This is a genomic window from Raoultibacter massiliensis (assembly GCF_900199545.1).
Taxonomy (GTDB): domain Bacteria; phylum Actinomycetota; class Coriobacteriia; order Coriobacteriales; family Eggerthellaceae; genus Raoultibacter; species Raoultibacter massiliensis.
The window spans coordinates 288,358-346,028 of sequence record NZ_LT962670.1; the positions used below are offsets into that span (position 1 = coordinate 288,358).

At 56.2% G+C, this 57,671-nt stretch carries 46 protein-coding genes, 1 tRNA gene and 1 CRISPR repeat array (2 of these 48 only partly in view); of the genes, 35 read left to right on the forward strand and 12 right to left on the reverse strand.

The window, feature by feature from the left end; all coding sequences use genetic code 11:
* From menC to C1719_RS01260, 4 genes are all read left to right on the forward strand, one after another.
* A protein-coding gene (gene menC / locus C1719_RS01245) for an o-succinylbenzoate synthase (protein ID WP_102373439.1) crosses the window boundary here: on the forward strand, positions 1–1,024 show its end. Its footprint begins 1,883 nt before the window's first position; the window shows 1,024 of its 2,907 coding nt (coding positions 1,884–2,907); its start codon lies beyond the left edge, outside the window; it ends in the stop codon at positions 1,022–1,024.
* A gap of 103 nt (positions 1,025–1,127) precedes the next feature.
* Positions 1,128–2,606 (forward strand): basic amino acid/polyamine antiporter, encoded by a 1,479-nt coding sequence (locus C1719_RS01250; protein WP_102373440.1) that lies wholly within the window; start codon positions 1,128–1,130, stop codon positions 2,604–2,606.
* 94 nt (positions 2,607–2,700) lie between these two features.
* Positions 2,701–4,122 (forward strand): helix-turn-helix transcriptional regulator, encoded by a 1,422-nt coding sequence (locus C1719_RS01255; RefSeq protein WP_102373441.1) that lies wholly within the window; start codon positions 2,701–2,703, stop codon positions 4,120–4,122.
* A 175-nt stretch (positions 4,123–4,297) separates the two neighbouring features.
* Complete coding sequence (locus C1719_RS01260; RefSeq protein WP_102373442.1) at positions 4,298–6,157, forward strand: FAD-binding protein; 1,860 nt, start codon at positions 4,298–4,300, stop codon at positions 6,155–6,157.
* 81 nt (positions 6,158–6,238) lie between these two features.
* Here the strand turns inward: C1719_RS01260 and C1719_RS01265 are convergent, their stop codons facing one another.
* A complete protein-coding gene (locus tag C1719_RS01265) occupies positions 6,239–8,383 on the reverse strand; it encodes a leucine-rich repeat domain-containing protein (protein WP_102373443.1) in 2,145 nt (714 codons plus the stop codon).
* 340 nt (positions 8,384–8,723) lie between these two features.
* On the opposite strand from C1719_RS01265, the gene C1719_RS01270 reads away from it, so the two are divergent.
* The gene (locus C1719_RS01270) at positions 8,724–9,500 is read left to right on the forward strand and encodes an arginine deiminase family protein (protein WP_102373944.1); all 777 of its coding nucleotides are present in this window, start codon (positions 8,724–8,726) and stop codon (positions 9,498–9,500) included.
* 120 nt (positions 9,501–9,620) lie between these two features.
* Here the strand turns inward: C1719_RS01270 and C1719_RS01275 are convergent, their stop codons facing one another.
* Positions 9,621–11,108 (reverse strand): LuxR C-terminal-related transcriptional regulator, encoded by a 1,488-nt coding sequence (locus C1719_RS01275; RefSeq protein ID WP_102373444.1) that lies wholly within the window; start codon positions 11,106–11,108, stop codon positions 9,621–9,623.
* Positions 11,109–11,479: 371 nt separating this feature from the next.
* On the opposite strand from C1719_RS01275, the gene C1719_RS01280 reads away from it, so the two are divergent.
* The 3 genes from C1719_RS01280 (at position 11,480) to C1719_RS01290 (ending at position 15,244) form a co-directional block, all read left to right on the forward strand.
* Complete coding sequence (locus C1719_RS01280; protein ID WP_146007816.1) at positions 11,480–11,929, forward strand: hypothetical protein; 450 nt, start codon at positions 11,480–11,482, stop codon at positions 11,927–11,929.
* A 105-nt stretch (positions 11,930–12,034) separates the two neighbouring features.
* Positions 12,035–13,624 (forward strand): FAD-dependent oxidoreductase, encoded by a 1,590-nt coding sequence (locus tag C1719_RS01285; RefSeq protein WP_102373446.1) that lies wholly within the window; start codon positions 12,035–12,037, stop codon positions 13,622–13,624.
* A gap of 291 nt (positions 13,625–13,915) precedes the next feature.
* Positions 13,916–15,244, forward strand: a complete 1,329-nt coding sequence (locus C1719_RS01290; protein ID WP_102373447.1) for a hemolysin family protein — start codon at positions 13,916–13,918, stop codon at positions 15,242–15,244.
* Between the two features lie 70 nt (positions 15,245–15,314).
* On the opposite strand, the gene C1719_RS01295 is transcribed toward C1719_RS01290, so the two are convergent.
* Both C1719_RS01295 and C1719_RS01300 read right to left on the reverse strand, forming a co-directional pair.
* Positions 15,315–16,109, reverse strand: a complete 795-nt coding sequence (locus C1719_RS01295; protein WP_102373448.1) for an amidohydrolase family protein — start codon at positions 16,107–16,109, stop codon at positions 15,315–15,317.
* Between the two features lie 54 nt (positions 16,110–16,163).
* A complete protein-coding gene (locus C1719_RS01300; protein WP_102373945.1) occupies positions 16,164–16,958 on the reverse strand; it encodes an amidohydrolase family protein in 795 nt (264 codons plus the stop codon).
* A gap of 275 nt (positions 16,959–17,233) precedes the next feature.
* Here C1719_RS01300 and C1719_RS01305 point away from each other — a divergent pair.
* From C1719_RS01305 to tnpA, 3 genes are all read left to right on the forward strand, one after another.
* Positions 17,234–17,310: transfer RNA gene (locus C1719_RS01305), tRNA-Met, on the forward strand.
* Between the two features lie 458 nt (positions 17,311–17,768).
* Complete coding sequence (locus C1719_RS01310; protein WP_146007817.1) at positions 17,769–21,452, forward strand: hypothetical protein; 3,684 nt, start codon at positions 17,769–17,771, stop codon at positions 21,450–21,452.
* Between the two features lie 174 nt (positions 21,453–21,626).
* Entirely contained in the window at positions 21,627–22,148 is a 522-nt protein-coding gene (gene tnpA, locus C1719_RS01315) for an IS200/IS605 family transposase (RefSeq protein WP_180963402.1), read from the forward strand.
* 193 nt (positions 22,149–22,341) lie between these two features.
* Here tnpA and C1719_RS01320 read toward each other — a convergent pair whose 3' ends face one another.
* Both C1719_RS01320 and C1719_RS01325 read right to left on the reverse strand, forming a co-directional pair.
* On the reverse strand, positions 22,342–22,527 hold the full coding sequence (locus C1719_RS01320; RefSeq protein ID WP_102373450.1) for a DUF4177 domain-containing protein: 186 nt from the start codon (positions 22,525–22,527) through the stop codon (positions 22,342–22,344).
* Positions 22,528–22,746: 219 nt separating this feature from the next.
* On the reverse strand, positions 22,747–24,153 hold the full coding sequence (locus tag C1719_RS01325) for an MATE family efflux transporter (RefSeq protein ID WP_102373451.1): 1,407 nt from the start codon (positions 24,151–24,153) through the stop codon (positions 22,747–22,749).
* Between the two features lie 327 nt (positions 24,154–24,480).
* Here C1719_RS01325 and C1719_RS01330 point away from each other — a divergent pair, with 327 nt between their 5' ends.
* From C1719_RS01330 to C1719_RS01360, 7 genes are all read left to right on the forward strand, one after another.
* Positions 24,481–25,629: a DUF3810 domain-containing protein gene (locus C1719_RS01330; RefSeq protein WP_102373452.1), complete on the forward strand. Its 1,149-nt coding sequence runs from the start codon at positions 24,481–24,483 to the stop codon at positions 25,627–25,629.
* A gap of 107 nt (positions 25,630–25,736) precedes the next feature.
* Entirely contained in the window at positions 25,737–27,068 is a 1,332-nt protein-coding gene (locus C1719_RS01335) for a Y-family DNA polymerase (RefSeq protein WP_102373453.1), read from the forward strand.
* 133 nt (positions 27,069–27,201) lie between these two features.
* Positions 27,202–27,438 carry a YolD-like family protein gene (locus tag C1719_RS15940; RefSeq protein WP_245874238.1) on the forward strand — a complete coding sequence of 79 codons (237 nt, stop codon included), beginning with the start codon at positions 27,202–27,204 and terminating at the stop codon, positions 27,436–27,438.
* A 150-nt stretch (positions 27,439–27,588) separates the two neighbouring features.
* Positions 27,589–28,824, forward strand: coding sequence for an MFS transporter (locus C1719_RS01345; RefSeq protein WP_102373455.1), 1,236 nt, complete (start codon positions 27,589–27,591; stop codon positions 28,822–28,824).
* Between the two features lie 139 nt (positions 28,825–28,963).
* Positions 28,964–31,459, forward strand: coding sequence for a molybdopterin-dependent oxidoreductase (locus C1719_RS01350; RefSeq protein ID WP_102373456.1), 2,496 nt, complete (start codon positions 28,964–28,966; stop codon positions 31,457–31,459).
* A 9-nt stretch (positions 31,460–31,468) separates the two neighbouring features.
* The gene (locus tag C1719_RS01355; protein WP_102373457.1) at positions 31,469–32,035 is read left to right on the forward strand and encodes a 4Fe-4S dicluster domain-containing protein; all 567 of its coding nucleotides are present in this window, start codon (positions 31,469–31,471) and stop codon (positions 32,033–32,035) included.
* 64 nt (positions 32,036–32,099) lie between these two features.
* The gene (locus C1719_RS01360) at positions 32,100–32,765 is read left to right on the forward strand and encodes a Crp/Fnr family transcriptional regulator (RefSeq protein WP_180963408.1); all 666 of its coding nucleotides are present in this window, start codon (positions 32,100–32,102) and stop codon (positions 32,763–32,765) included.
* Positions 32,766–32,839: 74 nt separating this feature from the next.
* On the opposite strand, the gene bfr is transcribed toward C1719_RS01360, so the two are convergent.
* Complete coding sequence (bfr, locus tag C1719_RS01365; RefSeq protein ID WP_102373459.1) at positions 32,840–33,304, reverse strand: bacterioferritin; 465 nt, start codon at positions 33,302–33,304, stop codon at positions 32,840–32,842.
* A gap of 369 nt (positions 33,305–33,673) precedes the next feature.
* On the opposite strand from bfr, the gene C1719_RS01370 reads away from it, so the two are divergent.
* Positions 33,674–35,074, forward strand: a complete 1,401-nt coding sequence (locus tag C1719_RS01370) for an MFS transporter (protein ID WP_102373946.1) — start codon at positions 33,674–33,676, stop codon at positions 35,072–35,074.
* 122 nt (positions 35,075–35,196) lie between these two features.
* Here the strand turns inward: C1719_RS01370 and C1719_RS01375 are convergent, their stop codons facing one another.
* On the reverse strand, positions 35,197–36,309 hold the full coding sequence (locus C1719_RS01375; protein WP_102373460.1) for a beta-ketoacyl-ACP synthase III: 1,113 nt from the start codon (positions 36,307–36,309) through the stop codon (positions 35,197–35,199).
* A 255-nt stretch (positions 36,310–36,564) separates the two neighbouring features.
* Positions 36,565–37,053, reverse strand: a complete 489-nt coding sequence (locus C1719_RS01380; protein WP_102373461.1) for an NYN domain-containing protein — start codon at positions 37,051–37,053, stop codon at positions 36,565–36,567.
* Between the two features lie 144 nt (positions 37,054–37,197).
* Here C1719_RS01380 and C1719_RS01385 point away from each other — a divergent pair, with 144 nt between their 5' ends.
* The 8 genes from C1719_RS01385 (at position 37,198) to cas2 (ending at position 45,417) form a co-directional block, all read left to right on the forward strand.
* Positions 37,198–37,593 (forward strand): metallopeptidase family protein, encoded by a 396-nt coding sequence (locus C1719_RS01385; protein ID WP_102373462.1) that lies wholly within the window; start codon positions 37,198–37,200, stop codon positions 37,591–37,593.
* A gap of 80 nt (positions 37,594–37,673) precedes the next feature.
* Positions 37,674–39,899, forward strand: a complete 2,226-nt coding sequence (locus tag C1719_RS01390) for a CRISPR-associated helicase/endonuclease Cas3 (protein ID WP_102373463.1) — start codon at positions 37,674–37,676, stop codon at positions 39,897–39,899.
* Between the two features lie 214 nt (positions 39,900–40,113).
* Positions 40,114–40,779 carry a type I-C CRISPR-associated protein Cas5c gene (cas5c, locus tag C1719_RS01395; protein ID WP_102373464.1) on the forward strand — a complete coding sequence of 222 codons (666 nt, stop codon included), beginning with the start codon at positions 40,114–40,116 and terminating at the stop codon, positions 40,777–40,779.
* Positions 40,776–42,527, forward strand: coding sequence for a type I-C CRISPR-associated protein Cas8c/Csd1 (gene cas8c / locus C1719_RS01400; RefSeq protein WP_102373465.1), 1,752 nt, complete (start codon positions 40,776–40,778; stop codon positions 42,525–42,527). The genes cas5c and cas8c overlap by 4 nt, the downstream gene beginning before the upstream one ends.
* Before the next feature lie 3 nt (positions 42,528–42,530).
* The gene (cas7c, locus tag C1719_RS01405) at positions 42,531–43,424 is read left to right on the forward strand and encodes a type I-C CRISPR-associated protein Cas7/Csd2 (RefSeq protein ID WP_102373466.1); all 894 of its coding nucleotides are present in this window, start codon (positions 42,531–42,533) and stop codon (positions 43,422–43,424) included.
* Positions 43,425–43,427: 3 nt separating this feature from the next.
* Entirely contained in the window at positions 43,428–44,090 is a 663-nt protein-coding gene (gene cas4 / locus C1719_RS01410) for a CRISPR-associated protein Cas4 (protein WP_102373467.1), read from the forward strand.
* The gene (gene cas1c, locus C1719_RS01415; RefSeq protein WP_102373468.1) at positions 44,087–45,118 is read left to right on the forward strand and encodes a type I-C CRISPR-associated endonuclease Cas1c; all 1,032 of its coding nucleotides are present in this window, start codon (positions 44,087–44,089) and stop codon (positions 45,116–45,118) included. The genes cas4 and cas1c overlap by 4 nt, the downstream gene beginning before the upstream one ends.
* Before the next feature lie 8 nt (positions 45,119–45,126).
* The gene (gene cas2 / locus C1719_RS01420) at positions 45,127–45,417 is read left to right on the forward strand and encodes a CRISPR-associated endonuclease Cas2 (RefSeq protein ID WP_180963409.1); all 291 of its coding nucleotides are present in this window, start codon (positions 45,127–45,129) and stop codon (positions 45,415–45,417) included.
* A gap of 155 nt (positions 45,418–45,572) precedes the next feature.
* Positions 45,573–46,075: direct repeats of the CRISPR family, unit length 34 nt; unit sequence GTCACTCCCCGCATGGGGAGTGCGGGTTGAAATT.
* 185 nt (positions 46,076–46,260) lie between these two features.
* Here the strand turns inward: cas2 and C1719_RS01425 are convergent.
* Positions 46,261–46,704, reverse strand: coding sequence for a MarR family winged helix-turn-helix transcriptional regulator (locus C1719_RS01425; protein WP_102373470.1), 444 nt, complete (start codon positions 46,702–46,704; stop codon positions 46,261–46,263).
* Between the two features lie 212 nt (positions 46,705–46,916).
* On the opposite strand from C1719_RS01425, the gene C1719_RS01430 reads away from it, so the two are divergent.
* The 6 genes from C1719_RS01430 (at position 46,917) to C1719_RS01455 (ending at position 53,314) form a co-directional block, all read left to right on the forward strand.
* Positions 46,917–47,345 (forward strand): universal stress protein, encoded by a 429-nt coding sequence (locus C1719_RS01430; protein WP_102373471.1) that lies wholly within the window; start codon positions 46,917–46,919, stop codon positions 47,343–47,345.
* 295 nt (positions 47,346–47,640) lie between these two features.
* Positions 47,641–47,988 (forward strand): DMT family transporter, encoded by a 348-nt coding sequence (locus C1719_RS01435; protein WP_281255960.1) that lies wholly within the window; start codon positions 47,641–47,643, stop codon positions 47,986–47,988.
* A gap of 333 nt (positions 47,989–48,321) precedes the next feature.
* Entirely contained in the window at positions 48,322–49,989 is a 1,668-nt protein-coding gene (locus C1719_RS01440; protein ID WP_180963410.1) for a bifunctional metallophosphatase/5'-nucleotidase, read from the forward strand.
* A 106-nt stretch (positions 49,990–50,095) separates the two neighbouring features.
* Positions 50,096–51,643 carry an MDR family MFS transporter gene (locus C1719_RS01445; RefSeq protein ID WP_102373473.1) on the forward strand — a complete coding sequence of 516 codons (1,548 nt, stop codon included), beginning with the start codon at positions 50,096–50,098 and terminating at the stop codon, positions 51,641–51,643.
* Positions 51,644–51,856: 213 nt separating this feature from the next.
* Positions 51,857–52,453, forward strand: a complete 597-nt coding sequence (locus C1719_RS01450) for a xanthine phosphoribosyltransferase (RefSeq protein WP_245874239.1) — start codon at positions 51,857–51,859, stop codon at positions 52,451–52,453.
* 9 nt (positions 52,454–52,462) lie between these two features.
* Complete coding sequence (locus C1719_RS01455) at positions 52,463–53,314, forward strand: TIGR04282 family arsenosugar biosynthesis glycosyltransferase (protein ID WP_102373474.1); 852 nt, start codon at positions 52,463–52,465, stop codon at positions 53,312–53,314.
* Between the two features lie 43 nt (positions 53,315–53,357).
* Here the strand turns inward: C1719_RS01455 and C1719_RS01460 are convergent, their stop codons facing one another.
* On the reverse strand, positions 53,358–53,996 hold the full coding sequence (locus tag C1719_RS01460; protein WP_102373475.1) for a cysteine hydrolase family protein: 639 nt from the start codon (positions 53,994–53,996) through the stop codon (positions 53,358–53,360).
* A 103-nt stretch (positions 53,997–54,099) separates the two neighbouring features.
* The gene (locus C1719_RS01465) at positions 54,100–54,768 is read right to left on the reverse strand and encodes a Crp/Fnr family transcriptional regulator (RefSeq protein WP_102373476.1); all 669 of its coding nucleotides are present in this window, start codon (positions 54,766–54,768) and stop codon (positions 54,100–54,102) included.
* Between the two features lie 123 nt (positions 54,769–54,891).
* On the opposite strand from C1719_RS01465, the gene hcp reads away from it, so the two are divergent.
* Both hcp and C1719_RS01475 read left to right on the forward strand, forming a co-directional pair.
* Positions 54,892–56,472 (forward strand): hydroxylamine reductase, encoded by a 1,581-nt coding sequence (hcp, locus tag C1719_RS01470; protein ID WP_102373477.1) that lies wholly within the window; start codon positions 54,892–54,894, stop codon positions 56,470–56,472.
* Positions 56,473–56,944: 472 nt separating this feature from the next.
* On the forward strand, positions 56,945–57,671 hold the start of the coding sequence (locus C1719_RS01475; protein WP_102373478.1) for a c-type heme family protein. 944 nt of this gene lie beyond the right edge of the window; 727 of the gene's 1,671 nt are visible here — the first part of the coding sequence; the start codon lies at positions 56,945–56,947; the stop codon falls past the right edge of the window.

A 57,671-nucleotide genomic window follows, 5' to 3' on the forward strand; every position in this document is an offset into this window, starting at 1 on the left:
TTCCGACGATCTGCGCGTTCTCGAGGATCATCTCATCCCCCTCGTTCTCTCGCAGGTGTATTTGCATCCGAGCGAAGTGTCGGAGTCGTTTGCCGAATGCGCTGCTGCGAAGGCGTATCCTCTTGCCCGAGGGGCGATCGAGCCTGCGTTGTGGGATCTGTACGGCAAGGTTGTCGGCAAGCCGCTCTGGCAGCTCATCGGCGGTGCGCGCGCAAAGCGCGATGCCGATGCGGCGGTTTCGGCTCCGGCGCTCCAAACGCTTGCGACGGCCGAGGTTCGCGCGGGCGTCGTGCTTGGAGTGATGTCGGTTGACGAGACGCTCGCCGAGGTTGGGCGCTACGTCGAAGCGGGATACGATCGCGTGAAGCTCAAGATCAAGCCAGGTGACGACTATCCGCGCGTGCGTGCCGTGCGCGTCGCATATCCTCATCTCACCATCATGCTCGATGCGAACCAAAGCTATGCCGAGTGGGATTTGCCTGCGCTCAAATCGCTCGATAACTTGGGAATACGCTGTATCGAAGAGCCGCTTGACCCCCATCGGGTGCCGAGGGTCGGTCCGACCGATCTGTTCGCTCGGTTGGCCCGTTTGCAGCGAGAGCTTTCGATGAAAGTGTGCCTTGACGAGTCGGTGGTCACCGAAGACGATCTCGCCCGAGCGCTCGAGCACCCTGAGCTTGCATGCTATGCCGTAAAGATCGGCAAGTTTGGCGGCGTGCAGCCCGCGCTTGATTTTTACCGGGAGGCAATGGCTCGCGGCATCGAGCTTTGGATGGCCGGCATGTACGAGACCGGCGTTTCGAAGCGGCTGCATGCTTCGTTCGAGACGCTGCTCGGCATCAACATCCCTGGCGACATCAGTGAAACGGCGCGCTATTTCGAGCGCGATATCACCGACCCCCCGTTTGCGGTTGAGCGGGGATCGGTCGTTCTGAACCAGAAGGGACATGAGATGGGTCTTGGCTGCGACCTCGACAGAGAAGCTCTTTCGCGCGTTCTCGTGGAACGCTGGGATTACCAATAGCGGCATCCTTTCCGATTCATTACAACGTGTCGCAACCCCATTGGCTTTTATGCGGTTTCGAGTATTATGGATGAGCCAACCATACAAGACGGGGTGATACAACATGAGCGAACCATCAGCGTCTCAGGCCGTGCAAGCCGAAGGTTCATCGAGCGGAGGCCTCGGGATCTTTCGTTTGGTTACCACGGTTATCACGTTGATCGTCGGCGGCGGCGTTTTCACGCTGGCGGGGGATCAGGCTGCGGGCGGTGCAAGCGGCGCGGCCGTTTTGACGGCGTGGGGCATTTCGGCGGTGGGCGTGCTGTGCCTTGTTATGACGTTTTTCGCCCTTTCCCGCGTGAAACCCAAACTCAAAGGCGGCATCTACAGCTATGCGAATGCCGGATTCGGCGATTTTCTCGGGTTCAACAGCGCATGGGGCTATTGGATCAGCGCGCTTTTGTGTACGGTGAGCTTCTCGGCGCTTTTGTTCGGGGCTCTTTCCTACTTCTTCCCGATATTCGGCGGCGGGACGAATCTGCCATCGATTATCGGCGCTAGCATTCTCATCTGGTTTTACGTATTCCTCGTATCGCGCGGCGTCAAGGAAGCCACGGGCGTCAACGCCGTTATCACCATTTCGAAATTCGTGCCGATCTTCGTGGCCATTACGGCCATCATCTTTCTGCAGAAGTTCGATCCGGCGATATTCATGGAGAACTTCACGACGGGTGCCGTGCCGGGCATGCCGTTCTTCGATCAGGTGAGCAGCACCATGATGGTGACCATCTGGGTGTTCGTCGGCATCGAGGGAGCCGTTGCCATTTCCGGTCGCGCGAAGAAAGAGCGCGATGTGGGCAAGGCTACCCTCATAGCGTTCGTGTGCGTGCTTTCGATCTATCTCATGGTGAGCGTGCTTTCAATGGGCGTCATGCCGATGTCCGAGTTGGCCCAGCTCGAGAACCCTGCGCTTGCGGGCGTCATGGAGCATGCGGTAGGGCAGTGGGGAGCCATTCTCATCAACGGCGGCGTGGTGCTCTCCCTCGTGGGCGCGATGCTCGGCTATACGGTGCTTTCGAGCGAATCGCCGTTCGAGGCGGCCGAGCAGGGCGTGTTCATCAAGGCGTTTGCGAAGACGAACAAAAAGGGCGCTCCGATCGTCACGTTGGTGGTTACGAACATCATCGTCGAAGTCTTCTACGTCATCATGCTGTTTTCCGACAGCACGTACCAGTTCTTCTATACGCTTTCGGCAGGCATGATCCTTTTGCCGTATCTGCTCTCGGCTGCGTACTTCGCCAAGATCACATTCACTGAACCGGGTGCGTTTGCAGGCAAGCTCGGCGGCAGCATGGTTCTCTGGCGCATCTTCGGTATCTTCGGCGTTCTTTACAGCTTCTTCCTTGCCTGGGCGTCGGGCGCGGTTGGGCTGACGCTCATGTCGCTTCTGTACGCGCCGGGCATCCTTATGTACATCAAGGGGAAGAAGGAGCGCGGGGAGCCATATCTCAAAAGCGCGGTTGACCGGGTGGTGGTTGCGATTATCCTTGTCGCCGCCCTTGTCTCGATCATCTTACTGGTAACGGGAACGGTGGTTTTGTAGCTCGCAGGAAGATGCAAAGGCGCTACAATAGTCAGGGTATTCATGGGAAACCGCACAGTCGGCTTCCTGTTTTATAGCTGACGATGGGCTGTCTATGCATTCATCAAACAAGGTAGCGAGCAAATCTGACGGCAGAGAAGCGCGGCTTCGGCCGAGCGTGCTCACCATAGGTCTGGCTGCTTTGTTTTCGACGCTTTTGATCTTTTCGGGGGCTATGACTTCGTTTCTCGCCCATGAGGGCGTGAGCGATTTCATAAGTTTGTATGCGCGATCGGCGCTGGTTTCGGTGCTGGTGGTTGCAATTCTGGTCGTCGGCGCGTCGCTTGCGGGCAAGAACCTTCCGATCAAAGTGCTTTCAGGGGTCGGTGGAGTTATCCACCTCGTTGCTTGTGCGTTTTTCTGCTATCTCGTTCTTATGGGAGACCAGGGCGCGGCCTTCACGTGTTTCGGCGGAGCTGCAAGCGGAATCGGCTGCGGGCTCTTGTGCCTGACGTGGGGCAAACTGTTCAGTCGCTTCTCGTTGAGCGGGGCATTGCTCAACGTTGCGGTTGCGAGCTGCTCGGCTGCGATCATTTACGCGTGCATCATGATCGCCCCGACCTTGGCGAGCGTCGGCGTTTTCATGGTGTGCGCAGCTGTGGCCGCAGTAACTCCCTCGCTGTTCGGCGGTGGGAGTGACGGGGCTGCCGAAGCGAGGGCGCGCGGACAGAGGGGATCGTCGTTGCCTGCCTTTTTCGGAGTGGTTGCCGAACCCGCTTTCGGGCTGCTCGTGTTCGCGTTCATCATGGGTTTGACCTGCTACACCTATATGGAATGGTACTCTGATTATCTGTTGGCTTCGTTTTTCGCCTCCTCCATTTTGGTTGTCCTGGCTTTCCTGCGTTTGAAGAAGCCCATCGTTCGTCCGCTGTACCGCAACGTCATTCCGCTGTTGGCGATCATCATGCTTGCCGTTTCGAGTATGAGCAAGGCGGTTGCGGGCGGTTCTGCTGCAGAGATGTTCTGCATGTTTCTGCTGTACTCGTTCGCTGCGACGTTGACCATCGCGACGCTGTGCGCGATTGCCCATGCATCGGAGTTTTCGTCGGACTTCATCTACTCGATCGCGTTGGTTCTGTTCGCGGCGGCATCCCTTATCGGGTTGAGCCTTTCCGAGATCCTCTCTGGTGAGACGATCGGCATTGCGGTGACGGTGGTTACCACGGTATACGCAGCGGTTATGCTGGTCGCTCGCAGCATGCATTCTGGCGATGATTCCGCCGCTGCGGAAAACGGGCTCGACGAGGGCGGCTCCGGGACGATGCGGGATCGATGCGATTCGCTTTCGAGCGAACACGCGCTTACCGAACGGGAAAGCGAGATCCTTGTGCTTCTCGCGCAGGGGCATGCGAGTGCTGAGCTTTCCGAGATGCTGTTTATCTCTCCGAATACTGTTCGCACGCATATCCATAACATGTACCGCAAGCTTGGGGTCGCCTCTCGCGAGGAGCTCTTTCAGCTTATCCGCTCTCGGTAGCACGGGGGATTCTAACCATACTGTTTATCAGGTATAACGAAGTAGTGAATCACCTCGTTGATATGATAGCGGGATAAATAAACGCCTCTACGTATTGTCTAAACATCCCTCGCGTTCGCACAATGCAACCGCTTCGAAGCGAAGCCGCATGCATGATGAAACAAGGAGGGAAAACATGGATGTATCACGACGCAGTTTTTTAAAGGGTGTTGCAGGAGCGGGTCTTGTGGGTGCGACGGCTGGTTTGCTTGGGTGCTCCCCGCAGGAAACGAAGAGCGCGACGGCTCCTGAGCCGACCGCAAGCGCCGAGGCGGCAACGGTGCCGAAGGGCTATGTTTGCAGCGAGGATTGGCTCGGCGCGGCTCCCGTCATCGACGAAGCGGACATTGCGGAAACGAGGAGCTTCGACGTTGTCGTCATCGGCGGCGGGCATGCAGGGACGCAGGCTGCCTTGGCTGCCGCCCAGCTTGGAGCGAGCGTCGCCGTCATCGAGAAGCATAAGGATGGCGAGATCGTCTATCGCGGCGACGATATATGCTCGTACAACTCCAAGCTTTTGGAAAGCTGGGGATTCGGCCCGTACAACCTCGAAGACATCGTGAACGAATACATACGTCGCGCGGCGGGCAGGTGCAACAGCGAAGTCATCCGCTCGTTCGTATACAATTCGGGCGAGATGATGGACAACCTTGTTTCCATCGTTCCCGAAACGTCTACCGTATTCGATTACGAGGGCAAGCAGTGCACGGTGCAGATCGCCTACGAGAAGCCGGATGGAGCTGATTATCCTATCCTGAACGGCGGGCTTTACCAGTGGGCTTCGACCGTTCAAACGCTGAATTCGATGAACGAGGCGCCTGTCGGAAAAAACGGGCTCACCGGCATTACGCGCTTGGCCGAACTTGAGGTTTACTCGCGTGAAGCGGCGGAGGATCTCGGTGCGGTGTGGTACTGCGACGAAAGCGCGCTGGTGTGCACGCAGGCTGCCGACGGGTCGGTGACCGGCGTCATCACGCAGGACGGGGATCGCAAGAACATCAAGTACGAGGCGGCCAAGGGCGTCATTCTTGCGACAGGCGATTTCGGCGCCAACACCGACATGGTCTACCAGCTGTGCGACGAGTGCGGCGAATACGCCGAGCGCCACGGCGTGGATCGCGAAATGCTGACCGGCATGACCGATTGCGATGGCTCTGGACACAAGATCGGTTGCTGGGCGGGCGGCGCCATCGAGGGTCATCCGCGCCCGGTTGCGGGCAGCGCCCCGGTCATCGGATTCGGGCCGTGGGGTTCGACTCCCTGCCTGTGGATGAACTGCCAAGGCCGGCGCTTCATGAACGAGGAATGCAGCGCGCTGCTTCTCGCGCAATCTATCCGCCAGCCGATCTCGCAGGAAGGCATGATGGGGAACTTCGCTGTGATGGATAAGAAGTACATGCAGTACGTGCAGAAGTGCGGGCTTGATCATGGGTCGCCGAACTGGGGCTTCGACCAGGGTATGGAAGCGTTCGACGAAGCGATGCAAGCGACTCCCGAGAACGGCAGCATCAAAGTGACCACGATCGTCATCGCGAGCTACAGCGAAGAACAGAACAAGATGCTCACCTACGACGTGTTCGTGGGCGATACGATGGAAGAGGCCATGAAGAACTCCGGCCTTTCGGGCGACGCGCTCGCAACGGCGCTCGAGACGGTCGAACAGTACAACGAGCTGTGCGCTTCGGGAACCGATACGCAGTTCGGCAAGAGCTCCGATATGCTCATCCCCATTGACGAGGCTCCGTTCTACGTTGCCGTTCAAGCCACGTCGGCTCTGTACGGCCCTGGATTGAACACGCTTGCGGGCTTGTGCGTCAACGGCAACTACCAGGTGCTCACTATGGACAAGACGGCGGTCATCCCCGGCTTGTATGCGGTCGGCAACACGATGGGCGAGCGCTACGGCAACTCGTACAGCTGCCCGTCGGCAGGCAACAACATGGGCAACGCCCTTACGAGCGGGCGCGTAGCCGGAAAGCATGCGGCTTCGGCGTAAGCGCTGCCTAGGATAATTCGGGCAAACGGAAAGCGGGCGGATCGTTTGATCCGCCCGCTGGCGTTGGGATGCTTCTGGGTTTTATTGCTCGCGGCGACGTGCGCTGAGGGCGATGGCTCCGACGGCGACGAGGGCGGCGGCTGCGAGGGCGCAGGCGCCGGGCAGGAGGGAGTCGCTGGTGTTGGCGAGCTTGCCGCCTTTGCTGTCGGGGTTCGCAGGATCGGGCACAGGCGTCGGATCGGGGTCAGGATCAGGATCGGGACCTGGAGCTTCGGGCGTGGTCATGTGCGTGAACACGTAGTGCGTCATGTTGCGCAGCTCGTCTTCGTCGGTGTTCGCGATGGTGCCGGCGTCGAAGTGCTTCGCGAGATCGCCCGTGTAGCGGAAGTCGAGCGCGACGATATGGTGCAGGTTCTGGGGCTGGTGCGTAACCGAATGCGTGCCAGAACCAGACACGTACGCGAGCGCCGTGTCGGCACCGCCGGGCGTCTGCGAAAGCAGGCGGGCGCCCTGGAATTCGACGTCTTCGAACTTCGGGGTGGCGCTCACGGTGTGGGCGGCGGTCGTTTCCCCGATGTTCCAGATGTACATGAACGGATACTGGGCGTGCGCTCCGCTCATCGTTCCGAGCGTCGAGAGGATCGTGAGGAAGTCGGTCGATGTGGTGAAGCTCGTTCCCGCAACGGCGTTGAGGGCGTTGATGAGCCACTGCTTGGTCGAATCGGCGGTGATGGTCTGCCCGTTAACGGGCGCGAAGAGCCCGAGCGCTTTAACCAGGTTGGCGTCGACGCTCGCGGAGAAGTCGATCACGTACGGCGCGGGCAGCGTCTGGGCGAGCAGTGCGTTGATCGCTTCGCCGAGCGAAGCGGCGGCGGGCTGTCCGAACGTGTTCACAAGATCGTCGTTGAGCGCGTCGAGCAGGTCGGCGCGGGTAGCCTGCAGCATCTCATCGGTGACGGGAGTCGCAGGATCGCTGTAGGCGAGCACGGTGGTGATCAGGTAGTCGATCAGCTGGTCGGGGTTCATGGCGAGCACGCGATCGAGCGAGAGCTCTTGCAGCGACTGCACGATGAGCGGCTTGTACCCCGCCCATTCCTGCTCGGTCATGAGGGGGTAGCCCGAGTTGTCCAGATCGGTGGTTGCCATCCATCCCGCAACGGCGAGAAGATCGTCCATGTTCGTGATGTATTGTACGGGCACGTCGGTGCGGCCGAATGCATCGTAGAGGTTGATGTTCGGCCCGATAGTGGCCGCCATGCTGCCGAACAGATCGTAGGCCGTCGAGGCGAAGAGCTTGTCGGTATCGTAGTTCCAGAGCATGGTTGCGATGGAGAGGGCGATCTCGCGCTCGTCGGCGTTGAGCTCGTCGTAGTCGGATATGTCGCCGATATGCACGGGAGAGAACTCGCCGCCGGAAACAGCCAGGTCGGTCTCCATGGCAACGGGCTTGTCCTTGGAGTCTTTGCTGGTTGACGAAAGGGACAGCGATAGCGAGTGGCTGTCGATCCCGTTTTCTATGAGCGTAGTCCAGTCGCTGGGGGAGATGACCGTTCCGCTCGAATCGAACCAGAGGCGCGCTTCTTCCTTTGTGGTTTGAATCCAGGTGTCGGATACGTCTACGCTGATGTAGTCGTATCCGGGCGTCGTCATGTAATCAGCGAAGGGGACGGCGAAAAGATCGGTGGGAAGCGAGGTCAGGCTGTTGCCGTACAGGTATACGAAGCGAACCTTCGGGTTGTTTGCGAACAGGTTCGCGGGTATCTCGGTCAGCCGATTCCCCTCGATGTCCACCGCCTCGAGGTTCGGCAGGTCGGCAAAGGCGTTTCCGTCGATGGTCGCAATGTTGTTGCCGTAGAAACCGATTCTTTCGAGGGAGGGGTTGTTCTGGAATGTATCGGCTTCGATGGAAGTCATCGGGGTGTAGGCGATCGTCAGGCTGGTGATGTTCGGGAAAAGGCGGAGGTCGTCGAGCGATCCGATTGACTGGTAGAAGAAATAAAGGCTCGTCATGGCTTCGAGATCGGCTTCGGTCCAGGGAGCTCCGCCGTTCGTTTCGCCGTACTCGTCGTAGAACGCCTGCGCGAAGCCAGGGTCGTCGAACAGGTCGTCGTAGTCTGCAGCGAACGCGCTCGGTGCGAACGAGCAGGCAAGCGCGATCGAGATCAGAATTGAAAGGAGCGCTTGCTTTGCCGAGTGGGCGCGCTCTGGTCGTGCGGATGCGTTCATGGAGTCCCCTAACCGTGTGGTGACACATCGAATCCAGTATAGCGATTTGATTGTAATATATTACCAAAATTCGGTAAGTGGATACCATAAAAGGGACGTTCAATGTTGGCGCAGGGTCTCTTGAGAGTTCGTGCGGAGACTTGAGCGGGAAGTCGTTGCATGGAGCAGCGGTTGCGCGCGGCTTGTTGACGGACTCCTTCCGTGCGCAGGGCATGCGCGTTGTCGGCAACAGGTTGAAAACCCCTTTGCGCCGATGCTTCCAATTTCTCGAAGTTGAGCGATAATCGATAGCTGCAACAGTCTGCCCAATCCGTCGCCGCAGGCGATGGGCGAAGGAGGAATCGCAATGTTTACGAACGTGATCGTCAGGCGTCCGAGCAAATCGCTGGTGGACGGTATTACTTCAGCACCTGAGCTGGGTAAGCCTGATTACGAGTTGGCGCTCAAACAGCACGACGACTACATTGCCGCGCTCAAGGAATGCGGTGTCGAAGTGACGGTGCTGCCCGCTCTCGAGGAATTTCCCGATTCGTGCTTCGTCGAGGATACGGCCGTCATCACGCGTAAGGGCGCCATCATTGACAATCCGGGCGCAGGCACGCGCAATGGCGAGGCTAAGGCGATGGAGCCGACTATCCGCGAGTTCTTCGACGACGACCATATCGCCTACATCACTGCTCCTGGTACGCTTGAGGGCGGCGACGTCATGATGGTGGGAGATCACTTCTTCGTCGGTCGCTCCGCCCGCACGAACGAAGAGGGCATCCGTCAATTTATCGAGATCCTCGAAGGCTGGGGCCTTTCGGGTTCCGAAGTTCCGCTCGAGTTCGTGCTGCATCTCAAGACGGGCGTTAACTACATCGAGGACAACAACATGCTCGTTTCGGGCGAGTTCATCGAGAAGCCTGATTTTGCGGAATACAACAAGATAGTCATTCCCGAAGACGAGGCGTATGCCGCCAACTGCATCTGGGTTAACGGAACCGTCATTGTTCCCGAGGGATATCCCACCGTGCTCGAGAAGATTCAGGAAGCGGGTTATAAAACCATCACGGTCGATACCTCGGAGTACCGTAAACTTGATGGTGGTTTGAGCTGCTTGAGCCTGAGGTTCTAGCGCTCGTACCCTGCACGGGGTACAATAGGCGCGTACGCAACTTGGCGAATACAGTATGGCGAGCGCCCCCTAGGGGGCGCTCGTGCGTTTGCGGGCGGATGGCGAAGCGCAGCTGTATAGCTAGGTGCAGGGCTCGCTTTCTTCGGGAGCCGTCTCTTCGAGAAGATCAAGCAGCTCTTGGCGAGAATGAACTTTGAGCTTCTGATAGATATGGCTTGTATGGGTGTTGACGGTGTTCATAGAAAGGTGCAGTTCTTTTTGAATGCGTGGCGTTGATCGTCCTTTCGCGATAAGCCGTAACACGTCCGATTCTCGACGTGATAGCTTTCCGACTCGGATGAGCCGGCTGCATCGATCATCAAGTGGAGATTTGGTTTCTCCTTCGTTCTCAACTTTGACGAAAATGGGGATGTTGCCGCGGTCGGTGAAAACAAATGAATAAGTTGCTACGACTAGTATTCCCAGGACAACGGAAATGACGCCGAGTAAGTCGGGAACCATCGATGAAAAATGTCGGTATGCGTGAAACATGCCGAAGCCGAGCAGGAGGTCGAGTGAGAAAGCGATGCGTGTAAGAGAGAACACAAGAGTTGGCGAAGTGCGATAGCGTTGACAGAAATTAAAAGCGATGATCATAATCATGATCTTGAAAAGAAATGCGCCGAAGTTGGTGACGCCGTACATGAAATCGGGGCTATGCTGAGCGTAGGGCATGAAAAGGACGGCTGTCATGGTAAGCAAAAACGAGATGCGGTAAACAAGTGACATTCTATGACTGTGATCGGCGATGATGACGACTAGGGCGATCGAGCAGCATATCTTGACGATGAGCAGCACAAGGTTCAGTCCGCCCGAATAGAAAAGCAGGTCGGAACCCTGTAGGTAGTAGTTACGCATGAACTCGTCGATGAAGCTGATGACAAAGATGCTGCAGCAGAGAAGAAGCAACCCTTTGCGCTGATCCGTTTTCTTCGGGGGAAGCTGGGGCTCGCTGACGAAGGCATCGTTACGAGGGCTTCGAATCAGCAACGCGGCTGATGCGAGGGGCATGCCTGACGCAATGCATACGATAAACCAGGGGCTGAGCTCGGGAATGTATGCAACGGCGGTAAGCACATACATAAACAGGCTGTTCACAAGAACGCTAAGCACGAATCCGATAAGGTCATCCGCTTTACAGAACGCTTGGTACCACGCAACGAAAAACCAGCCCGAAGCAAGCCCGGTGAAGACGCCGGCAATAATCTGCAACGAGATGGCTGTTGCGGTATCTCCCGCCGAGAAGGGGATGGTGAAGGTGCCGATGCCTGCGCATGCGGCGAGAGCTACGACAATCATCTTGTTCTCAAGAAGGTTTTCAAGCCGTTTTGTGATGAAAAGCGCGGGAAGGAGGGAAACGGCGCATACTCCTAGCGATATTTCATATACGCTGACCGACGAATTGTCGGGAAACAGCTGCGGCGCAAAAAAACAGAGCGTTAACCAGAGTTGGCATAGAGCGAATCCGATCGTCATGGGTATGTTCGCGCGGTTCAGCTCGACGGCAAATCGCGAACGGATCGACTGATCGTCTTGTTTTTTCTTCGTCGCTTCCTTTTTGGTCCTCATCAGCCCCTCGCAAACCTCACTAGAAACTAGTGAATTTCTCCCCAAAATATCAAAACCGCACGTCAAAACCACCAGATTGAGTTGCGTTCTTCCCCTAAAAAACTATTTCACATCTTTCCTTCGATGGCAAGTCAACGCCGAATTCGTACGATTGCGCCAATGAATCGCCCGAAATGTACGGGTGGTCGGAAGAAGCGAGAGGAGGAGAGATGAGGGGAACAACGCTTGTGAGTAAGGGGGTTATTGCTTTGCTCGTTGCGGCATTCGCCGGCGCGGCTTTAGGCTGTTCGCCGCAGGGACCATCGCAAGAGAGTGCTGGCGATCGAGGGCAGAACCAAGAAAGCGCCGCCCAAGTTGTATGGTCGCCTGATATGGATTGTACGACGTGCCATACCGAGGAAGCGGCAACGATGGAAGACGGGTCGATGGGAGCATGCGTACACGTGCAGGAGGCGCAGACGGAATGTTCCACGTGCCATGTGGATTCTGCAACGCTTTCGGAGGTGCACCAAGACGCGACGGCTACCGACGTGATGCCGAAGAAACTCAAGGAATCATCTGTTGAGCCAGCCACTTGTCAAGCTGCAGGGTGCCACGATGTGAGCGCTGATGACATGTTAGCTTTGACGGCCGATGTGACCGAGCTTACCGATTCGCAGGGCACGCAGGTCAATCCACACGAGGTCATGGGGCTGACCGCTGGACATGCCGATATTCTGTGTTCGGATTGCCACAGCATGCATAAGGCCAAAGCGAACGCAGCAGACACCTGTGTGAGTTGTCATCATGCTGGCGTATACGAGTGCAATACGTGCCATTAGCTTTGCATGTCGGTTATACATTTTGGAAACCGATGCAGCTGGAAATTAAGAGGTTATGCCGTGCCATAACGGGTGCGTGCGATACATCGAGGGAGAGGAATCATCATGGAGCAAACACGGAGGGATTTCATCAAGGGAGCAGGTCTTGTTGCTGCGGGCGCGGCAGCGTTCACGGGAGTTTCGGCGCTCGCGGGATGCGCTTCTCAGCCAGCTGGCAAACCTGCACAGGAGGCTAAACACGAGTGCGATGTTGTGATTGCCGGAGCGGGAATCGGCGGGCTTGCCGCTGCGGTGAGCGCCGTTGAAGCGGGCGCGAATGTTATCCTTGTTGAGGCTTCGCAGAAGGTCGGCGGAACGAGTCGTTTCGCTGCGGGCGCATTCGGTCCGCGATTCGGGGCTGAGTGGGAGACGGCGTACGCAAAAGCTCCCATGTCAGATCCCGATCTAGGCAAACTCGTCTGCGATAATTGGGGGTCGTATGTCGAATGGATCGATGGGCTTGGTCTTGTAACCGAGGAGCTGGCTCCGGGAAGCCCGTATGTGTGGATGGGCGGTAAACGTCCCGCCGAAGAAGGATCGAAGAGCTATACGGACGAGTACTTACAGCAGTTCGGTGATATATTTACTGCCAAAGGCGGAACAACGCTTTTGGGAACCCGCGCGGTGAAGCTGCTGACCGATGAAAGCGGTGCCGTGACTGGTCTTGTTGCCGAAGACGCTGACGGGTCATTCGCTATTTCCGCGAAAGCCGTGATTCTCGCAACAGGCGGCTGGCAGTGCGACAAGGAGATGTGCACCAAGTACATTGGTCGCCATGCTGATTTGAGCCAAGCGCAGTGCGTTCCCTATCTTGACGGATCGGGCATCAAGATGGGCGTCGAGGCGGGGGCTCAGCTTTCAAGGAGTTTCGGTTCGTTTTACGGTCATCCGCAGCCATGGCCGATGAGCTATCTGAACGGCATCGATACGCCTGAGGGATACGAGGCTGTTGAAAACGTTGACGACGTACACGTGCTGTACTACGGTACTACCGAGCACTCGATCCAGAGCATGGGCATCTACGTCAATACCGAGGGCAAGCGCTTCGTCAACGAGGGCTTGGGATCTTCGCTCGTGAACCAGGAGATCATGCAGCAGCCTATGGCGCGCGCATACCTGATTCTCGACGAAGGCGTTCGCGAGATCATTCGCCAAACGCCATTCTGCAACGCTGCGATTATCGGTGGTGACCGAATCGATCATATGATCGAAAAAGGCATGACGGTTGTCCAGGCTGATAGCATCGAGGATCTCGGGGCTAAGATCGTGGCTGAAACGGCTGATGGCGTGAGCTTCAATGCGGTCAACATGGCGGCAACGGTCGCTGCTTACAATGAGGCTGTTTCCTCGGGTCAAGCAGCAACAATTGAAGTGCCTCATGTCGGCACGGTTCCCGCAACGCCCCTGTCGACGCCCCCATTCTATGCGATTCCGGTCGTTGGCGGCATTATGGCAACGTTCGGTGGTTTGAAGATCAACACCGATACGCAGGTTATCGGAACCGATGCGCAGCCCATCGCCGGCCTCTATGCCGTACCGGGCGCAGCAGGCGGCATCATGAATGGTGATTATTGGTGCGTTATGAGCGGCTATTCAGTGCTCGGTCGCCTTTCAGGCGAGGTTTCCACTGCATATGCGAAGAGCGCTGGGAAATAGCGATCGGTTGAAAGGGGTCAATCCGCACTTCGATCTTGTTCAATGGCGCCGCATCAAGGGATGCGGCGCCATTGCTTGTATCGCAACGAATTCGACCGTTTCTTTCTTTTGTGGCAACAGATCGCCGCCAAATCGCTGTATCTCTTCTGGATATTGCACGATGAGCCTGCAAGGTGCCCGATAACCTGATACAAAAGATAAGGACAATCAAAAACGCTGCTATTGCATTGGGTCGGCATAAGGAACCGACCGCGGCAGTCTTGAAAACCGAACCTAAGGAGACCAGCTTTAATGCCCGTTGCGCTAAGCCTTTTTCTTGTCCTGTTCTTTCTGTTGATGAACGCGTTCTTCGTCGTTGCAGAATTCGCTCTCGTTCGCGTGAGAAAATCCCAAGTCGAAATGGCCGTCGACGAGGGAAGGCGAGGAGCGAAGAATACCAAGCTCGTTGCCGACAACGTCAACGCGTACCTTTCTGCTTGCCAGCTCGGCATCACCCTTGCCTCTTTGGCGCTTGGCTGGTTGGGCGAGCCCGCTGTATCGGAGCTCATCCATCCGCTGCTTGCAGCCATCGGATTGCCCGATGCTGCCATCTCGGCCATCGCCGTTGCCATCGGCTTCATTATCATCACCGCCCTCCATATTGTGGTAGGCGAGCTCATTCCCAAATCGCTCGCGATTTTCAGCACCATGAAGTACGCGCTTTTGACGGCGACGCCCCTCGTGTGGTTTTACCGCATCACGTACCCGGTCATGTGGCTGTTCAACACCATCACGAACGGCGTCATGAAACTCGCAGGTCACGATGTTGCCAACGAGCACGAGGTGTATACCGGTGAGGAGATCAAGCTGCTCATCGATGAGAGCACCGAAAGCGGCCTGATCGACGCCGATCAGAATACCTATGTTGATAATATTTTCGACCTTGGCGACAAAGACGCCGAGGCGATCATGACCCCGCGCACCGAGCTTATCTGCATCGACCTTGAGGACACGCTCGAGGAAAACGTCAAGACGATGCAGCAGTACAAGTACACGCGCTATCCCGTGATCCGCGGCAACAAGGACGATATCGTCGGGTTCGTGCACATCAAAGACCTGTACAGCTTACCTGCGGGTACGACGATGGACGATCTTAAGATCCGCACGATCCATGCGGTTCCCGAAAGCATTCCGATCGCGAAGCTTCTGCAGACCCTGCAGGAAAAGCGCACGAAGATCGCCGTCGTGGTTGACGAGCACGGCGGTACGTCGGGCATTGTGACCATGAGCGACATCATGGGCCAGATCGTCGGCAAGCTCGATGACGAATACATGCACGACGATACCGACGAGGTGAAGAAGCTCGCCGACGGTCACTATCTGGTGGACGGCTCGCTTCCTATCGACGAGCTTTCGGAGCTCATGGGCTTCGAGCCTGAAGAGGCGGGAGATTGCGAAACTGCAGGCGGCTTGCTGTTCGACCTGTTCGGGCAGATTCCCGAGGAAGGCGACAAGGTGTCTGCCGAAGAGGGTGAGACGAAAGTCGATTTCACCGTCAAGAAGATGGATGTTCGCCGCATCGACAAGATCGACATGATGATCGAGCATGTTGAAAAGGAAGAGGGGAAAGAAGGGGAGTAGCCGCTGGGTTGCCCCGACTTTCAGAGCAATGGTTTCGGCGGCGTCCTTTGGGCGCCGTTTTGACGTATGGTCAGCCGATCTTCTCGCCGATGAAGCGTTCGGCGTTGTGCCAGAGCATATCCTCGAGCTCGTCATCGGAAAAGCGGCATCCGATGAATTTTTCGTATTCGCCTACAGGGTCCCAGAGCGGATAGTCCGATCCGAACAGAATGCGATCGGTGCCGTAAAGCCTGCAAAGCTCTCTGGTGCGCTTCTGCCCGACATAGAGGATCGAACTCGATACGTCGAGAAAGCAGCGCTCCTCGCGGAGAAGCTCGAGGGCGAGATCGAGTACCAGGCACCCGCCCAAATGCGCTGCATTCACGATGAGGCAGGGAAAGGTGCGCAGGATCTTTTTGAGTCGGGCCGGATGAGAGCAGGTTCGCTCCCGATCGCCCATGTGCATGATGATCGGGAGCCGACGGCTTTCGGCAATTTCGTAGACGGTCATGAGCCGCGGATCGTCGATATTGACTTCTTGCATGTCGGGGTGGAGCTTGATGCCTTTGAGGCCAAGCTCTACGGCTCGCTTTATCTCCTTTTCCGGATCGGCGTAGTCTTGGTGCATGGCCATGAACCCGGTGAATTCGGGATGCCGCGCGCATTCCGACGCGATGAATGAGTTGATGCTTTCGACCGAATGGGCGCTCGTGGCAACTGAGTGAACGACGAAGTTGGTGATGGGGGAGTTTGCCGTTGCGGCGACCAGGCCCTCAGAGGTGCCTTCGCCTTCTGTGGACATGTTGTAGAAGCCGGCAATGGAGCTTACCGCTCGCGTTGCGATCTTCTCGGGATAGATGTGCGCGTGAATGTCGATTACGGTCATATTCGTCACCTTGCCGTTTTTGCAGCTAGCGCCTGCAAGCTCCGCCTTCCAGGGCTAGCCGTTGACGGCTGATCCGAGGAAGCGTTCCGCGTTGTGCCAGAGCATGTCCTCGAGCTCGTTATCGGAAAAATCTATACTCGTGAACGCGTTGTACTCCGAAACGGGATCCCACATGGGGAAATCGGAACCGAATAAAACGCGATCGGTGCCGTAGAGCTTGCAGAGCTCTTTGGTGCGGCGCTTGCCGAGCCAGAACATCGAACTCGACATATCAATGAAACAGCGTTCCTCGCCGAGGAGATCGTAGGCAACTTCCGGCATCGACCAACCCCCGAAATGCGCAGCGTCAACAACAAGGTCGGGAAAAGCGTGCAGAACGTTCTTGAGCCGTCGAGGATGCGAGAAGTCGTGGCGATAATCGCCCATATGAATGATTATGGGCAGGCGGCCCTGAATCATCTCGTACACCTTCATGAGACGGGGGTCGTCGAGGTTGACTTCCTGCGTGTCGGGATGGATTTTCATGCCCTTGAGACCAAGTTCTACGGCTCGCTCGATCTCCTTTTCCGGATCGGCGTAGTCTTGGTGCATGGCCATGAACCCGGTGAATTCGGGATGCTGAGCGCATTCCGATGCGATGAAGTCGTTGATGCTTTCGACCGAATGGGCGTTAGTTGCTACCGAGTGCACGACGAAGTTGGTGATAGGGGAGTTTTCCATCGAGGAGAGAAGATGCTCCGATGTGCCTTTCCCATACATGGATGTGCTGTAGAAACTGCCGATAGCGTCAACCGCTTTGCTTGCGATTTTTTCGGGATAGATGTGGGCATGGACGTCGATGACGGTCATTGCAGGTACCTCGTATTCGAATGCGTATGCGCTTTTGTTCGATTCGATTGTAATACAGCGAATGTCGCATGGGGCAGCTTTTGGCGGCTTCACCTCATAATACGTACGGGTTGGCATCGGATTTGGCAGAGATTCTGCGGCCTTCGGAGTGGCAATTCCGCACATTTTGTGAAGGAAAAAACAATTCTTGCCAGAAAGGGTCGAGCAGAGTATTATATCTTCTTGCCGCTTTTCCTGTTCTTGATATATCGAATGGATGCAAGTTGGCACCATAGTGCGGGATGGAGCAGTCTGGTAGCTCGCCGGGCTCATAACCCGGAGGTCGTTGGTTCAAATCCAGCTCCCGCGACCAAAATTACAGGTCAGGACGTATGTCCTGACTTTTTTCTTTCGAGCTTCTGTGGGGTTGGACACTGGATATCCATGTAATTTTCTGCGATAGGACGTACGGCTCGATCATGAAATTCAAAGCGTTTCGGATGTGGCTCTTTGAAGATAATGGTCTCTAAAATCTGATCGATAGCACTTCAGAGTGGTTTTTGTCGCAAAAGTTGCTTATTTCGCTACTATTGCAACACCATGAGAAGGAAAAAGCAGCATATCTAACATAGAAGAGCTTGCGGCGTCTAAGAGCGCCTCATCCAATTTGGTTTCATCCAATCGATGAAATTTTTATTCTCATGTCCTTTTCGGGTACTGCAACGGTTGACAGCTGTTTTTCGCTGTACTAAATAGTATGTGAAAATCTGATTTCATCAGGTAAAACACAATTAAAGCAGTTGTAATTGACTCGAAAGGAGAAGAGAGAACGTGAAGCGAAACGACGCACTGAAACGCACAATGTCGATAGTTCTCTCGATGGCCCTGGCGATGTCGTTCGGATTGCCAACGGTAGCCTGGGCATCGGGGGGGGGTGCGCTCTCCGCTGCGGATTCTGCGGCGCCTCAGCTTGATGACGGCAGCGGAGAAGGTCGACTTCTGGATGGGGGCGAGACGGCGTCTTCGAAAAACCCGACGGAAGAACCGAAAGCGCTTGCCGCGGACGACGTCCTTGGCGAGACGGACGATAGCGACGTATCCGCTGCTCCTTTGTCGGCGGGCGTAGCGGAGGTTAGCGGCCAGATGTATCCAACGCTTAAGGACGCGTTCGCCGCCGTTCCGTTCGATGGGACCGAGACGGTTGTCAGAATGCTCGACGACGTCGAAATGATTTCCGACGACATCGTAACGGTGCGAGAAGGCCAAAACGTCGTTCTCAATATGGCCGGACACCGTATCGCCGCTGCAAGCGACGGATTCAAAGGCCGCCCCATCGTGAATCGCGGCACGCTGGTTGTGCAGGGCGACGGAACGATCGATGTGAGTGGAGCCCGGGAGAACGGGTGGGGCTCTATTGAAAATTACGGTACGCTCACCGTGGTCGACGGTACGTTTCGTGGTACGCTTGAGAGCAATTCGGTGAACATCTGGAACCGTGCGGGCGGAAATGCCACTTTCAAGGGCGGCAGATACGACACCAACGCAACTGCCTTGCGCACCGCAGAAGGATCGACGACTGCAATCGAGGGGGGATATTGGGAAAGCCCCTGGTATTCCGTGGTGGAAAACGGCGGAACGATGACCATTTCGGGCGGCGACTTCAAGAATACGTCGTGCAGCGCCTGCGATAGCCATTGGGGCTATACGGTTCGAAGCGGTCTTGAGGCTGATGGGGCATACCTCGCGTTCGAAAGCGGCACGGTCACGGGCGTTCAGGGTGGCCTTGCGATCGTGGGAGGCTCGGCCGACATTTACGGGGGGACGTTTTCGACGGTCGATTGCGTGAACGATTCAACGCATACGGCAACGTTTTACGCGCTTTACGTAGCGGGTGATTCGTACGAGACCTCTGCAACGGTGTACGGCGGCGAGTTTTCGTCTTCGCAGCGCGAGGCCGTGCACGTTGGCAACAACAATGCTGGAGGAGACGGGGGCAACCGGCAAGAGGCCACGATTGTCGTCAAAGGAGGCTCTTTCATGGGTGGCGGCAGCGGGAAAACCGCCATCGTAACGGATAACGTATTGGGCGGCGCGGCAATTTCTGGCGGTACGTTCTCCGCAAAGCCCGCCGACGATATGTTCGCGCAAGGCTACGAGCCGGTTCAGGGGGGAGACGGCAGCTGGGGCGTCGTCGTACCCGATCCCGTCGCATCGATCGGCGGCGTGGATTACCCGTCGGTGCAAGCTGCGATCGATGATGCGGGCGAGGGCGAGACCGTTGCGCTTTTGGCGAACACCGCAGAAAACATAGCGGTGTCTGTCGAGAAAAGCATCGCGTTGGATCTTTCGGGGTTCACGCTTTCCGTCGATAAGCCCATTAGCGTCACGGGGGAGCTTGTTGTCGAAGACAGCAAGGCCGTTGCCGATCCTGCTGTAAGCGATGATTTCGAAAGCGTAACCTATGCAGCGGGGAAGATTGTCAACACGCGTGATGCGAGGGGTTCTGAGGCTGTTGTCGTCGAAGTGAAGGATGGGGGCGTCTTTACCCAGAAGAGCGGGACGATCGAATCGATGAAAAACTACACGGTTGCGGTGTACGGCTCGACGGTTCCCGGTGCGAGCCCTGTTGAAAGCAAGGCGTTTATCGAGGGAGGGTATCAAATTGCTCCTGAGGGAGGGCCTGGCGTTTTTGGCAACGGCGCGTACCTCAAAGTGTCCGGTGGCGTGATCGTCGGCACCGACAATGCCGCCGTTGCGGGCAACGGAACCAATACCGATGCGATTGCGTACGGCGGGACGACAATCGACATTACCGGCGGCACGCTCATCGGCCATATCGTCTCGGACGGATACATCGCCTGCGGCATCTATCATCCCCAATCCGGCGTGCTCAACATCTCAGGAGGCACGATTTACGCAGATGGGGGTGTCGGCATCCTGATGCGCGGGGGCGTGCTCGATATGACGGGTGGAACCGTGATCGCCACGGGAAGCACCCAAGGCAAGGTTGGCGACAGCACGGTTATCCAAGACTGCTATGGCATACAGATTGACGGCAGCAGCAAATACTACGATAGTTCGAACAGCGTGGTGCATATCCAAGGGGGCTCTGTGAGTGCGGCCGAGGGAGTTCCCGCTCTCAACGTTACAGCCGAAGAGGGGGGATCTGCTGAAAACAAGATGGTGGTTTCGGGTGGCGAATTCAGCTCCGAGATCCCTGCCGATTATTGCGCCGAAGGCTTTGAGCCGGTTCGCAACGCGGATGGAAGTTATGGCGTGGTCGAGATCGAGACAACTGCCGTTTCCGCCTATTCTCTGATCGCATACGAGGGCGGTATGGGTGAAAACGCACTCCCCGATCCCGAGTGGGCGTTCGACGTGGACAGCATTACCGTCGACGACGAACCGCTTTCCGATTCGGACGCGCTTCCTTTCGAATGGGAATGGGTTGACGGATCGGGAGCTCCTGTCGATGGCGTTGCCGACGAGGGTGTGTACGAGCTTCGAGCGTGGAAGAGCGCTGACACCGCCGATGCGACGCTGAAGGTTGACGGCACTGTACTTGAATTCGCCGATGACGGCACTGTTGTTGCGGCAGGCAGCGATACAGGTGAGGCTGCAACGGTTGAGGTGCGCGCCGTGGCAAACGCCGATGCTGCGGTTGCTCTCGACCCTTCCGTCTTGCGCCCGGTTTACAATTCGGAAAGCCCTCTGGCCCCTTCTGCTAGCAGCAAGGCTGCAATCAATGCCCTGAGCGTGTCCGATGGCGGATATTGCGATCTGGGCACGATTGAGGGAGGATGCGACGGAGCCACTGATCCTCATGCCCACGTGGCGAAGGGGACGCGCTTCCTAACCAGCGGGAATCCCGCTCTGCCCATTGGCGAAGGATCCAAGATCGGCCTTTTGTGGGATGACCTTCTTCCCGAAGTGCTCGGCAGCCAAGATCGTGTGGAGGTGCTCAACGAGAAGGGGCTTGCCGCTGTCAGCAAGACGATCGATGCATCTCGGGAAACCTCCCATGAGTTCAAGTACGTCGATCTCGTCGACATGGCGAATGGCAACGCGTGGGTAGGCGCCGATGGAGAAGACGTGACCGTGTTCTGGCCCTATCCCGAGGGAGTAAGCAAGGAAGACGAAATTGCGGTAGCCTACTTCGAGGGCTTAACCCGCGATTACACGCTTGACATGGAATCAGCTGACCTCGATGCGGAGATCGTGCAGGCGAAAGCGCATTCTCTGAAGGTTGTGAAAACCGATGCCGGGGTGTTGTTCGACGTTCCGTCGCAGCAGTTCGGTCCGTTCGAGCTTGTTTGGCAGGCTGCAGGCGACGGCGGGAATGCGGTTGCTACCGAGTCGAATGATGAAGGAGACGGTCAGAGTACGGTTTATGCTCTTGCCAAGACGGGAGATACGGCGTTGCCGATTCATGTTATAGGGCTTGCCGCCGTTGCCGGACTCGTTATGGCGGGCGCTGCGGCGTTGCGTCGGATGAAGGAAAGAAAACTCTTGTAAGCAAGCATAGTTCCAGGGTTCTCTTATGGCGTGTTTTGCGATGGGGTGCAGCGAAAGAATCGCTGCACCCTTTTGTTAGGGCTTTAGCCCGTCGGCCGCGCAAAGCGCGGACGATATCAACCACCCGCTATGCGGGTGCGCGACAGATGTTATACAAAATCACCTTCCTATACAATGGCGATTGTTCAGGTCGTCCAGCGAATTAGGAAGGTGATTAATTTGGCGCAACAGTCGCATAGCCTGTCGCACACGAAGTGGATGTGTAAGTATCACATCGTCTTCACTCCGAAGTATAGGCGCAAAATTATCTACAATCAATTGAGGACTAGCATTGGGAGCATACTCCGCACACTATGCGGATACAAAGGCGTTGAGATACTAGAAGGGCACCTCATGCCTGATCATGTTCACATGCTAGTGAGCATTCCGCCGAAGATAAGCGTCTCTAGTTTTATGGGGTATCTGAAGGGAAAGAGTTCCCTGATGATTTTCGACAAGCATGCCAATCTCAAGTACAAGTTCGGTAACAGGAAGTTTTGGGCCGAAGGTTACTACGTAAGCACGGTAGGTCTTAATGAGGCCGCTATTGCAAAATACATTCGCGAACAAGAAAAGCACGACATTGCACTCGACAAGTTAAGCGTTAAAGAATACGAAGACCCGTTCATCAAAGGACAAGGCAAGCTGCCACTTTAAGTGGCTTGTTGCGAGTCAAAAGCTATACGGCCTGAACACAAGTGAAGGCCAGCGTCTTTAGGCGCTGGCTGGTAATCCTTGGGGTTATACCCCTAGAGCAAACCACCCGTTTTCACGGGTGGTTCTGATTTTGTCAAGTGCTACCAAGCGCCGTACCGAGAGAGTATCGGGGCCATCTTGAACAAGTCGGCCGTTAGGCGTCTATTTCGAAGATCAGATCGAGCTTTCGCGGGCGGCCGTGGGCGTCGGTTTCGGTGATTATCGAATCGACGTATCGGTATCCCCTCGCTGCGTAGTCGTCGATGACTGCGCGGTGTTCGGAAGCGAAGGCGAACATGAGGGTTTCGTAGGCGATGCTTGCGTATTCGTACTTTTTCATCGTGGATTTCCTCTCGTCGGGCGATCGTCGGTTGACGTCTACTGAAATCGGCGAGTTTTTGCCGATTGTGGCGGTAGAAACAGAAACCGTGCCTATCGGAATGCGCTGACACGCAACGGAAGCGGAAAACTCCGTCTGATACCATTACTATTCAAGTAATGGTATCAGGCTTTGAGCGCGGCGTCTCGTCTCGAAGGGGATTACGGAACCTCGAGAATCCTATGCCTCGCTGCTTGCGATCTTTTTCCTGATGACATGGTATTCCCGAAAAAGGAAAATCCCCGTTATCGCTACTGCGGCGAGGCTGCCGCCGATGGAGCCGAGGAACAAAGACTGCAGATGCCCGATGTGCATCAAGCTTGGCAGGAGGAAGGGGAACACGGCGAACTTCGTGAGAATATAGGATCCTTGCTGCAGCACGATGAGCAGATTCGCGATTCTCGCTTGTCCCGATGCTTGGAAATAGCTTGTGCCCAGGATGCGCACCATCGATATCGGAACAGTGAGGGCCGATATCCGAAGAACCCAGCAGGCGAAGGGAATATCGTCTTTGCCGAGCCCGAATACGCCAACGAAGAATTCGGGAACGAGCTCGACTGCCGCCCAAAGGGGCAGAAGAGCTGCGAAGCCGCATACGAGCGTCCATTTTGCGAACTCGAGCGTGCGCTTCGGAAGGTTGGCTCCGCAGCAGTATCCGATGAGCGGGCGGGCCGCGGTTGCGACTCCGATCCCAGGCACCAGAAGAAAAGCAACTACGGCGCTTTCTATTCCCGATGCGGCGAGTGCGCCGCTGACCGTTGTTCCGCCGTGCAGAAGCGAGCCCGCGAAAGCGGCTACGAGTACATGCATCGCAAAATTGCAGAAGGCATCGGTGAGGCGCAGGGCGCTTGAGGGGAATCCGAGTGCCACTGTTCTTATCAGGAGCCGAGAGCTCGGCACGGCATCGCGCGCCTTCAGCTTGAACGGCATGTCCCGCTTCAGGAGAAACGCTGCGGTTACGCCTGCGGCAACCGCTTGCCCTGCTGCGGTGGCGCAGGCGGCGCCGGTCGTGCCTCCTTCTAAAACGATAACGAACAGATAGCCGAGCACGATGTTGATCAGAATGCTTGTAGCTTGAATTCCCAACACGCGACCTGGGAATCCTGCGGTTCTCACGTAAGACGAAATGCCAGTGGCAATTGTGGTGAACAGGCTGCTCCACGCGATTATCTGCAAGAAAGGCCGCGCGTGGGGAAGGATCTCTTCGGTGGCGCCCGCAAGGCGCAGCAGGGGGTCTGCGAGCACTGTGGTTGCAAGGGCGAAGGCGAAGGAGAGGACGGCTGCGGCGGCTATTCCCGTACCCGCCGTTCTCGCCGCTTTTTTCGGATCGTTCGCGCCGAGGCTCAACGCGATGACGAATGAGCCGCCATCGCCGACGAGAACCGCCAAAGAGGTTACAAGCAAAACGAAGGGGTCGCAAATGGTAACGGCGGCGACGCCGACGGTGCTGATGGCTTGGCCGACCAGAATGCCATCGATAATCGTGCTGATTCGCATGAGAAACAGGCCTGCGACGACCGGCAACGCGAATCTGACGAGCGCCTGCGGGACGCTTTGGCCCAGAGCTGCGTTTTCGAGCTTGTTCAAAGGTGGTGCCTCTCGTTTAACAAACCAACGCGTGCGCCTTGTTCGCGCCACGCGGCGCTTTCGGGTTCTCTTCACTGCTTCGTGCAGGCGTTTCGGCAATCCCTCAGTTCGCGGGTCGTATTATAGGACATGCGGGCAATCGTTGCCCGAGCCGAATCGAGCCGTGCCGCGTAGGCGGCGATTCGCCTTGTCGACCGTCGTACGGTTCTGGCAACCCGTGGAAAACAAAGCGCGCTGCGGCTGCGGGATAGGCACTACAATGGGTGGCACCGATAGGGTCTCGGAATCCGATGCGCACCGCCGCATTCGTCAAGGGAAGGGCATTGCATGGAGGCTTCTGCAGAAAAAGAGGGTGCCAAGATATCGTGCCATGGTGCGCGGCGCTTCCTTCTCAAGAGGCTGCTGTTCATCCCGCTCGGAGCGATTGCGTTTGCGACGACGCTCTACGCCCAGGGAAACCCCGCCTGGACCGAGCAGGTCTACAGTTTGTCAGCGTATCCGATCGTGTCGACGACGGTTGGGTTTCTGCCCTCGCTTGCAAGCTTTTCAGTAGCCGAGTGGTTAGCAGTGTTCCTTTTGCTGTTCTTCTTGGGATACGTTGTCTACTACATTCGAAAGATGGTTGTGAATAGGAGCGAGCGCGGGACGACTGCGTATCGGGGCGTAGCGGGCGCCGTCGCGATGCTTTCCGTTGTTTACTTTTGCTTCACTTTTACGGGCGGGTTGAATTACTACCGGTATACGTTTACCCATTATACGGGCTACGAGGTGGAGGAGCATAGCGTAGACGAGTTGGAGCAGCTCTGCGTATCCCTTGCCGACGGCCTTAACGAGACGAGGGGGCAGCTGGAAGACGATGCGGACGTTTTCTCCCTTGAACCAGGCGATTTCGAGCGGTATGCGCATCTTTCGGTAGAGGCGGTGCAGCTGCTGGCAGAGCAATACCCGGTGTTGGAGCGGCCGCTGTATTCGACGCCAAAGCCGGTGATTCTTTCCGAGCTGATGTCGCAAGCGGGCATTGCCGGGATATTCGTTCCCTTCACCATGGAATCAAACATCAACGTTAACGAGCCTTTGTTCACCCTGCCCTTTACCATGTCGCACGAGCTTGCGCACCAATGCGGCTTCATGCGCGAAGACGAGGCGAACTTCATCGCGTACCTTGCGTGCAAGCAGATCGACGACCCTCTCGTGCGGTACAGCGGGTTGTACTCTGCGTTCACCCGTTCGATTTCGGCGCTTGCGAAGGTCGATCCCGAAGCGGCGTCGAAAGTGCGGGCCGGTTTGTCTTCGGAGGTGCAGCGCGATATGGAGCAAAGCTCGCGGCACTATGCCCGCTACGATGGCGTGATCGCAGACATTTCCACATCGGTCAACGATACCTATCTGAAAGCGAATAACCAAGCGGACGGAGTGGGCGGCTACGGCAGGATGGTTGATCTGCTGCTGGCAGAGCAGCGGGCGACCGCACGCTGATCGCTTCAAATTCGTGGAGGCTCTTCTTCCAATCCATGCAACGCCGCTCGTTTGCGATATACTATACGAACAAATGTTTTACCTGAGGCGAGCAAAGAGGAGAAGGCGTGTCCGAAGATCGTACCTACGTATGCATCGATCTGAAATGCTTCTACGCAAGCGTTGAATGCGTGCAGCGAGGACTCGATCCGTTTACCGCGAACCTTGTGGTGGCCGACCCTGATCGCACGGAGAAAACGATCTGTCTCGCAATTTCCCCGGCCATGAAGGATCTTGGCATATCGAATCGTTGCCGTGTGTTCGAGATTCCCAAAGACGTTCGCTATACCATGGCGAAGCCGCGGATGAAACTCTATATGGAGACCTCTGCCGATATATACTCGATTTACTTGCGATACGTTTCACCCGAAGACATCCATGCCTACTCGATTGACGAATGCTTTATCGATGCAACGCCCTATTTGTCACTGTACCGCATGACTGCCAAGCAGTTCGCCGCCATGCTCATGGATGCGGTGTTCAAGGAGACGGGCATCTGCGCGACGGCGGGCGTGGGCACGAACCTCTTTCTTGCCAAGGTTGCGCTCGACATCACGGCAAAGCATGTCGACGATCATATTGGTTATCTTGACCAGGCGGAATTCGAGCTCACCATACAAACGCATATGCCTATCACCGACATCTGGAACATCGGACCCGGCATTGCGAAGCGCCTCGCAAAGTTCGGCGTGTACGATTTGCGCGGCGTTTGTCAGATGGACGAAGATGCCCTCTACCGCGAATTCGGGGTGAATGCCGAATATCTCATCGATCACGCCCATGGCATCGAGCCGTGCACCATCGCCGAGATCCAGGCGTACGAGCCGAGCTCCCATTCTATGGGAAGCGGACAGGTGCTGCCCTGCGGCTACAGTTATGATGAGGGGCTTATCGTGTTGAAGGAGATGGCCGATCAGCTGATTTTAGAACTGGTGGAAAAGCATCTCGTTGCCGAATCCCTTTCCCTGTATGTAGGCTATGAGAAAGAGAAGGATGCTGAGGTTCCTGCCGAAGGATACTTTGACGGGGGGCACGGGAGGCGCTCCATTGGTGCGCGGGGCAATATTCCCCATACGGGAGGAACGCGCAGGCAAACCGATCGGACGAACCTGCATTCCAAGCTCATGCCGCGCTTTCTCGATCTGTATCGGGAAACCACCCGAACGGATAAGCCGATCCGCCGCATCAACGTGGGCTTCGGCGGAGTGGTGCCGGAAGAGTTCGCGACGGTCGATCTGTTCACCGATCCAGAGGCCGAAGCGGAAGAGAAGAGCCTTCAGAAAGCGATGCTCGCCGTTAAGGATAAGTTTGGCAAGAACGCCCTTTTGCGGGGGGTGAGCCTGACGGAGAAGGCCACGGCTCGCGAGCGCAACGAGCAGGTTGGAGGCCACCATGCCTAACCGGCGCATATCCCGAGCAGATCAGGCTCGGCAGCAAGGCGGTCGCGCCCCTCGTGCCAGCCGGGCACAGCAGTTCATGCCCTTTGCCGCCTTACGGGGCTACTACGAACTTATCCGCGAACGTGAGTGCATAGTGCAGCCGAAACACGAGTTGACCGAAGAAGAGGCCCTTGCGCTTTCGGGAAAGCTTTCGCGGGTGCAGCGCAGGACGATGGTGCGCATCACCTACTACGATGGCGATGCCTATGCGACTTCGTGTGGGATGGTGAGCGACATCGACGTGGCATCCCGCACGATCACGGTGGTTCGAACGCGTATCCGTTTCGACGATATCCTCGATATCCGGAATGGCGAAGGTATCGAAGATTAAGACGATTCGCTCGGATTCTTGCGCTGAGCCGCGAGTCGGGCTTTTCTTGCTCGCTTCCACACAATCTTGTGCAGACGGCATCGTGGGGGAAACCTATACTGGGCGAAGCGCTGGGGGGACACGGCGCTTGCCTGGCAGGACGGGAGGGGGATGTCGAATACCGCGCTGCGTTCGGTCGCCTTGCTGTTCTTTGCAGGGTTTGTCGCGTACGCCTACAACAATGCTTTCATGGCGCTCTCGCCGCTTTACGTGGTTGAACTCGGTGGAACGATGGTCGACGCTGGACTTCAGGGGTCCGTATTCATGGTCACCGCTATTGCCCTGCGATTCCTTTTCGGCCCTCTAGCCGATAGACATGGTGCCAAACCCGTCATGGTTTTCGGGCTTTCTGCGTTTGCCGCATCGGGATTCCTCATGGCTCTATGTGATCAGATTTGGTGCTTCGTCGTGCTGAGATGCGTCCAATCCGTTGGTCTTGCGGCGTTCTTTCCTTGCGCAACGGCCTTGGTTGCCGTTCTGGTGCCCGAGGGAAAAACGGGATTCTGCCTCGGGCTGTACCGGTTTGTTTCGTCCGCATCGCTTCTGTTCGGTCCTTCTTTGGCTTTTGCTCTCGTAGGGGGTGGCGGCTTTCGCTGGGGGTTTTGCTTTATGGGACTCTTTGCTTTGATTGCTGGATTTGCGGTTTTGGGCATTTCTGCCAAACGTTCGAAATCGTTTGAGACGACCGATGCGGCAGGACGCGCAGGGCTGTCGCCACAACGTGAGAGCAATCTGCGACGGGATGAAAGAAGCCTTGTGCGCATTCTGAAGGAAACCGTCACACGTGCGCCCTTGCTGGTGGGAGGAGTGTTGGGGGCAACCTTTGTCGCGGCCCTGGGATACGGACTCCTCTTCGGGTTTGCTGCCCCGTATATCGCAGGCGTGTTGCCCGATATCAATTCAGGGCTCTACTTCACGCTCATGGGGGTTGGGGGTCTGGCGGCGAATCCCCTTGCGGGGTGGATGAGCGATAGGGCGCCTCGGATGAAGATCCTCGCCGTCTTGTTCGTCAGTATGGGTGCGGGAATAGTTGCCTTAGGGTTTTTGCCGTGGGGTTGCGAGGTACTGTTTGCTTCGGGACTTCTGGTGGGGTTCGGGTATTTCGGCTCTATGACAACCGTGCTTGCGATCATCGCAGCGAGGATTTCCGATGAGTTGCGCTCTTCGGTCTTGTCTTTGCAACAAAACGGCATCGATCTGGGGATAGCATGTGCAAGCGGTGGTTTTGGATTCGTCTTTTCTTTTGTGGACGATGCGGTGGTGGTGTTCGCGTTCCAGGGCGCGCTTACGGTGTTACTGGGATTGGGGATGCTGTTCATGTCCCATGCCCGATGCGGCAAAGCATAGCGGAAGGCTTGAGCTTCCCACCCAAAACTGTGTGGAACGGCATCGGGAACGACCTCTAAGATGCGCTTATCGCGCGAGTAGAAGTAAGGCAAGCGAGGCCTAATGCGGCTTCGCAACCAATCCAGTAGGGGGAAATCGTATGGTGAAACGAGAACAGCGTGCCTCGTCGTCTCTTCAGGCGAACGGTTCGTTGCATGAACTGCGGGAAACCAGTCCGACCGAGTTTATCAAGGATGGCAAACTTACCCGTCGAACCTTTATCAAGGGGGTCGGTTGGATTACGGTGGTCTCGGCGCTTGGAGGTGCCATCGCAGGGTGTGCGCCGAAGGTTACCGAAGAGTCCGAGCAGGGTGAAAACACTGGAGCGGCAGTTGCGCCTACCGAGTATTCGTATGCGTGCTGTAGTTACAATTGCACATCGCGATGCCTCTTGAAGGGTCATGTGCGTGATGGAAAGCTCGTAGCTGTTGAGCCGGGCGAGATGCCGGGTCGTCCCGACTACGCGAACGCCTGCCTGCGTTCCATGTCATATATCGAGCGCGTTCAGAACGAGGACCTGCGTGTCATGTATCCCATGAAGCGGATCGGAGAGAGAGGCAGCGGCGAATTCGAGCGCATCAGCTGGGATCAGGCAATGGACGAGATTGCAGAGCGCATGGAGGAATCGAAGAGCAAGTACGGATCTACCGCCTGCTCGTTCTATTCGTTTACGGGCAACCAATCGAAGCTCGCCATGCAGTCGGCCACGCGCTTTGCCGCGTGCTACGGCGGTACAACATGGGATATCGAAGGGATCATGGGCGATCATGGGGCTTCGATGGGCATGAAAATGGTCTACGGCGTCATTCGCGGCGCTCATGACACCCGCGATTACGAGCAGAATTCGAACATGATCGTCATTTGGGGGCGCAATCTTGCCGATACCCATACGTCTGAACTGCGCTACATCGTGCGCGCTCGCGAGCGCGGTGCCAAAATCGTTTATATCGATCCGCGTTTCAGCTCCACGGCAACCATCGCCGATCAGTGGATACCCATCAAACCAGGCGGCGACTCCGCTTTGGCGTTGGGCATGATGAACTGGATCATTCAAAACGATCTTCACGATAAAGAGTTTCTGAGCAAGCACAGCTGCGGATCGCTTCTGGTCCGCGACGACGATGGTTCGTATTTGCGCGGCGAGGGAGATACCTACATGGTATGGGACCCCGCCCAGAGCAAGGCCGTTCCCGTCGATGCCGAGGGCATTGATGCTCCCATCGAAGGGTCGTTCGATGTGGATGGCGTGGCGTGCAAGCCCGCGTTCGTTCATTTGAAAGAAGCAGCGGCCGAGTACACGCTCGATCGCACCTCGGAGCTTACGGGTGTTCCTGTGGAGGTTATTGAAACGTTTGCGAGGGAATACATTGAGGCGAAGCCTGCGGGCATTCGCATGGGCCAAGGCATGCAGCGCACATTCAACTCCTACCAATCGTTCCGTACGGTTGCAACGCTTGCAGCGGTGGCTGGTTATGTAGGGGTTCGCGGCGGCGGAGCCTCCCATGCCGGGGGTACAAAAGCCAACAAGCCGATCCCCGGCGAGACGGCTCCCGAGTTCAATTTTGACGAATGGGCGGAAACGGGCCAGGAAGCCAATATGGTTAAAAGCTCGCTCATTTACCAGTGTGCCGTCGAGCATGATCCCGTTCCCGTTGACTTTATCTGGTTCAATGTATCGAACTTTCTCAATCAAAGCCCCGATGCCCATCGCATTATCGACGAGGTTTTTCCTCAGATTTCGACGATCGTTGTAGCCGACCCATGGTGGACATGGACGGCGAAGTACGCCGATTACGTGCTACCGGCAACGTCGTTGTGGGAGTATTGGGATCTTTACGATCGCGCTCCGTGGGTGTTTCTGGTGAAGCCTGCCATCGAGCCGCTTGGGGAGAGCAAATCCGATTGCGAGATGATGACGATGCTGGCCGAGCGCGTTGGTTTGGAAAAGTACTGGTCGAAGACGCCCGAAGAGTGGGTGCGCAGCTGGCCGAATCCTGAAAGCTCGGCGTTCGAGGGATTCGATTTCGACGAGGCGATCAAAGAGGGCATGTGGGGCATGCCGACAGGAATTTACGATGAGCCGCTCATCGTGTTTGAAGATCAGACGTACCAGACTCCTACGGGGCGATTCGAGTTCTATACCGAAAGCATGGTTGAGTTTGACGAACAGGTGCCCAGGCACACGCCGGCGCTCGAAGCATCCGACCCCGAGCTTGCTGCAAAGTATCCGCTTATGCATCTTACCTATCATGACCGCCTGAACGTGCATACGCAGCATTGCGACAATCCGTCGCTCGATATCGTGCAGACTGAGCCTTTGTTCCAGATCAATCCTGTCGACGCTGAGCCTCGCGGCATCCAGCATGGCGATATCGTTCGCATTTTCAACGACCGCGGTGAAGTGAAGATGAAAGCGTTTGTAACCGAAGGTATCATGCCGGGAGTGACGGCTGCCCAGGCGGGCTGGACTCCCGAGCACACCATCGAAGGGAACCATCAGTTCCTCAGCCATCTCACTCTGAGCCCCGCCGAGGAGCATTACTCGCAAACGAACAGCGCTTTCAACGACATCATAGTTGAAGTAGAGAAGGCATAAGGGGGAACAATGGCTGAAAAACAATACGGCATGCTCATCGATACGGCTCGATGCGTGGGCTGCCAAACCTGTGTGGTGGGATGCAAGATTCTGCACGAATGCCCCGACGGAACATATCTCGGATATCTTGAAACGATTGGAGCCGATGAGAATTACCTGGTTAGCGGAACATATCCGAATGTCAGCATCACGTTTCGCCCGCATCTGTGCAATCATTGCGAAAACCCGTTGTGCGTTGCAAACTGCCCGACGGGAGCCATGCATAAGCGCGAGGAAGACGGCATCGTCGAATCCGATCCCGAGGTTTGCATCGGGTGCGGGACTTGTGTCCAGGCGTGCCCCTATGGTGCTCCTGCGCTTGATGAAGAAGCGAACCACGCGGTGAAGTGCGATTTGTGCAGGCCTCGTCTTGAGCAAGGGGAAGAGCCTCTCTGCGTATGCAGCTGTCCGGCGGAAGCCCGTGTGTACGGCGATATCAGCGATCCAGAAAGCGATATATCCAAGGCGATTGCGGAAAGGGGGGCAGAGGTCTTGCTGCCCGAAGAGAAGACGAAGCCTTCGGTGTATTATTGCTAAAGAGACGCGCGGGTGCCGAATCGCCATCGGCGCCCGCGGTTGAGGGTGTGGGAGGATGTGCGAAATGGTGCTGCCCCAGTTTATCGATGCCGATAGGTTTTCGGCCGTGTTCACAACCGAGGAGCTTCTTGCGCAAGATGAGATTCCTGTTGCCGTGAAGAGAGTGGAAAAGGGCGAATGTCTTTTTCTTGCAGAGGAAAGACATCGTTTTACGTATCACTTGATCAGCGGCGTTGTGCGTCTGTACCTCACATCGCGCGAGGGCGCCGAGAAGACGCTGTTCTACCATACGGCTGGGACGCAGTTCGGGTTCCAGGGATTCAAACGTAATCGCCTAACCAGGTCGACGGCAATGGCTGCAACGGATTGCGAGCTGCTTGCGATCGACTCCGATGACCTGCTTGCGTTCTGCAACGGGCATACCGATTATTATCTTGCCTATATCGAATACCTTTTCCAGATTATGAATTCGCAGACAGAGGAGATCGCGAACCTTTCGTTCGAGAATGGGGTAAGAAGGTTGGCGGGCTTGCTGTACTCCCTTGCGGTAAGCGACGGAAAGACAATTCCGTACACGATCGATGAGCTTGCGAGCATTATCGGAACCCATCGCAATACGGTGACAAATGCTCTCTCCCATTTGCGGGGGCGGGGCTATATCGCCAAGCAGTTGAGGCCCATTATCGTCGAGGATCTTGCGGGTTTGCGTCGGTATCTCGACGACGAATAGGGCTTCGACGCAAAAGAACCGCATGTCCGAAGGCATGCGGTTCTTGGCATTGCACCGGTCGAGCGGATTTTGCGCTAATTCTGCGTTGAGAGGAAGATCTGAAGCGACATTTGGTCCATCTGGTCTTGGAGCTCTTCAAGCTCGTCAACATGCTGGTCTTCGTCTTTGAGGATTTCCATGAGGATGTCGCGGGTGGCGTAATCGAGGACTTCGCCGGCGAGCACGATAGCTTCGTTGTAGTCCTTGACGGTATCGACTTCCAGGGAATGGTCGTTTTTGATCTGCTCGGGAACTTCCTTGCCGATATTGATATCGCTGAGGTTCGATACGATGGGGGTGCCTTCCAGGAACAGGATGCGCTCGATGAGCTTCTCGGCATGCTTCATCTCGGTGATGGCACGCGTCTTGAAGCTTCCGCTCAGTTTTCCGTAACCCCAGTCCTCGCACATTTCTGCGTGAACGATATATTGGTTGATTGCGGTTAGTTCACCTTCGAGCAGAGAGTTGAGCGTGTCGATGAGTTTTTCATTACCCTTCATGGAAAGGCTCCTTCCGATTGCGTTTGCTAAGCGAGCCGATCTCCTTGTGACCGGTAAGCGTTGCTTTTATTCTTGCAGATAACGCTGGGCGGGTGTGGCGGGCATCCTGCATCGTGGTCGTCGCGTCATTCGAATGTAACCTGTATGTCTTCTGAGTTCAGCGAGGTGAACTCTACGCATGCGACGTGGCAAAAGCGGGGATTGCCGACGGACGGAACTTGAAAACTGCCCTCCCGCGGTTTGGCAACCGATTCGTTGCATGTCTGCAACGGCTTGCCGCGCATGTCCCGATACCTACCAATTGGTAGTACCTTTCGTATTGATCTTGGCAAGATGCCGGGCGTTTCGGGCTATGGCTAAAGGATGTGCATGCAAAATCCCCGGAAAACAACTGCGAACGCGAGCAAGGCGGTAGTCCCTGTTCTGCTTGCCTGCTCTTTTGCGGCTTCGTTCAGCGAAAGCATGATGAGTATATCGCTGCCGAAGCTGGCAGATGAGTTCTCTCTTACGCTTTCCGTTGCAAACTGGGTTGTGGTCGGGTATCTCGTTGTGGCTGCGACAAGCGTTACGCTTGCGGCGTTTTTGCTGAAGAGGTTTGGGTTGCGCGTGGTTTTCTTTCTTGGGGGAGGAGCTCTTGCGCTGGGCAGCGGTCTGGCCATGCTTGCACCTAGTTTCCCGGCATTGTTCGTTTGCAGGTTGTTGCAGGCGGTATGCACGGGGCTTTTCTTTCCGACGGTGACGGGCGTCATCATGATCGTCATCCCGAAGGAAAGCCTTGGCGTCCACCTTGCCATGAACAGCGGGATCATCGCGCTTGGCCTTGCGATCAGCCCCGTTGCATCGGGTTTTATGCTTACCTATTTCGGATGGCGCGCTATGTTTTTCGTGCCGTTCGTCCTCGCGGCGGTTCTGCTCGTTGCGGGGTTTTTCTTGCTGCACGATGTGGAACCTCGAAAGCAGGTTTCGGCTGACTTCACAAGCGCCGCCTTCAGCCTGCTCGGTCTGGGATCGCTTGTATACGGGCTGAGCGAAATCACCCACGATCTCGCTCCCGCCGCCTGCGCACTTGGGGCTGCGGCTGTGATTCTGACGCTGTTCGTTCATCGGCAGCTCGCCTCGAAAGCACCGCTTCTCAACCTTCGTCCTTTCGGGCATCCCCGATTCACCATAGGGCTTTTGCTCGTCATGGTGGGCATGATGATCTCATTTTCCCTGAGCGTGCTTCTGCCCTTGTATTTCGAGGGAGCCCTCGGCCATACGGCCTTCTTCGCAGGCTTGCTGTTGCTTGCGCCCGTTCTGGTCAATGCGATATGCGCGCTTGCAGGTGGCAGGCTGTTCGACAAGCGGGGTGCTTGGCCGCTGCTTCCGCTTGGGTTTGCGCTCTCGCTCGCCGGATTGGCGGGCGTGTGCTTTTTTGGCGAGACCATGCAGACCGGCCTTGTCGTGGCCTTTTGCGCGGTGGCGTATGCGGGGCTCGGGTTTGCAACGACGCCTGCGAAAACGACTGCTCTCGATCAGCTTCCGCCTGAACTGTACTCGCACGGAGCGGCTATTAACTCGACCTTCGTGCAAATTGGTTCGGCAATCGGGCCATCGCTTTTTGTCGGAGTCCTCTCATCTGACGTGCTGCGGGGAACTGCAGCGGGCTTATCCAAGGCGGATGCGTATGCAGCGGGATTTTCCCATACGCTTGCCATTGCGATTGGAATTGCGGCAGTCGGCCTTGTGGCGGCGATCCTTTTCGCCTATACGTTGCGTAGGAAGGCGTGATCCCGTCTAGACGAAACGCAGCTGCACCGCAGCAAGCGGATAGCGTGCGCGATCCAGCATAGTCCTGTGCGGTGCTGCAGCGAAGCTTCGCCGAAGGCGAATCGGTATCTGCCGAGAGAGGCCTAGGCCTCGTACACGATAGCGCCTGAGGTGAATCCGCCGCCGAACGCCACGAGAATCACCTTGTCTCCCCGCCTGATGCGCCCTTCGGCGTAGGCGTCGGCGAGCGCCATCGGGACGCTTGCGGCCGAAGTGTTGCCCGCTTCGGCGATGGAGAGCTGGAAGAAGTCCATCGGAAGGTGCAGTTTTTTCGCTGCGTATTTGATAATGCGTTCGTTTGCCTGATGGGGGACGATGCAGGCGATATCATCAAGAGAAAGACCTGCTCGATCGAGCGATCGATGGACGGCTTCGGTCATGGCTTCTGCTGCGAATTTGAACACGTGGGGCCCGTTCATGCGCAGCGTTTGCCGCGGGTTTCCTGATTCGACGGCTTCGCGGATGGCAAGCTCTTCGTCGATGCGGATGGCCGAGGCGTCTTTCAGCGCGGGGGATTGCGACGAGACGCCCTGTGCATCGAAGGGCAGATCTGTGCCGTATGAGAGGGGGCAGGTGAGGGCGTTCTCGTCATCGTCTGCGTTGACGATGAAACTGCCCAGTATGCCAGGGCGGCTTTCGTCCCATTCGAGCACGGCTGCGCCGGCACCATCGCCGAACAGCACGCACGTATTGCGGTCCGCCCAGTTTGTGAGGCGGGTGAGTCGCTCGGTTCCCACGACGAGCGCCCGGCGAATGGGATTTCGGCCTGCGCTTCCGTCCGCGCTTGGCGCGGAGGCCGCCATCATGGCTTCGGCGACAGTCGCGCTGTAGATAAAGCCCGTGCAGGCTGCGTTGACGTCGAAGGCGATGGCGCTTTTGAGACCGAGGCGGCGGCGGAGCAGTCCGGCGGTCGAGGGAACGATGGAGTCGGGTGTGACGGTTGCACAGATGATCAGGTCTATTTCTTCGGGAGCAAAAGAACGTTCGCTGTGGCCGCCTTCGGTCCAACCGAGAGCTTGCCGTGCGGCTGCTTCGCCAAGATCGGCAGACGACTCTTCAACTGCAATGCGTCGCGATTTGATTCCCGTGCGGGTGGTGATCCATTCGTCGTTGGTATCCACAAGCGCTTCAAGCGCCGTGTTTTCAACTTCAAGTGCGGGGATCGCTTTCCCGCATCCTACTAACGCACAACCCACTGTTGCCTCCTGCTGTCGAAGGCTCGCATCGGGCTTGGTGCAATGGGGCCTTCGGTTCCTTAATGCTTAGATAATCAAAGTAAATAGTGATTCTACTCCAAATGCGATGATGCGGCTTGGAAATGCAGGAATCTCCATGCATGGTTGAGAACCCCCTTGCTCGGTTCGCTTCGGGCAGCGGCGAGGTTTGCCCCGAAGGTCGCAAGCCATGCGAGTCATGAGGGTGGCTGCGACGAACGGCGGCGGCCGATCGGGCTAGTCGTCGATTCCCCAGAGTTCCTTCAATTCCCGGTTGATCTCGTTTGCGTTTGCGGGGATGCCGATATCGCGGGGCATGGGTGTTTTCCTGCCGCGTTTTTTCGCCGGCTTTGCCTGAGCGAAAAGCCTTTCCGAGGGCACGATGTCGACGCCGTGCAACGCGGCCGAGCGGCAGCGGTTAGCGAGTTCGTTGTCGGATGTGACTACGCCGATGCGCTCGGTTGCTCGGCGAGCTTTCGCGACGATGGCGTCATCGGCGGTTGGCAGGCGCGTGTATTCCGATCGGGGATGCGCATGGGCGGTTGCGGAGGTGGCGCCAGCGCCGCTGGCGGCATCCCAGACTATCGTATAGGTTGTTTTCCCCGGCAAAGACGGCGTGCCGAGGCGCAGCCTTTTCTCAAGTGCGGTGCGCTGCTCTTCAAGCGAGAGGTCTTTCGTGGCCGGGTCTCGCCGTGTAACGTTGTAGCCATCTATAAGGTAGTGCATGGGGTCTATCCGATCGGGTCGTATGCGTGCAGCGCTCTATGCGCAGATGCGCGGGTTCCTGGCGCTTCGGGTACAATACTACCACGCGACGGTTTGTCGGTGATGAGCCGCATCATACGATGCGCAAGCAAGGAGTGATGGCTGATGTACCTGATGAGCGATCAAGAATTCGAGAACGTGATCGAGGAAGCCCTCGAATCGATCCCCGAAAAATTCATCGAAGCGCTTGAAAACGTAGCCATCGTCATGGAGGACGAGCCCGATGAATACCACTTCGAAACCCTCGATGAGCCTGACTCTTTGGGCGGCTCTCTCTACGAAGGCGAGCTTTTGGGGCTCTACGACGGCATTCCGCTAACCGAGCGGGATGGCTATTACGATGGCGATATCCCCGATGTGATCACTATTTTCAAAGGCCCTCACGAACGCAGCTTCGGCTCGCGCGAGGAAGTGGTTACAGAGATCGGGAAGACGGTCATACATGAAATAGGGCACTACTTCGGCATCGACGACGAACGTTTGCACGAGATGGGGTATTGATCTGCGGGTAACTTTTATCGATAAAAGATAAAGATAAGCTGTACAATCATAGACATTGACGCTTCTACAAAAGGAGTCCAATGGTATATTGTGCGCATGTGCGTCCCGAAGATGGTCGCAAGGAATCCATTGCCGATCATTTGCACGAGGTAGCGGAAATGGCTTCGGAATTCGCGAGCGTGTTTGGAGCCGAAACTTGGGCTTACGCGGCAGGGCTTGCTCATGACATCGGTAAATACTCCGATGCATTCCAGCATCGAATTCTTGGGGGCGGCCCCGTTGTGGACCATTCGACTGCCGGTGCCTACGAGATTGACGAACTCGGTTTATCTGCGCTCGCTTATTGCATTGCGGGGCACCATGGTGGGCTTCCCGACGGTGGCACGAAGGCGGATGAGCCAGGCGACCCTACGCTTCATGGACGTTTGCTGAAGGCCGCAGAAGGAGGCATTCAGCCCTACGAAGCCTTTCGAGGTGAAATCGACCTCCAGAAGCCCGATACGCCGCGATTCTTCGCTCAATCGTTCGAGCCTTCGGAAGAGTGCTTCGCTTTGGCGTTTTTAACTCGAATGATTTTTTCCTGCCTGGTTGATGCGGATTTTCTTTGTACCGAACGCTTTATGAGCGGCGATGCGCGCGAAGGGTTGTCCGCGGAAACGTTGAGCGAGCTTTGCAATAAGCTCGAGAAGAAGCTCGAATCGTTCTATCCTCCGAAAACTCCGCTCAACGAAGTGCGCTGTTCGATTCTCGACGCATGCGCGCGTGCCGCAGAGGAAGCGCCAGGCGTTTTCTCCCTAACCGTTCCAACGGGTGGTGGGAAAACGTATGCATCGCTTCGGTTTGCCCTCAGGCATGCGACGTCGGGAGCGTCGAGTGCACGTCGCGTTATTTATTGTCTTCCATATGTCTCAATTATCGAGCAGAACGCCGCTGTGTTTCGCGAAGTGCTGGGCGCGAGAAACGTACTGGAACATCATGCGAATTTCGATTTCGATGAACATGAAGACGAGGGCGGAGCCCTGCGGCTGGCAACGGAGAACTGGGATGCCCCCGTGGTTGTAACCACCAATGTACAGTTTTTCGAATCGCTTTATGCAAGCAAGACTTCCCGGTGCCGAAAGCTTCACAACATCGCCGGCAGTGTAATTGTGCTCGATGAAGCGCAAATGCTTCCCACCAAGCAGCTGCTTCCCTGCGTGAGGGCGTTGGCAGAGTTGGTCAGGCATTACGGTTGCACGGTTGTGCTTTGCACGGCAACACAGCCTTCGTTGAATGGGTTGTTCGGCGAGTACGGTTGTGCGGTGCGCGAGATCGTTGCCGATCCGGCTGGTCTTGCCCGGAAGCTCAAGCGCGTGACGTATCGCTACGTTCCATCTCTGTCCGATGAGGATCTCGCTGCTCGCATGAACGGGCATGATCAAGTCTTGTGCATCGTGAACAGCCGAAGGCAGGCGGGAATCGTATACGGATTGCTTGATGACGAAGGGTCGTATCATCTTTCGACGCTGATGCACCCAGTCCACCGAAGCCGCGTTCTCAAAGAGATACGCGAACGTTTGGCAAGCGGCTTGACCTGCCGGGTTGTATCGACGAGCTTGATCGAGGCCGGAGTCGACATCGATTTTCCCGTAGCCTATCGTGCGCTTGCGGGCATAGACAGCATGATACAGGCGTCGGGACGGGTGAATCGCAATGCGCGCGCATCGGCGGAAAGTAGCCTGGTGCACCTCTTTGCGCCCAGCGAGCGGTATGCGCTTCCATCCGATCTTGAGCAGAAAGCGGCGATCGCGCGAGGGATACTGCGGCGGCTTGGCGAAACTTCGGATCCCGAAGGCTCGATTGCCGATGGGGGTTCAGGCGATGATGAAATCGCATGCGACATCGGTTCGCTCGAAATCATCGAGAGCTACTTTACCGAGTTGTACGGATTGCGGAGGGATAATCTCGATGCGAACCACGTTCTATCGAGCCTATCGAGATACCAGAATATAAGATCGATCCCTTTCGAGCGAGCTGCTCAAGATTTTCAGATGATCGAGGACGGGTCGGTGTCCGTTGTCGTACCCGCCGATGAAATTGCCGAGGATATAGCGGCGATACGGCGAGAAGATGCGTCGCGCAACGCACTGCGTCGTATCGGCAGGTATTCGGTTGGTGTTTACGACCAGGATATCAAGGCATTGTTGCGCGCAGGTGCCGTCGAAGCCGTTGCGAAGGGAATGTACCTTCTGCTGGATCAGGCGAGGTACAGCGAAAAAACCGGTTTGGATTGTGTCTCTGAAGAGGGGAAAGGGCTGTTCTTCTAGGAAGTGCACGAGGTGCAAAGGTCTTTCGAATCAACCTAGATTCTGAAGATAGTTTCGTGTTTCCGTACCTTGATAACCGAATACAAAGAAATCGGAAAACTTGATTTGAAGCGAGCCGACAAAAGCGCGGGGACGGATTCAGGGCCTATGCGTTTTGCATTCAGTGTACGAATGGATCAAAAACAATTTCAAGAAAAAGAAAGGAGGTGTCCTTATGGCATATGGAATACAGGTTGAAGTATGGGGGGATCGCGCGCTGTTCACGAGGCCCGAGCTATCTGTAGAAAGAGTAACGTACGATGTGATCACGCCGAGCGCGGCGAGGGGCCTTCTCGAAAGCATCTACTGGCATCCTGGGCTTCGTTATACCATCGATCGCATCCATGTTCTCAATCCGATACGATTCACAAACGTTCGCCGTAACGAAGTGAAATCGAAAGCTCTTGCTAGTTCTATAAAAAGCTACATGGTAAACGGTGGCGAAACTCCCTCGATAAACACGAAAGAAGACATCCAGCAGCGAGCTTCGCTCATCCTGACCGATGTGCGTTACGTGCTCGAGGCCCATTTCGAACTTACCGATCGGGCGAAACCGGAAGATAATCCAGGCAAATTCAAGGACATCATTCGGCGGAGGCTGGAAAGAGGACAGTGCTATTCGATGCCGTATTTCGGCACGAGGGAATTTCCTGCCCACTTCAGAGCGTACGAGGGTTCGCAGCCCCCGAGCGGATTCTACCAGGGAAAGGGCGAACGCGATTTCGGGCTCATGTTGTACGACATGGATTATTCGGACACTCGAAACATCACTCCCATGTTCTTTCGGGCTGTGATGCGCGATGGCGTTATCGATGTATCGGGGAGCGAGGTGTTCAGATGATCCTCCAATCTCTCGTGGAATATTACGAGCAGCTGCTCGAAGACGATCCCGATTCCGTGGCTCCGCCCGGTTGGTGTCCCCGCAACATCGCTTTCATGCTCGAGCTGACATCGGGGGGAGAGCTTCTCAACATTTTGCCTGCCGAAGAGAAGCGCGGGTGGCCAAGAATGGTGCCTGAGCAAGCGAAGAGATCGTCGGGCGTTGAAGCCAACCTTCTGTGCGACAACGCGAGCTACCTGCTCGGCATCGACGCAAAAGGTAAGCCGGAACGGTCGCTGCAGTGTTTCTCCGCATCGAAGGAAAAGCACCTGGCATTCTTGAGAGACCTGCAGTCCGATGCTGCTTTAGCCGTTAAAGCGTTCTTCGAATCGTGGCAACCCGAGAATGCTCTTGACCACGCGGCAGTCAAAGAGGCAGGCGAAGGCTTATTGGCCGGGGGAAATCTCGCGTTTCGGGTGAACGGACGCGAAGTGCTTGATGATGCCGTTATCAAAAATGCATGGGATCGTTCGTATGCGAGCCCTTCTGACGGTGCGGTTGTCATGACGTGCCTCGTAACGGGCGAAAAAGCTCCGATTGCCCGCTTACACCCGTCGATCAGGGGAGTTGTCGGTGCCCAGTCGATGGGAGCGTCTCTCGTCGGTTTCAATTCTCGAGCATTCGAATCTTACGGACGCGATGAAGAGCAGGGCCTCAATGCACCGGTCAGCGAATATGCAACCTTCGCCTACACGACGGCGCTCAACTACCTGCTCGCTGATCGCAAGCATCATATTCGGCTCGGCGATACGACGGTCGTGTATTGGGCGGAAAAAAACGATGCAGCGTGTTCAGGCATGTTTTCTCAAGCATTAGGGGCCCCTTCGATCGATGACGAGGAAACGAACCCGGACGATTTGATCGATGCGATCATGGAGAAGCTCGAAAAGGGATTGTTGTCGCGGGAGGTCGATGTCGATGCGACCTTCTACGTGCTCGGGCTTGCTCCTAATGCTGCGCGTGTGTCGGTGCGTTTCTTCCTGCGGGATACATTCGGCACGATGATCGGCAACGTAGGCAATCACTATAAGCGACTCGACATAGTGCACGCCTCATACGAAAGGCGATACCTATCGCCATACCGGTTGCTTGCAGAAACAGCTAACCCGAATGCGCGCGATCCTGCGGCAAGTTCGGTGCTGGGTGGAGCGCTCATGCGATCCATCATCGAAGACCTGCGTTATCCAGAGGCTTTCTTCAGCAACGCGCTTCTTCGCGTACGGGCATCGCAGGACAACGACGAGCAACGAACGCGAAAAGTCACACGAGGGCGTGCGGCAATTCTGAAAGCGTGTCTTATTAAAAACTACCATCAAAGCGAGGAGGTTGTTACCGTGTCGCTCAACGAAGATAGAGATGATGCACCGTATGTGCTGGGAAGGCTGTTTGCGATACTGGAGAGCATACAGGAGGCGGCGAATCCGACAATCAAGAGAACTATCAAGGCAACGTATTTCGATTCTGCCGCGTCGACTCCGGCAAGCATCTTTCCTTTGATTATCAAGCTTGCTGGGAGCCATCTGCAAAAAATATCGCAAGACAGAAAAGGACTTGCCGTTCACTATGAAAAGCAAGTAGGTACCCTGTGCGACAAGATGCAGGCATTTCCGAAAAGGCTCTCTCTTGAGGATCAAGGCTCGTTTGTTTTGGGCTATTACCAGCAGGTCCAGGATCGCTATACGAAAAAAGAAGACGAACAGGAGGCATAAGCCATGAGCAAGCCGATTGAAAACCGATACGATTTCGTTGTCTATTTCGACGTTGAGAACGGCAATCCGAACGGGGATCCCGATGCCGGCAATATGCCGCGTATCGACCCGGAAACAAGTTACGGGCTTGTAACCGACGTTTGCTTGAAGCGCAAGATTCGCAATTACGTCGAAACCGTCAAGGAGGGCTCGACGGGCTTCGAGATATACATCAAGGACGGCGTCTCGCTCAACTCGAGCGACAACAGAGCTCTCGCGGAATTGGGGGTAGACGCGAAAGACATCAAGAAGCTCAAGAAAGACGATCCTGCAATCGATGGCAAGATACGCGATTTCATGTGCAAAACGTTTTACGATGTAAGAACGTTCGGCGCGGTTATGACGACTTTCGTCAAAGGCGCCCTCAATTGCGGCCAGGTGCGCGGCCCGGTGCAGCTCACGTTCGCGAGAAGCGTCGACCCCATCATCCCAGAGGAGATCACCATCACGCGCGTTGCGATAACGACCGACGACGACGCTGCGAAAAAGGGGACGGAGATGGGGCGCAAATACATCGTGCCGTACGCTCTTTATCGCTGCGAAGGCTATGTGTCGGCTAACCTTGCAAGGAAGACCACCGGTTTCTCCGAAGAGGATCTTCAGCTGTTATGGGATGCTGTAATCAACATGTTCGAACATGACCATTCGGCGGCCCGCGGCAAGATGTCGGTGCGGGGGCTCATCGTGTTCAAGCATGATAGCGAGCTGGGAAATGCGCCGTCGTACAAGCTATTCGATGCCATTAGCATCGCCAAGAAAGAAGGCGTGGAATCGCCTCGTTCCATCAACGATTATGAGGGTATCAGCATAGACGAGTCGGCAATTCCCGAGGGAGTGACCTGCATCAAGATGGTGTAGCCGATGTATGCCGAGGACGATTACTTGGCCTTGTCGGGTATTCAGCATTTTGCGTTTTGCCGCCGGCAGTGGGCGCTTATACATATCGAACAGGTTTGGGCTGAGAATATCTTGACGGTTCAGGGCGACATCATGCACGAACGTGCGCACGATGAAGCGTTTCGAGAACGTAGGGGCGACACACTGATCGTGCGAAGCCTATCGGTCTTTTCGGCTAAGCTGGGGCTTTCGGGCAAATGCGACGTTGTCGAATTTCATCGCAGCAAGGATGGCCATCCTCTCTTCGGGGAGGATGGCCTATGGAGAGAATGTCCTGTCGAGTACAAGCGAGGTCGCAGCAAAGCAACGGATATCGATCGATTGCAGCTATGCGCGCAGGTGCTGTGCTTGGAAGAGATGTTCGGAAGCGATATCGCCGTCGGCTATCTGTTCTACGGAGAGACAAAATCGCGCGAGCGCGTTGAGTTCGATGCATCCCTTCGAAGTCAAGTGATCGAGAAGGTGGCAGATATGCACCGGCTTTACGCGCGAAGGCATACCCCGAAAGTCAAACCAAATGCGGCATGCCGCGCGTGCTCCCTTTTCGACATCTGCGTTCCGAAGCTGCAGCAGCGGCAATCAGTGAAGGAATACATCGCCGCTCGGATAGGGGAAGATGCGCTATGAGGCACTTGCTCAATACGCTATACGTGTTTACCGAGGATGCGTACATTGGGCTCGATGGGGAGAATGCGGTTATACGGCAAAACGAGAAAGAGCTGGGCCGTATTCCGCTCCATACGATCGAAGGAATCCTATGCTTTTCGTATCGGGGCGCAAGCCCGAGTTTGATGGGAGCTTGCGCAGAGCGCGGCATCGCTCTTTCGTTTTTCAGCCCTAAAGGAAGGTATCTTGCAGGCGTACATGGGGAAGATCGCGGGAACGTGCTGTTGCGAAAAACCCAATATGCTTGCTCGGAAGACGACGCTCGGAGCTTAGAGTTGGCGAGGAGTTTCATTATCGGCAAGCTCTATAACTCGCGCTGGGTCCTAGAGCGGGCTACGAGAGACCATGGAATGAGAGTTGATGTCGAAAGGCTAAAGCTTGCTTCGGCTGCCCTAGGGTCATCGATTGCCGAAATCGGTCGATGCGATTCCCTGGATTCCCTTCGAGGCATCGAAGGCGAGGCTGCATCGAGGTATTTCGGAGTATTCGACGAGCTGATTTTGCGCCATAAAGAATCATTTACGTTTGAAGCAAGACGACGAAGACCTCCGACTGATCCCGTGAACGCCATGCTCTCTCTTTTCTACACGGTGCTTGCCACCGATTGTGCGGCAGCGCTCGAGGGGGTGGGTCTCGATCCGTACGTCGGGTTCCTCCATGCCGATAGACCAGGACGCAAATCCCTCTCCCTTGATCTTATGGAGGAGCTGAGAGCCGTCATGGTTGACCGATTTGTTATCTCGGCGATCAATAATAGAATCATCGATCCCACGTGCTTCGACTACCGAGAGTCGGGAGAGGTGCGATTGAGCGACGATGGCAGGAGAGCGCTATTCGATTCATGGCAGGAAAGAAAGAGGGATACGATCGTTCATCCGTTTCTCAAGGAGAAAATCCCCTGGGGCTTGGTCCCCCATGTTCAAGCGCTCCTGCTTGCTAGGGCTCTGAGAGGGGATATGGATGGCTATCCCCCATTCATGTGGAAATGAGGCGTGCTGTGCTGACGGTGATTACCTATGATGTCAATACGGAAGATGCTGACGGAAGGCGTCGTTTGAGAAAGGTGGCTAAACATTGCGTAAACTACGGCCAGCGCGTGCAAAACTCGGTATTTGAATGCGATGCCGACGCCGCCACGATGGCGCGCATTAGAAATGATTTGATAAAGCTCATTGACCAGGATAGGGATAGTTTAAGGTTTTACTATCTTGGCAACTCGTATCGTACGAAAATCGAACACATCGGTGCAAAGCCATCATACGATCCAGAAGGTTTCCTTTCCTTGTGACGCTCGGTGCGAGCATGGGGCGAACAGGGCTTCGCGCAGGAGCTTCGCACCGAAATCATGCCGTCTTGGTTTAATTTGACCGATCTGAAAGCCAATAAGATTAGGGGATATCCCTTATGTTGTGGGATAGCCTGAGAGTAATACAAAATATTGCAGTCACTCCCCGCATGGGGAGTGCGGGTTGAAATTTTATGTCATCCTCAAAGCCTTGGACGTTAACGTCACTCCCCGCATGGGGAGTGCGGGTTGAAATTGCATTGGGTTAGCTCTCATAACGCGCGATCTGGTCACTCCCCGCATGGGGAGTGCGGGTTGAAATTTGAGTACCCAAGAAACTGGCCCAGCATAGGCTTTGTCACTCCCCGCATGGGGAGTGCGGGTTGAAATCGCCCACGTGGAAAAACACAACGGCGTGATCGAGGTCACTCCCCGCATGGGGAGTGCGGGTTGAAATCAAAAGTAAGCGCGCCCCAAAAACGTGAGAAAACGGTCACTCCCCGCATGGGGAGTGCGGGTTGAAATTGAAACGTTCGGCCCCTTGTTGCAACAGGCGGGGGTCACTCCCCGCATGGGGAGTGCGGGTTGAAATAACGCCTGCTTTTCCATGGTTATCATATTTCGTACGTCACTCCCCGCATGGGGAGTGACGCTTGAGATTGGAAACGAACGATCGCTTTGGAATTGCGTCTTCGCCATTTCCTGCACGTAAAGTGCGTACAGAAACCGAAGACGTCGCCAGCGTTTTCTTTGCTTTTGGATTTTCTAAACGGAGGAGCGAGCTTAAGCCTTGCCGAGGTTTTTCCACCGAATGCCTCTGTGGGGTTTCGAGCGGTTCGGTCTGATCTAGATTAGCTCCTTAAGTCCTTCCCGTAGTTTTTCCACAACATCAACGCAGGTGGCAACATCTTTTTCGGGGATGTCCTCGAACAGCATGTCAATTACGTCGCCGATCTTCTCATCGTAGAGCTGCGCGAGTTCTCGCCCGCTTTTTGTCGGCTCCACCGATAATGTGCGACTATCGTTTTCGTCGATGCTGAGAGTAACGTAGCCGGCACGCTCGAGTTTGAGCAGAATCTGTTTGATGTTCTGATGAGAGGCGCCGTTTGCTTCAGAGAGCTCGGTGAGTGAAGGCGGCTCATCGAACGAGCAGAGCGAAGCAAGCAACAGGACTTGGCGGCCCGAGAGGCCGAAAAAGCTCTTTCGCTCGACGTATTTAAGCCTGACGCTGAAGTACGAGAGGCTCCGAAGCAGCTGGCGCTCGGTTGAATCAGTGGGTTTGTACTGCATGGAGTTCCTTTCGCATGTGAGGATGATCTTCCATACTTATATAATAAGTTGCATGAACGAAATTGCCAGAACCGTTGGATGTCTGTAACAAACCATGAACAGTTCGGCGCGATATACTGAATGAGTTAGCCCTGTTTGGTGGCTGACGAGAAAGGCAAGGTTGGGCAAGCGGTGCAGCAGCGCCGGTTCTGGTTATGAAAGGAAGGGACGGCATGGCTCTCAAAAAGATTCTTGTAGCATATGATGGTTCCGATCTCGCTGAAAAGGCGCTCGATTTGGCGCTCGATATCGCGGTGCCTAACACTGAAACGGCTATCGACGTCGTGAATGTGGTGCCGATTCCGCTGCTCAATGAAACGCAGGCGATCAGCTTCAAGGAGATCACCGATCTGATGATTGAAGACGGGGAAGACACGCTATGCAAGACGCACGACAAGATCGAGCCTTTGGGCGATCGCGCGAATACGCTGCTGCTTACGGGCACGGCGCCCGCCTCCGAGCTTTTGAAATTGGCGAGCAGCGGGCACTACGATCTGATCGTGTTGGGCAATCGCGGCCTCTCGGGGCTCAAGGAGTACATGGGAAGCGTGAGCTACAAGGTGTTTCATGGGGCGGATATTCCTGTCCTTGTGGCGAAATAGCACTCTTGGCGCGGCGCGATCGGGCATCGAGAGCCAAGCGGCGTCGTTGCGCTCATGAACTCGGCTGGAAGCGCTCAGTTGCAGCAGCTACGGGCGCTTCTGCGGTAGAAACCTTCGTTCCAATGAACCTCTGACGCCTGCCGATCAGGAGCTATGCGGTTTTTGCGAACAGTATAGTTAGCTGTTACCTAAAAGGGTAGAATAGTCGGACAATTTAATTATCTGCCGCCGGGTAGATCAAGAAACAAAGCATGTGCGCCCCTATCGTTAGGCCTGAGAAGATAGGGGAGAGCGCATGCTTTTTTGTTGGGAGTGGTTTTTCATGAACTGGGTTATCTTGATCATTGCCGGGCTGTTCGAAACGTTTTGGGCCTATCAGCTCAAGTTGTCCGATGGGTTCAGCAAGCTCATGCCGAGCATCCTTACCATCATCGGCATGATAATCAGCTTCGGGCTTTTGGCCCATGCTCTTAAGACTCTGCCCCTAAGCGTTGGCTATGCGGTATGGACGGGCATTGGGATTGTCGGAGCCGCGATACTCGGCATCGTGTTTCTGAAAGAACCGGCAAGTGCAGTAAAGATCATCTGCATTCTTCTGATCGGGGCGGGTATCATCGGCCTCAATCTAACGACGCACGAATAGCGCACGTGCGACCTTCTTCGGCGAGGCTGGGCCTTCGGTTTTGCCTCGCCGAACCGCATGCTGCCGCAGCCCGAAAACCGGGCTGTTCTCTGTGGGCGGTTGTTGCCATAGGGGTCATTGGGGTCTGCCCGATCGTTTGGGCGGCGCTTTCTCTGCTGCGTCAGGCACCTCATGAATGCTATGCGAAGGGCGCTCCCCGAAACGTCGGAGAATATCGCTTCGAGAGATGGGATAATGCGCAAAAGGGAAGAAGCGCCGAATCGTGCTTTTCGGCTCGCGTCGTCGCTTTCTTCGGGCGGCAGCGCCGCATTCGGCACGGCGAAGGGAATCGTTATGGTAAAGGCGCTATCGAGAAGGGCGTTCGCTGCCATCTGCGCTATCGCGCTTGTTTTCGGCATCGTGTCGCTTTCGGCCTGCACGGTAAGCGAAGCCCCGTCGCAGTCCGGGGAACAGCCGCAGTCGGAAGGCAAGCTCGCTATTATCCACACCAACGATACGCACGGCTACGACATGGCTGCAGAGCCGACCGATTCGTCCCCCGGCGTTATCGGCATGGCGGCGGTTGCGCAACTCAAGAAAGACTACGAAGCGCAGGGCTATAACGTCCTTTTGCTCGACGATGGCGATGCGATTCAGGACAACGTGCTCGTTAACCTTTCCCAAGGGAGGGCGGCCATCGATTTCATGAACTCGGCCGGCTATGATGCCATGTCGATCGGAAACCATGAGTTCGATTGGGGCGCTGACAATCTGGAAAAGCTTATCGGCCGAGCTGATTTTCCCGTGTTGGCGGCCAATGTAACCGTGGATGCGACAGGAGAGCCGTTCGCTCGATCAAATGCGGTGTTCGAATTCGACGACGGGACGAGGGTCGGTGTGTTCGGCCTTGCAACTCCCGAAACGCAAACGAAGTCGAGTCCGAAAAACGTTGCGGGCCTTACGTTCGCGGCAGGCGAAGATATGTATCGGTGCGCGCAAGAGCAGGTCGATGAGTTGCGGGAACAGGGGTGCGCGATCGTCGTCTGCCTTGGTCATTTGGGAAGCGTCGGGGGAATCGCCCCGAATCGCTCTCTTGACGTTCTGGCCAACACCGAGGGCATCGACGTTTTTATCGACGGGCACGATCATGAGGTCGTGAACGAGATGGTTAACGGGTCTCTTTTGGTGAGCACGGGGTGTCATACCGAAAATATCGGCGTCGTGCTCTGCGAAGACGGATCGTTTGTCGAAGAGATGGTTGCTTACGGTGCCTATGAAGGAAAAGATCAGGCGACCGACGATCTTGTGCGGGCAACCCATGACGAGGTGAAAAACCAGCTCTCGGAAGTGATCGGGGTGACGAACGTCGATCTGGATGGCGAACGCGATCCCGGGGTTCGCACGCAGGAGACCAATCTGGGAGATTTTGCGGCCGATGCCATGCTTTGGCAGGCAAACCAGGCGAGCGGACAGACGATTGACGGTGCCATTGTAAACGGCGGCAGCATCCGTGCCTCGATTGGGGCGGGGGAGGTCAGCATGGAAACGCTCATGACGGTGTTTCCCTACAACAACAGCCTCAATGTGGTAACGCTAAAGGGGTCGGAACTGCTGGAGATCATCGAGGCGGCAACGTTCTGCCTGCCTGAAGCGTCGGGCGGGTTTCCCCAGGTAGCGGGGATTGCCTACGCAGTCGATACGCTGGCCCCGTACGAAACCGGCGATCAATACCCGAACTCCACGTACTACGCTCCTGCAAATCCCGGCTCGCGTGTGACGATTCTCGATGTGGGAGGCAGGGGCTTCTCGCTCGATGACGAATACTCCATCGCTGCATCGAGCTTCATCACTTCAGGCGGCGATACCTATTATGCGGTCGCGGAGGCATACCAAAAAACGGGCTTTACGACGGGGTATTCCGATACCGATGCCCTTGTCAACTACCTGCAAACCGCTTTGGGCGGCGTCGTCGATGAATCGTATGAGAAACCTCGGGAGCGCATCTTCGTCGCTGTCGAATAAGAGGCGATTTGCTCAAGGTTTACGGTTCGGTACCGCTGGGCAACAAACAGGTTGAGCGCATGTGCGCGGGTGGATACTCCTAGGCGACGGACGGGAGTGCCACGGTATGGATTCGACTCAAAAACACAAGCGCGATATAGCGGCTATCTTTGCCGGCCTTTTGCTTGCCATGTTCGTCAGTTCCCTCTCTGAGACGGTTACGGCTACGGCTCTTCCCACCATTGTCGGAGATTTGGGCGGGGTCGACCATATGGAATGGGTGACCACCGCGTATATTCTTGCGGCGACTATCGTGATGCCCATCTACGGAAAGCTCGGCGATCTTGTTGGAAGAAAGCATCTGCTCATCTTGGCGCTCGGTGTTTTCGTTGCGGGATCGATCACCTGCGGGTTCGTCACTTCGATGGAAGGTCTCATCGTGGGCCGGGCCATTGAGGGCCTCGGGGGAGGCGGGCTCATCATTCTCTCCCAGGCGACGATCGCCGATGTCATTCCGCCTCGCGAACGCGGTAAGTACATGGGAGTCATGGGATCGGTGTTCGCTCTCTCGACGGTGCTCGGGCCGCTTCTGGGCGGATGGTTCGTGCAGGTGACGGGTTGGCGGTGGCTTTTCGGGTTCAACGTCCCGCTTGCCCTGCTCGCCATCGCAGCGGCAGCGAAATTTCTGCCGAAACCGACGCGCATCGAGAGGCGCCCGTCGATAGACATTGCCGGGATGGTGTTCATGGCGATATCGGTTTCATCGCTTGTGTTGCTTGCCTCATGGGGCGGGTCGACGTACGCATGGGATTCTCCGGCCATCATCGGTTTGGCCATCGCCTGCGTGGTTGCCGCCGTCATCTTCGTATTCGCCGAGCGGTTCGCCAAGGAGCCGATCATCCCGCTTTACCTCTTCAAGAACCGCAACTTCGTGCTATGCACGGCGGCCGGTCTGTTCATCATGCTCGGCATGATGGGAACGACGACGTATCTGCCCACGTACTTTCAGATCGTCGATGGGCTCATGCCCGAACAGGCGGGCCTGATGACCGTGCCGATGATGGGCGGCGCAATGCTCATGGCCGTTGTGACGGGCTTTCTTGCTTCGAAGACCGGCAAATACAAATGGATGCCCATAGCGGGATGTTTCGTTATGGCGGGCGGATTCTTTTTGCTGTCGCATCTGTCGGCGGGAACATCGCTCGTTGCGACCGGCGCATCCCTGCTCGTTTTGGGGTTCGGCATAGGACTTGGCCAGCAGATCCTCGTGCTTGTGGTGCAAAACGAGTTTCCGAGCGAAATCGTTGGCACGGCAACGGCGGCGAACAACTTCTTCAGGCAGATCGGGTCAACGCTCGGGGCTTCTTTGGTGGGGGCGGTTTTCACCTCGCGCTTGGCAACCGAGCTGGCAAAAAACATTCCTCCATCGCAGCATGTCGATGTTGACACCATCACGCCCGAGTTCGTGCACGGCCTTTCGGCTGCATTGCAAGAAGGGATCAAATCATCCTACAACGATGCCCTGATTCCGATCTTCGCTTATATGATTCCGCTTCTTTTGGCGGGCGCGATCATCATGATGTTTCTCAAGCAGCATCCGCTTGCAACAAAAATCGACCATCCGGGTCATGGGGCAAGTGCCGAACAGGCGGATTCCGCGGCGGATGCGCGATGATGCGGCAGCTCCGGTGAGAATGTGCTGGTTGCCGATACGCATGGGTCTCCCTTCGTGACGCTCTATCCAGCATAAAGTCCGAAGGGCATGTGCTGGTAGGAAACCGAGCATCGATCGCAAGCCGCGGACTGGAATTTGCTGCGGAGCCTCTTGGTTAGCCCTTATCCATCGGGTAAACTTGAGTTCGTCACGGGAGATCAGCGGAGGCGGATAGTGGAGCTTTTGGAAGATCGCATCAGGCAAGACGGCGTGGTGAAAGACGACGGCGTCCTCAAGGTCGATAGCTTTTTGAATCATCAGCTCGATATCGAGTTGCTCGATGCGTGCGGCGAAGAGTTCAAGCGTCTGTTCGGCGATGCTTTGATCACGAAGATCCTGACCATTGAAGCTTCGGGTATCGGGATAGCCTGCGGAGTTGCGCGATGCTTCGGGGTGCCGGTTGTGTTTGCGAAGAAGGCGCAAAGCATCAACCTCGACGGCGATGCGTATGTGACCCGCATTCAGTCGTACACCCATGGGCGCATCTTCGATGTGATCGTGTCGAAGAAGTATATCGGCCCTGAAGATCATATACTTATCATTGACGATTTCTTGGCGAACGGCTGCGCCCTCGACGGCCTGATCGACATTTGCCAGCATGCCGGTGCTTCCATCGAGGGCATTGGGGTGGCGATCGAGAAAGGTTTTCAACCAGGGGTCGATCGTTGCGCGAAAGAGGTTTTCGTTTGGAATCGCTTGCGATCATCGAAGGCATGGATCCCGAGACCGGCGCTGTCGAATTCCGCTCGCGAATCAAACCGAACCAATTAAGGAGCAAGCATGACCACACGTAGAAACGCCCTGTTGCTGTTCAGCAAACCGCCTATTGCGGGGCTTGTGAAAACGCGTCTCACCGTCTTGAAGGACGGCGTGTTTCAGCCTGATGTGGCGTCGGGTTTGTATCATTGCATGCTGTTCGATGTTGCGGAAATCTGCTGCGACGCGCTTGCCGAGCTCGAGGCGCGCGGTGCAACCGAGGAGGGCGTCATCGACGAGTACGAGCTCGTCATCTCGACAACGCCTCAAAAAAACGTCGAGGTCATGCAACGTATTTTCGATGAGTCGGGTACGTGGCCACGCGACATTCGCATCATTTGCGACGAAGGATCATCGTTCGACGAACATTACAACCATGCTTTCGAGCAAACGTTCGACATGGGCTTCGACACGATCCTTTCGATGGGCGCCGACATGCCTGCGCTTCCGCGATCGGTCGTTGTCGAGGGATTCGACAAGCTTCACGCCTTATGCGACACGCCCGGTGGCGGGATCGTGATATCCCCCGATCAGGAAATGGGCGTTTCCATAATCGGGTGGACGAAGGATACCGCGATGAGCCACGATGGGGTGTTCTACAACAAGGACGGCAAAACAGTGCTTCCTGCCTACATCGATAAGGCGGCAGAGCTGGGGTTGCCGGCGCTCTATCTTCCTGCGGTCGTCGATGTCGATACAATGGGCGACCTGTTCCACAACATCACGCTCGTGCAGGCCATCGAGTACTGCGCGAAATTCGACGACCTGTCGGTGCCGTGGCGCACCGCGCAGGCTCTCCGCGATATCGGATATTCGGAAGTGCGCGTGCCCCCGAACGATCTGCACGATCCGCGCGAGGAGATCGACGGGGCATAGGGGCATGGCTGCGCCCGCCGTACGGCGGGCAGGCGGCGCGTGTCTACACGGTTCCGATTTTCGCGCGATGCTCGCCGACTACATCGCGAACCGATGCGAGCCCTTCGGCGAGAAACGTTTCGAGGTCGATCACCTGCGCTCCGATATGGGCCATATCTTCGATGTTCGCCGCTTGTACCTCGGGCGAGCGCGATGAGGTGCAATCTTCAATGATCACCACGTTGTAGTCCAACGATAGCGCGTCGTAGCATGACGAGCGGATGCAATTCGGGGTGGTAGTTCCAATGAGCACCACGGTACCGATGCTTTCGCTGCGAAGCGTCTGGTCTACGTCGGTTCCGAAGAAGGCGGAGAATCGGGGTTTCACGACAACGCGATCGCCGTCTTGCGGCGCAAGGGGTTCGGGGAAATCGAGCGAGTCCGCCTTCGCGCATGCCTTCGAGATGGGTTTGCCGCCCTCAAGCCAGGTTTCGAACCTCGTTGATTCCACATCGGATCCATCGGATGCGTATTCGCGGCACACGTGAAACACGGGAATACCGAGCCTGCGTGCGCATGCAAGCGCTTTCGAACAGGCGGTAACGGTTGCTTCGGCGCCGGCGACGCACAGCGATGAATCGTGGTCGATGAATCCGTTTTGCATGTCTATGATGAGCAGGGCTGCGGTTCGGGGGTCGATCATGGCTTCTCCTGAATTCTTCGTTTGGCGGGCTTTGCGTTTGGGCGGTCGGGCGCCTGCGGTGCGGGTTGGTGCGATCCGTCGGACTGAACGGCATCATGGCTCGTCAGGTGGTATGGCAGATGGTAAATCGGTTCTTGTCGAAATCGACGATGCCCTCTTTGCGCATTTTCGATAGTTCGGCCGACATGGCGCTTCGATCGACCGAAAGGTAATCGGCGAGTTCCTGCCGATTGAAGGGTATTGAAAACGTGTTCGACTTTGCGTTCTCGGCTTGATCGGAAAGGTACGAGAGCAGTTTTTCGCGTGTCGAGCGCTTTGACGTATGCTCTATTTTCCGGGTAAGCGTATACGCGCGTTTCGCCACGGAGGCGAGCAGATTGCGGACGAGTCTCGTGTGGAATTCGCAGGCAGAGGTGCACAGCGTGGTCACCCGCCTCACATCCATAAGCAAGATGACGGAGTCTTTCGCCGCGATCACGTTGAGATCGAAGGGCAGTTCGGGCTCGCAGGCGTACACTTCGGCAAACAGCTGTCCCGGACCGATCGAGGCGAGAATGGTGCGATTTCCCCAGTAATCTTCCTTTTCAAGCCTAACGGAGCCTTCGAGGACCATGCCCATGGTTGTCGTCGTTTCTCCGACGCGAAACAGATAGGCGCCCTTCTTAAACGATTTCGTTTGTGCATTGAGGCATTGCAGCATCGCTTCGATCTCGTTGCCGAGAATTCCCTTGAAAAGGGGTGAGCGACTGATTACGGGAAGATAGTCGTCCATTCATGCCTTCCGTTGGAAAAACAACCGATATGTTGGAAACAGTATCCTATGGTTTTACCTACCAGGCAAGAGGTAATTCGATGGTCGGCGGGAATCCGCATGTCGGCCGAGAGGAGAGATACCATGGGCGAGATGTTTTGTTTTCAATGCGAGCAAACGGCGGGGTGCGCGGGTTGCACGGGGCATGCCGGGGCATGCGGTAAAGAAGCCGAAACCGCGCTTCTGCAAGACGAGCTGACCGGTACGCTCATCGCGCTGGCCGAGATGGTGCAGCAAAAGCCAAGCGTTCGCACCGAGGCCACCGATGATTTGGCGATGGAGTCGCTGTTCGCGACGCTCACCAATGTGGATTTCGACGATGCTGAGATCAATCGTTTGACCGAGTGCGTGCATGCCGAAAAAGCCCGCATGGCCGGTGAGGCGGAGATCGCGAGCATCCCCGACTATTCGATGCTGAAGCTGTGGGATGCACAAGAGGATGTGCGTTCGCTCAAATCGCTTATCTTGTTCGGGTTGCGCGGCATGGCGGCCTACGCGTATCATGCGGCCGTGCTCGGGCAGCGCGACGAATCGGTTTCGGCGTTCATCTTTGAAGGTCTCGATGCTGTTGCGAACGGCAAAACCCAGGATGAGCTGCTTCCTTTGGTGCTCAAGGTGGGTGAAGTGAGCTTCACGTGCATGGAGATGCTCGACAGGGCGAACACCGAAGCGTTCGGCACGCCTGAGCCCACCGAGGTCACGATGAAGGTCGAAGCGGGTCCGTTCATCGTCATCACGGGGCATGATCTGCATGACCTTAAGCTGCTGCTCGACCAGACGCAGGGCACGGGCGTGAACGTGTACACCCACGGCGAGATGCTTCCCGCACACGCGTATCCCGAGTTCAAGAAGTACGAAAACCTCAAGGGCAACTTCGGTACCGCCTGGCAGAACCAGCGCAAAGAATTCGACAACCTGCCCGCTCCGATCTTGTTCACGACGAACTGCCTTATGCCGCCGGCCTCATCGTATTCCGATCGCGTGTACACTACCGGCGTTGTCGCATACCCCGAAATGACCCATATCGGTGCCGACAAGGATTTTTCCAGGCTCATCGAGCATGCAAGGGAGCTGGGGGGCTTCAGCGAGGAGCATACGTTCACCGGCATCAACGGAGGATCGACGCTCATGACCGGGTTCGGCCACGGCACGGTGCTTTCGGTTGCGGATACGGTGGTCGATGCGGTCAAGCAGGGAGCTATCAGCCGCTTCTTCCTCGTCGGCGGTTGCGACGGCGCACGGCCGGGCCGAAACTACTACACCGATTTCGTGCAGCAGGCTCCCGATGATTCGATCATCCTTACCCTCGCGTGCGGCAAGTACCGCTTTAACGACCTTGATCTCGGCACCATCGGCGGACTTCCGCGCATCATGGACATGGGTCAGTGCAACGATGCGTACAGCGCCATTCGCGTAGCGGTTGCGCTTGCCGAAGCGTTCGAATGCGGCGTGAACGATCTGCCGCTTACGCTGGTGCTTTCCTGGTACGAGCAGAAGGCGGTCTGCATTCTGCTCACGTTGCTGCATCTGGGAATCAAAGATATCTACCTCGGTCCTACGCTTCCCGCGTTCGTGTCGCCCGGTGTTCTGAACGTGCTCGTCGAGAGCTTCGGCATCCGCCCGATCAGCACCCCTGAAGAGGATCTGGCTGCGATTCTGGCGTAACCGCCTGCGGGCGCTCTAAAGGTTGTCGCACAGCAGGAAGCCGGCGAAAGTCGGCTTCCTGGCTTTTGGGATGAGGTAGGGCCTCTGCCGTGTGCTTGCATTTTTGCTGTGAAGCGCGAGAATTCCCTAACGCGATCGCGTCAGGATCAAGCCGCTCATTAACATAATAAGTCGCATTGGCAAAAGCCAGAGACGAAATTATCCGTCGATAAATCAGGATCGATGCGGCTTTGCGGAACGTTTGGCGATGACTTGGGATTCGGATTGCTGATCGGGAGCGTGTCGGCCCTGATTAATCGACGGGCAAACCGCCTGTCTGCAAATCGGATTCGATGCCGGGCTTGGGTTCGAGTCCCGGAGGCCCCTCGCTTCCTGTAGCCCAATCCCCTCGGATGCTGTACTATTCGGGTTGGGGGAGAATCATTGTTCGCTTTCTTGCGGGAAGGCGAACTCGATCTCATGCGAGAGGCCTATGAAAAACATCAGCCTGAAAACCATCTACCTGGGTGCTTTGACTGCGGTGTTCGCCGTTACGTTTTTCATGTTCGTGGCGTTCGACATTCATTCGCAGCAAGAACAAACCGAAGCGGCGCTTCTTGAAGAGGCGCGAACGTTCGCGCGCGAGATGGATGCGGTGTGGGAGTTCATGGATAACTCCCAGTACACCATCAACAACACATCCGATGGCATCTACGAGTTCAAAGGCTTGCACTGCGCTGTGGTGGGCAAGAGCGTCGGTACGATCTTCTCGAAAGACAACGACTATACGATTCGCTACACGAATTACAATCCGCGCAATTACCAGGGCGAACCAGACGAGTACGAACAAGAGGCTCTGACGGAATTCAACGAGAATCCGAATATTACCGAGTATTACGGCATTGCGGAGTTCGGCGGCGTAGAGCGGTTCCGCTACGTTCAGGCCCTTGAAGTCGATTCGAGCTGTCTTGAGTGCCATGGGGATCCGGTTGGAGAAATCGATATCACAGGGCACGAGAAGGAAGGCTGGACCCTTGATTCCGTGGGCGGGGCCATCAGCATCGTCATCCCGCTTGAACAGCAGCAGCAGGTCATGCAGGGAAACGTCATCCGCGACGTCGTGTATTTTCTGCTGCTCACCACTTTGATCGGCATTGTCGTGTATGCAATTACCATGCTGTTCGTAACGCGCCCGCTTAATCGTATGAAATCCGCTTTTG

What these genes read in the sequence shown, in the direction of transcription:
- C1719_RS01250 (WP_102373440.1), top strand. Translation starts at nt 1,128, where the DNA reads ATGAGCGAACCATCAGCGTCTCAGGCCGTGCAAGCCGAAGGTTCATCG.
- C1719_RS01255 (WP_102373441.1), top strand. Translation starts at nt 2,701, where the DNA reads ATGCATTCATCAAACAAGGTAGCGAGCAAATCTGACGGCAGAGAAGCG.
- C1719_RS01260 (WP_102373442.1), top strand. Translation starts at nt 4,298, where the DNA reads ATGGATGTATCACGACGCAGTTTTTTAAAGGGTGTTGCAGGAGCGGGT.
- C1719_RS01265 (WP_102373443.1), bottom strand. Translation starts at nt 8,383, where the DNA reads ATGAACGCATCCGCACGACCAGAGCGCGCCCACTCGGCAAAGCAAGCG.
- C1719_RS01275 (WP_102373444.1), bottom strand. Translation starts at nt 11,108, where the DNA reads ATGAGGACCAAAAAGGAAGCGACGAAGAAAAAACAAGACGATCAGTCG.
- C1719_RS01280 (WP_146007816.1), top strand. Translation starts at nt 11,480, where the DNA reads ATGGATTGTACGACGTGCCATACCGAGGAAGCGGCAACGATGGAAGAC.
- C1719_RS01285 (WP_102373446.1), top strand. Translation starts at nt 12,035, where the DNA reads ATGGAGCAAACACGGAGGGATTTCATCAAGGGAGCAGGTCTTGTTGCT.
- C1719_RS01290 (WP_102373447.1), top strand. Translation starts at nt 13,916, where the DNA reads ATGCCCGTTGCGCTAAGCCTTTTTCTTGTCCTGTTCTTTCTGTTGATG.
- C1719_RS01295 (WP_102373448.1), bottom strand. Translation starts at nt 16,109, where the DNA reads ATGACCGTAATCGACATTCACGCGCACATCTATCCCGAGAAGATCGCA.
- C1719_RS01300 (WP_102373945.1), bottom strand. Translation starts at nt 16,958, where the DNA reads ATGACCGTCATCGACGTCCATGCCCACATCTATCCCGAAAAAATCGCA.
- tnpA (WP_180963402.1), top strand. Translation starts at nt 21,627, where the DNA reads ATGGCGATTGTTCAGGTCGTCCAGCGAATTAGGAAGGTGATTAATTTG.
- C1719_RS01320 (WP_102373450.1), bottom strand. Translation starts at nt 22,527, where the DNA reads ATGAAAAAGTACGAATACGCAAGCATCGCCTACGAAACCCTCATGTTC.
- C1719_RS01330 (WP_102373452.1), top strand. Translation starts at nt 24,481, where the DNA reads ATGGAGGCTTCTGCAGAAAAAGAGGGTGCCAAGATATCGTGCCATGGT.
- C1719_RS01345 (WP_102373455.1), top strand. Translation starts at nt 27,589, where the DNA reads ATGTCGAATACCGCGCTGCGTTCGGTCGCCTTGCTGTTCTTTGCAGGG.
- C1719_RS01350 (WP_102373456.1), top strand. Translation starts at nt 28,964, where the DNA reads ATGGTGAAACGAGAACAGCGTGCCTCGTCGTCTCTTCAGGCGAACGGT.
- C1719_RS01355 (WP_102373457.1), top strand. Translation starts at nt 31,469, where the DNA reads ATGGCTGAAAAACAATACGGCATGCTCATCGATACGGCTCGATGCGTG.
- C1719_RS01360 (WP_180963408.1), top strand. Translation starts at nt 32,100, where the DNA reads ATGGTGCTGCCCCAGTTTATCGATGCCGATAGGTTTTCGGCCGTGTTC.
- bfr (WP_102373459.1), bottom strand. Translation starts at nt 33,304, where the DNA reads ATGAAGGGTAATGAAAAACTCATCGACACGCTCAACTCTCTGCTCGAA.
- C1719_RS01370 (WP_102373946.1), top strand. Translation starts at nt 33,674, where the DNA reads ATGCAAAATCCCCGGAAAACAACTGCGAACGCGAGCAAGGCGGTAGTC.
- C1719_RS01380 (WP_102373461.1), bottom strand. Translation starts at nt 37,053, where the DNA reads ATGCACTACCTTATAGATGGCTACAACGTTACACGGCGAGACCCGGCC.
- C1719_RS01385 (WP_102373462.1), top strand. Translation starts at nt 37,198, where the DNA reads ATGTACCTGATGAGCGATCAAGAATTCGAGAACGTGATCGAGGAAGCC.
- C1719_RS01390 (WP_102373463.1), top strand. Translation starts at nt 37,674, where the DNA reads ATGGTATATTGTGCGCATGTGCGTCCCGAAGATGGTCGCAAGGAATCC.
- cas5c (WP_102373464.1), top strand. Translation starts at nt 40,114, where the DNA reads ATGGCATATGGAATACAGGTTGAAGTATGGGGGGATCGCGCGCTGTTC.
- cas8c (WP_102373465.1), top strand. Translation starts at nt 40,776, where the DNA reads ATGATCCTCCAATCTCTCGTGGAATATTACGAGCAGCTGCTCGAAGAC.
- cas7c (WP_102373466.1), top strand. Translation starts at nt 42,531, where the DNA reads ATGAGCAAGCCGATTGAAAACCGATACGATTTCGTTGTCTATTTCGAC.
- cas4 (WP_102373467.1), top strand. Translation starts at nt 43,428, where the DNA reads ATGTATGCCGAGGACGATTACTTGGCCTTGTCGGGTATTCAGCATTTT.
- cas1c (WP_102373468.1), top strand. Translation starts at nt 44,087, where the DNA reads ATGAGGCACTTGCTCAATACGCTATACGTGTTTACCGAGGATGCGTAC.
- C1719_RS01425 (WP_102373470.1), bottom strand. Translation starts at nt 46,704, where the DNA reads ATGCAGTACAAACCCACTGATTCAACCGAGCGCCAGCTGCTTCGGAGC.
- C1719_RS01430 (WP_102373471.1), top strand. Translation starts at nt 46,917, where the DNA reads ATGGCTCTCAAAAAGATTCTTGTAGCATATGATGGTTCCGATCTCGCT.
- C1719_RS01435 (WP_281255960.1), top strand. Translation starts at nt 47,641, where the DNA reads ATGCTTTTTTGTTGGGAGTGGTTTTTCATGAACTGGGTTATCTTGATC.
- C1719_RS01440 (WP_180963410.1), top strand. Translation starts at nt 48,322, where the DNA reads ATGGTAAAGGCGCTATCGAGAAGGGCGTTCGCTGCCATCTGCGCTATC.
- C1719_RS01445 (WP_102373473.1), top strand. Translation starts at nt 50,096, where the DNA reads ATGGATTCGACTCAAAAACACAAGCGCGATATAGCGGCTATCTTTGCC.
- C1719_RS01455 (WP_102373474.1), top strand. Translation starts at nt 52,463, where the DNA reads ATGACCACACGTAGAAACGCCCTGTTGCTGTTCAGCAAACCGCCTATT.
- C1719_RS01460 (WP_102373475.1), bottom strand. Translation starts at nt 53,996, where the DNA reads ATGATCGACCCCCGAACCGCAGCCCTGCTCATCATAGACATGCAAAAC.
- C1719_RS01465 (WP_102373476.1), bottom strand. Translation starts at nt 54,768, where the DNA reads ATGGACGACTATCTTCCCGTAATCAGTCGCTCACCCCTTTTCAAGGGA.
- hcp (WP_102373477.1), top strand. Translation starts at nt 54,892, where the DNA reads ATGGGCGAGATGTTTTGTTTTCAATGCGAGCAAACGGCGGGGTGCGCG.